General features: G+C 66.3%; 52 protein-coding genes and 1 pseudogene (3 of these 53 only partly in view). 36 read left to right on the top strand and 17 right to left on the bottom strand.

Going from position 1 to position 56,509, the window contains the following annotated elements; all coding sequences use genetic code 11:
• A protein-coding gene (gene galE, locus DFR40_RS16480; protein WP_121459591.1) for a UDP-glucose 4-epimerase GalE crosses the window boundary here: on the top strand, nt 1-477 show its 3' end. It extends 528 nt beyond the left edge of the window; 477 of the gene's 1,005 nt are visible here — the last part of the coding sequence; its start codon lies off the left edge, out of view; its stop codon occupies nt 475-477.
• A gap of 18 nt (nt 478-495) precedes the next feature.
• Here the strand turns inward: galE and DFR40_RS16485 are convergent, their stop codons facing one another.
• Nucleotides 496-867 carry an Mth938-like domain-containing protein gene (locus DFR40_RS16485; RefSeq protein WP_121459665.1) on the bottom strand — a complete coding sequence of 124 codons (372 nt, stop codon included), beginning with the start codon at nt 865-867 and terminating at the stop codon, nt 496-498.
• A 72-nt stretch (nt 868-939) separates the two neighbouring features.
• Here DFR40_RS16485 and DFR40_RS16490 point away from each other — a divergent pair, with 72 nt between their 5' ends.
• The 6 genes from DFR40_RS16490 (at nt 940) to DFR40_RS16515 (ending at nt 9,315) form a co-directional block, all read left to right on the top strand.
• On the top strand, nt 940-2,187 hold the full coding sequence (locus tag DFR40_RS16490; protein WP_121459592.1) for a pyridoxal phosphate-dependent aminotransferase: 1,248 nt from the start codon (nt 940-942) through the stop codon (nt 2,185-2,187).
• A 3-nt stretch (nt 2,188-2,190) separates the two neighbouring features.
• Entirely contained in the window at nt 2,191-3,501 is a 1,311-nt protein-coding gene (locus DFR40_RS16495; RefSeq protein ID WP_121459593.1) for a homoserine dehydrogenase, read from the top strand.
• Nucleotides 3,502-3,637: 136 nt separating this feature from the next.
• The gene (locus DFR40_RS16500) at nt 3,638-3,907 is read left to right on the top strand and encodes a DUF2249 domain-containing protein (RefSeq protein ID WP_121459594.1); all 270 of its coding nucleotides are present in this window, start codon (nt 3,638-3,640) and stop codon (nt 3,905-3,907) included.
• Nucleotide 3,908: 1 nt separating this feature from the next.
• Nucleotides 3,909-5,033, top strand: a complete 1,125-nt coding sequence (locus tag DFR40_RS16505) for a hypothetical protein (protein WP_121459595.1) — start codon at nt 3,909-3,911, stop codon at nt 5,031-5,033.
• 35 nt (nt 5,034-5,068) lie between these two features.
• Nucleotides 5,069-6,496 (top strand): threonine synthase, encoded by a 1,428-nt coding sequence (gene thrC, locus DFR40_RS16510; protein WP_121459596.1) that lies wholly within the window; start codon nt 5,069-5,071, stop codon nt 6,494-6,496.
• Nucleotides 6,497-6,675: 179 nt separating this feature from the next.
• A complete protein-coding gene (locus tag DFR40_RS16515; protein ID WP_121459597.1) occupies nt 6,676-9,315 on the top strand; it encodes a response regulator in 2,640 nt (879 codons plus the stop codon).
• Here DFR40_RS16515 and DFR40_RS16520 read toward each other — a convergent pair.
• Both DFR40_RS16520 and nadC read right to left on the bottom strand, forming a co-directional pair.
• Nucleotides 9,312-12,359: an ATP-binding protein gene (locus DFR40_RS16520; RefSeq protein WP_121459598.1), complete on the bottom strand. Its 3,048-nt coding sequence runs from the start codon at nt 12,357-12,359 to the stop codon at nt 9,312-9,314. The two genes, DFR40_RS16515 and DFR40_RS16520, sit on opposite strands and share 4 nt — an antisense overlap.
• A 174-nt stretch (nt 12,360-12,533) precedes the next feature.
• Entirely contained in the window at nt 12,534-13,397 is an 864-nt protein-coding gene (gene nadC / locus DFR40_RS16525; RefSeq protein ID WP_121459599.1) for a carboxylating nicotinate-nucleotide diphosphorylase, read from the bottom strand.
• Nucleotides 13,398-13,604: 207 nt separating this feature from the next.
• On the opposite strand from nadC, the gene DFR40_RS16530 reads away from it, so the two are divergent.
• The 4 genes from DFR40_RS16530 to DFR40_RS16545 are packed head-to-tail and all read left to right on the top strand — an operon-like array spanning nt 13,605 to nt 17,087.
• A complete protein-coding gene (locus DFR40_RS16530; protein ID WP_173580611.1) occupies nt 13,605-15,116 on the top strand; it encodes a COG3014 family protein in 1,512 nt (503 codons plus the stop codon).
• 46 nt (nt 15,117-15,162) lie between these two features.
• Entirely contained in the window at nt 15,163-15,576 is a 414-nt protein-coding gene (locus tag DFR40_RS16535; RefSeq protein WP_170160255.1) for a DUF1425 domain-containing protein, read from the top strand.
• A gap of 37 nt (nt 15,577-15,613) precedes the next feature.
• Complete coding sequence (lpoB, locus tag DFR40_RS16540; RefSeq protein WP_211329824.1) at nt 15,614-16,222, top strand: penicillin-binding protein activator LpoB; 609 nt, start codon at nt 15,614-15,616, stop codon at nt 16,220-16,222.
• Nucleotides 16,223-16,235: 13 nt separating this feature from the next.
• Entirely contained in the window at nt 16,236-17,087 is an 852-nt protein-coding gene (locus DFR40_RS16545; protein WP_121459602.1) for a penicillin-binding protein activator LpoB, read from the top strand.
• Between the two features lie 48 nt (nt 17,088-17,135).
• Here DFR40_RS16545 and DFR40_RS16550 read toward each other — a convergent pair whose 3' ends face one another.
• From DFR40_RS16550 to DFR40_RS16580, 7 genes are all read right to left on the bottom strand, one after another.
• On the bottom strand, nt 17,136-18,635 hold the full coding sequence (locus DFR40_RS16550) for an NAD(P)H-hydrate dehydratase (protein WP_121459603.1): 1,500 nt from the start codon (nt 18,633-18,635) through the stop codon (nt 17,136-17,138).
• Between the two features lie 39 nt (nt 18,636-18,674).
• Entirely contained in the window at nt 18,675-19,331 is a 657-nt protein-coding gene (locus DFR40_RS16555; protein WP_121459604.1) for a DUF1826 domain-containing protein, read from the bottom strand.
• Between the two features lie 34 nt (nt 19,332-19,365).
• Nucleotides 19,366-20,694 carry a dihydroorotase gene (locus DFR40_RS16560; RefSeq protein WP_121459605.1) on the bottom strand — a complete coding sequence of 443 codons (1,329 nt, stop codon included), beginning with the start codon at nt 20,692-20,694 and terminating at the stop codon, nt 19,366-19,368.
• Complete coding sequence (locus DFR40_RS16565) at nt 20,691-21,764, bottom strand: CobW family GTP-binding protein (RefSeq protein ID WP_121459606.1); 1,074 nt, start codon at nt 21,762-21,764, stop codon at nt 20,691-20,693. Before DFR40_RS16565 ends, DFR40_RS16560 begins: the two co-directional genes overlap by 4 nt.
• A gap of 130 nt (nt 21,765-21,894) precedes the next feature.
• Nucleotides 21,895-23,484, bottom strand: coding sequence for a cryptochrome/photolyase family protein (locus DFR40_RS16570; RefSeq protein WP_245985727.1), 1,590 nt, complete (start codon nt 23,482-23,484; stop codon nt 21,895-21,897).
• Nucleotides 23,418-23,576, bottom strand: a complete 159-nt coding sequence (locus DFR40_RS17530) for a DUF2256 domain-containing protein (protein WP_121459608.1) — start codon at nt 23,574-23,576, stop codon at nt 23,418-23,420. Before DFR40_RS17530 ends, DFR40_RS16570 begins: the two co-directional genes overlap by 67 nt.
• Nucleotides 23,573-24,475, bottom strand: a complete 903-nt coding sequence (locus DFR40_RS16580; protein ID WP_121459609.1) for a MerR family transcriptional regulator — start codon at nt 24,473-24,475, stop codon at nt 23,573-23,575. Before DFR40_RS16580 ends, DFR40_RS17530 begins: the two co-directional genes overlap by 4 nt.
• A gap of 76 nt (nt 24,476-24,551) precedes the next feature.
• Between DFR40_RS16580 and DFR40_RS16585 the strand changes: the two genes are divergently transcribed.
• Genes DFR40_RS16585 through DFR40_RS16625 form a run of 9 tightly spaced genes read left to right on the top strand, consistent with a single transcriptional unit; the run spans nt 24,552 to nt 31,884 of the window.
• The gene (locus DFR40_RS16585; RefSeq protein WP_245985729.1) at nt 24,552-25,136 is read left to right on the top strand and encodes a glutathione peroxidase; all 585 of its coding nucleotides are present in this window, start codon (nt 24,552-24,554) and stop codon (nt 25,134-25,136) included.
• A 5-nt stretch (nt 25,137-25,141) separates the two neighbouring features.
• Nucleotides 25,142-26,458, top strand: coding sequence for an NAD(P)/FAD-dependent oxidoreductase (locus DFR40_RS16590; RefSeq protein ID WP_121459610.1), 1,317 nt, complete (start codon nt 25,142-25,144; stop codon nt 26,456-26,458).
• 7 nt (nt 26,459-26,465) lie between these two features.
• Entirely contained in the window at nt 26,466-27,236 is a 771-nt protein-coding gene (locus DFR40_RS16595) for a DUF1365 domain-containing protein (protein WP_121459611.1), read from the top strand.
• Nucleotides 27,233-28,417, top strand: a complete 1,185-nt coding sequence (locus DFR40_RS16600) for an SAM-dependent methyltransferase (RefSeq protein ID WP_121459612.1) — start codon at nt 27,233-27,235, stop codon at nt 28,415-28,417. Before DFR40_RS16595 ends, DFR40_RS16600 begins: the two co-directional genes overlap by 4 nt.
• Nucleotides 28,386-28,913: a chalcone isomerase family protein gene (locus tag DFR40_RS16605; protein WP_121459613.1), complete on the top strand. Its 528-nt coding sequence runs from the start codon at nt 28,386-28,388 to the stop codon at nt 28,911-28,913. Before DFR40_RS16600 ends, DFR40_RS16605 begins: the two co-directional genes overlap by 32 nt.
• Entirely contained in the window at nt 28,913-30,145 is a 1,233-nt protein-coding gene (locus DFR40_RS16610; protein ID WP_245985730.1) for an MFS transporter, read from the top strand. Before DFR40_RS16605 ends, DFR40_RS16610 begins: the two co-directional genes overlap by 1 nt.
• Nucleotides 30,145-30,666: a DUF3833 domain-containing protein gene (locus DFR40_RS16615; protein ID WP_211329825.1), complete on the top strand. Its 522-nt coding sequence runs from the start codon at nt 30,145-30,147 to the stop codon at nt 30,664-30,666. Before DFR40_RS16610 ends, DFR40_RS16615 begins: the two co-directional genes overlap by 1 nt.
• The gene (locus tag DFR40_RS16620; RefSeq protein WP_121459615.1) at nt 30,663-31,418 is read left to right on the top strand and encodes an SDR family NAD(P)-dependent oxidoreductase; all 756 of its coding nucleotides are present in this window, start codon (nt 30,663-30,665) and stop codon (nt 31,416-31,418) included. The genes DFR40_RS16615 and DFR40_RS16620 overlap by 4 nt, the downstream gene beginning before the upstream one ends.
• Nucleotide 31,419: 1 nt before the next feature.
• Entirely contained in the window at nt 31,420-31,884 is a 465-nt protein-coding gene (locus tag DFR40_RS16625; RefSeq protein WP_121459616.1) for a nuclear transport factor 2 family protein, read from the top strand.
• On the opposite strand, the gene DFR40_RS16630 is transcribed toward DFR40_RS16625, so the two are convergent.
• The 4 genes from DFR40_RS16630 to DFR40_RS16640 form a co-directional block, all read right to left on the bottom strand.
• On the bottom strand, nt 31,860-32,222 hold the full coding sequence (locus tag DFR40_RS16630) for a hypothetical protein (RefSeq protein ID WP_121459617.1): 363 nt from the start codon (nt 32,220-32,222) through the stop codon (nt 31,860-31,862). The two genes, DFR40_RS16625 and DFR40_RS16630, sit on opposite strands and share 25 nt — an antisense overlap.
• A gap of 22 nt (nt 32,223-32,244) precedes the next feature.
• Complete coding sequence (locus DFR40_RS17200) at nt 32,245-32,421, bottom strand: hypothetical protein (RefSeq protein WP_170160256.1); 177 nt, start codon at nt 32,419-32,421, stop codon at nt 32,245-32,247.
• 354 nt (nt 32,422-32,775) lie between these two features.
• Nucleotides 32,776-33,693 carry a histone deacetylase family protein gene (locus DFR40_RS16635; RefSeq protein WP_121459618.1) on the bottom strand — a complete coding sequence of 306 codons (918 nt, stop codon included), beginning with the start codon at nt 33,691-33,693 and terminating at the stop codon, nt 32,776-32,778.
• Between the two features lie 18 nt (nt 33,694-33,711).
• Entirely contained in the window at nt 33,712-34,572 is an 861-nt protein-coding gene (locus tag DFR40_RS16640; RefSeq protein ID WP_121459619.1) for a tetratricopeptide repeat protein, read from the bottom strand.
• 128 nt (nt 34,573-34,700) lie between these two features.
• On the opposite strand from DFR40_RS16640, the gene DFR40_RS16645 reads away from it, so the two are divergent.
• From DFR40_RS16645 to DFR40_RS16675, 7 genes are all read left to right on the top strand, one after another.
• Nucleotides 34,701-36,341, top strand: a complete 1,641-nt coding sequence (locus DFR40_RS16645; protein WP_121459620.1) for a CTP synthase — start codon at nt 34,701-34,703, stop codon at nt 36,339-36,341.
• Entirely contained in the window at nt 36,338-37,174 is an 837-nt protein-coding gene (gene kdsA / locus DFR40_RS16650) for a 3-deoxy-8-phosphooctulonate synthase (protein WP_121459621.1), read from the top strand. Before DFR40_RS16645 ends, kdsA begins: the two co-directional genes overlap by 4 nt.
• Complete coding sequence (locus DFR40_RS16655) at nt 37,171-37,479, top strand: DUF1330 domain-containing protein (RefSeq protein ID WP_121459622.1); 309 nt, start codon at nt 37,171-37,173, stop codon at nt 37,477-37,479. The genes kdsA and DFR40_RS16655 overlap by 4 nt, the downstream gene beginning before the upstream one ends.
• A 33-nt stretch (nt 37,480-37,512) precedes the next feature.
• Nucleotides 37,513-38,796 (top strand): phosphopyruvate hydratase, encoded by a 1,284-nt coding sequence (gene eno / locus DFR40_RS16660; RefSeq protein WP_121459623.1) that lies wholly within the window; start codon nt 37,513-37,515, stop codon nt 38,794-38,796.
• A 6-nt stretch (nt 38,797-38,802) separates the two neighbouring features.
• A complete protein-coding gene (ftsB, locus tag DFR40_RS16665; RefSeq protein WP_121459624.1) occupies nt 38,803-39,093 on the top strand; it encodes a cell division protein FtsB in 291 nt (96 codons plus the stop codon).
• A gap of 90 nt (nt 39,094-39,183) precedes the next feature.
• The gene (locus DFR40_RS16670; protein WP_121459668.1) at nt 39,184-39,654 is read left to right on the top strand and encodes a peroxiredoxin; all 471 of its coding nucleotides are present in this window, start codon (nt 39,184-39,186) and stop codon (nt 39,652-39,654) included.
• Entirely contained in the window at nt 39,651-40,148 is a 498-nt protein-coding gene (locus DFR40_RS16675; protein ID WP_121459625.1) for an FKBP-type peptidyl-prolyl cis-trans isomerase, read from the top strand. Before DFR40_RS16670 ends, DFR40_RS16675 begins: the two co-directional genes overlap by 4 nt.
• A 12-nt stretch (nt 40,149-40,160) precedes the next feature.
• On the opposite strand, the gene DFR40_RS16680 is transcribed toward DFR40_RS16675, so the two are convergent.
• Both DFR40_RS16680 and mutS read right to left on the bottom strand, forming a co-directional pair.
• Nucleotides 40,161-41,123, bottom strand: coding sequence for a metallophosphoesterase (locus DFR40_RS16680; protein ID WP_121459626.1), 963 nt, complete (start codon nt 41,121-41,123; stop codon nt 40,161-40,163).
• Complete coding sequence (gene mutS / locus DFR40_RS16685; protein ID WP_121459627.1) at nt 41,120-43,708, bottom strand: DNA mismatch repair protein MutS; 2,589 nt, start codon at nt 43,706-43,708, stop codon at nt 41,120-41,122. The genes DFR40_RS16680 and mutS overlap by 4 nt, the downstream gene beginning before the upstream one ends.
• A gap of 257 nt (nt 43,709-43,965) precedes the next feature.
• Between mutS and DFR40_RS16690 the strand changes: the two genes are divergently transcribed.
• The 9 genes and pseudogenes from DFR40_RS16690 to DFR40_RS16725 form a co-directional block, all read left to right on the top strand.
• Entirely contained in the window at nt 43,966-44,289 is a 324-nt protein-coding gene (locus tag DFR40_RS16690; RefSeq protein WP_121459628.1) for a helix-turn-helix domain-containing protein, read from the top strand.
• The gene (locus tag DFR40_RS16695) at nt 44,289-45,578 is read left to right on the top strand and encodes a type II toxin-antitoxin system HipA family toxin (protein ID WP_121459629.1); all 1,290 of its coding nucleotides are present in this window, start codon (nt 44,289-44,291) and stop codon (nt 45,576-45,578) included. Before DFR40_RS16690 ends, DFR40_RS16695 begins: the two co-directional genes overlap by 1 nt.
• Before the next feature lie 362 nt (nt 45,579-45,940).
• Nucleotides 45,941-46,078 (top strand): annotated as a pseudogene (locus DFR40_RS17615) (BrxR family transcriptional regulator); the annotation flags it as partial.
• A 129-nt stretch (nt 46,079-46,207) separates the two neighbouring features.
• Nucleotides 46,208-48,889 (top strand): sigma-70 family RNA polymerase sigma factor, encoded by a 2,682-nt coding sequence (locus DFR40_RS16700; RefSeq protein ID WP_170160257.1) that lies wholly within the window; start codon nt 46,208-46,210, stop codon nt 48,887-48,889.
• Nucleotides 48,890-48,927: 38 nt separating this feature from the next.
• Complete coding sequence (locus DFR40_RS16705; protein WP_121459669.1) at nt 48,928-50,418, top strand: ATP-binding protein; 1,491 nt, start codon at nt 48,928-48,930, stop codon at nt 50,416-50,418.
• Entirely contained in the window at nt 50,415-53,300 is a 2,886-nt protein-coding gene (locus DFR40_RS16710; RefSeq protein WP_121459631.1) for a Z1 domain-containing protein, read from the top strand. The genes DFR40_RS16705 and DFR40_RS16710 overlap by 4 nt, the downstream gene beginning before the upstream one ends.
• Nucleotides 53,284-54,291, top strand: coding sequence for a PD-(D/E)XK motif protein (locus DFR40_RS16715; RefSeq protein ID WP_121459632.1), 1,008 nt, complete (start codon nt 53,284-53,286; stop codon nt 54,289-54,291). Before DFR40_RS16710 ends, DFR40_RS16715 begins: the two co-directional genes overlap by 17 nt.
• Nucleotides 54,288-56,066: an AIPR family protein gene (locus DFR40_RS16720; RefSeq protein ID WP_121459633.1), complete on the top strand. Its 1,779-nt coding sequence runs from the start codon at nt 54,288-54,290 to the stop codon at nt 56,064-56,066. Before DFR40_RS16715 ends, DFR40_RS16720 begins: the two co-directional genes overlap by 4 nt.
• A 3-nt stretch (nt 56,067-56,069) precedes the next feature.
• Nucleotides 56,070-56,509: the 5' portion of a very short patch repair endonuclease gene (locus tag DFR40_RS16725; protein ID WP_121459634.1), read on the top strand. Its footprint extends 22 nt past the window's final position; 440 of the gene's 462 nt are visible here — the first part of the coding sequence; its start codon is at nt 56,070-56,072; its stop codon lies beyond the right edge, outside the window.
• Nucleotides 56,494-56,509 carry the end of a DNA cytosine methyltransferase gene (locus tag DFR40_RS16730; RefSeq protein WP_121459635.1) on the bottom strand. 1,556 nt of this gene lie beyond the right edge of the window, so 16 of the gene's 1,572 nt are visible here — the last part of the coding sequence; its start codon lies beyond the right edge, outside the window; its stop codon occupies nt 56,494-56,496. The two genes, DFR40_RS16725 and DFR40_RS16730, sit on opposite strands and share 38 nt — an antisense overlap.

Raw genomic sequence — 56,509 nt, forward strand, 5'->3', positions numbered from 1 at the left:
AACCCGGTCGGCGCCCACGCCAGCGGGCTGATCGGCGAAAGCCCGAACGGCATTCCGAACAACCTGATGCCCTTCGTCGCCCAGGTCGCGGTCGGCCTGCGCCCGCAACTGTCGGTGTTCGGCAGCGACTACCCGACGCCGGACGGCACCGGCGTGCGCGACTACATCCATGTCGTCGACCTGGCCCGCGGCCACCTGGCGGCGCTCGACGCGCTGACCCGCGACGATCGCTCGCTCACCGTCAATCTCGGCACCGGGCGCGGCTACAGCGTGCTCGAGATGGTCCGTGCCTTCGAGCAGGCGAGCGGCCGGCCGGTGCCTTACCAGCTGGTCGGCCGGCGCCCCGGCGACATCGCCACCTGCTACGCCGATCCGGCGCAGGCGGAAGCGCTGCTCGGCTGGCGCGCCCAGCGCGGCATCGAGGAAATGTGCGTGGATACCTGGCGCTGGCAGTCGGCCAATCCCGACGGCCTCTAAGGCCACAGCCCGGCCGCTTCAGTCGAAGAGCAGGGCGGCGGCGACCTTGCGGCCTTCGCTGGCGAGGATGTTGTAGGTCCGGCAGGCGGCCTGCAGGTCCATCACCTCGAGGCCGATGCCGGCCGGCGCGAACGGGCGCATCAGCGCCGGCGCCGGAAAGCGCAGGCGCTTGCCGGTGCCGAGCAGGATCACCTCGACGCCGAGGCCGAGCAACTGCTGCATGTCGCTTTCCTGGAGCGTCGCGACATTGGCGGTCGACCAGCCGGGACGCAGGCTTTCCGGCAGCACGATCAGGTTTTTCTCGTGTTTTTCGTGGTTGACCGCAACATAGTCGTCGCCGTAGGCGGTGAACAGGTTGAGTCCGGCAGTGCTGGTGGTATGGAGTTTCACTTTGCGGTGCAGCAAACGTAATAGTAGGATTATACCTTTGGCCCGAACGCCGCCAATCCGGACATCGCCCCCATGAAGCACGTCAAGAAATCCGCCAAGCTCGCCAACGTCTGCTATGACATCCGTGGCCCCGTGCTGCAGATGGCCAAGCAGATGGAAGAAGAGGGCAACAAGATCATCAAGCTGAACATCGGCAACCTTGCCGCCTTCGGCTTCGATTCGCCCGAGGAAATCCAGCAGGACATCATCCGCAACCTGCCCAACGCGGCCGGCTACACGGATTCCAAGGGCATCTTCGCGGCGCGCAAGGCGATCATGCACTACACCCAGCAGAAGCACATCAAGGGCGTGACGCTGGAAGACATCTACGTCGGCAACGGCGTCTCCGAGCTGATCGTGATGGCGATGAACGCGCTGCTCGACGCCGGCGACGAAGTGCTCGTGCCGGCGCCGGACTATCCGCTGTGGACGGCGGCGATCAGCCTGTCCGGCGGCAAGCCGGTGCATTACCTGTGCGACGAGGCCAAGGGCTGGCTGCCCGACCTCGACGACATCCGCAGCAAGATCAACAAGAACACCCGGGCGCTGGTCATCATCAACCCGAACAATCCGACCGGCGCGCTCTATCCGGACGACCTGCTGCACGAACTGATCGCCATCGCCCGCGAGCATCACCTGATCATTTACGCCGACGAGGTGTACGACAAGGTGCTCTACGAGGGCGTCACCCACACCTCGATCGCCTCGCTGTCGGAGGACGTGCTGACCATCACCTTCAACGGCCTGTCGAAGAACTACCGCTCCTGCGGCTATCGCGCCGGCTGGCTGGTGGTGTCCGGCGACAAGCGCCACGCCAAGGACTACATTGAAGGCCTCGACATGCTCGCCTCGATGCGCCTGTGCGCCAACGCGCCCGGCCAGCACGGCATCCAGACGGCGCTCGGCGGCTACCAGAGCATCGACGACCTGATCGCCGAAGGCGGCCGCCTGCGCCGCCAGCGCGATCTCGCCTACGAACTGATCTCGGCCATTCCCGGTGTCTCCTGCGTCAAGCCGAAGGCGGCGCTGTACATGTTCCCGAGGCTCGATCCGAAGATCTACCCGATCAAGAACGACCAGCAGTTCATCGCCGAGCTGCTCCAGGAAGAAAAGGTCCTGCTGGTCCAGGGCACCGGCTTCAACTGGCCGCACCCCGACCATTTCCGGCTGGTCTTCCTGCCGCACGAGGACGACCTGCGCGAGGCCGTCGGCCGCGTCGCCCGCTTCCTCGAGAACTATCGAAAACGTCACAACACCAACCATCTCATCAACAAAGACTGACCTATGAAACCCATCAATGTTGGCCTAATCGGCATCGGCACCGTCGGCGGTGGCACCTGGACCGTACTCAAGCGCAACGCGGAAGAAATCACCCGCCGCGCCGGCCGGCCGATTCGAATTACCGCCGTGGCTGACAGGAACGTGGAACTCGCTCGCCAGGTGACCGGCGGCGAAGCCCGCATCACCGACGATGCGTTCGCCCTGGTCAAGGATCCCGAGATCGACATCATCGTCGAGTTGATCGGCGGCTACGGCGTCGCCAAGGACCTGGTGATGCAGGCGATCGCCAACGGCAAGCACGTCGTCACCGCCAACAAGGCGCTGCTCGCCGTGCATGGCACCGAGATCTTCACCGCCGCCCAGCAGAAGGGCGTCATGGTTGCCTTCGAAGCCGCCGTCGCCGGTGGCATCCCGATCATCAAGGCGCTGCGCGAAGGCCTGACCGCCAACCGCATCGAGTGGGCCGCCGGCATCATCAACGGCACCACCAACTTCATCCTCTCCGAGATGCGCGACAAGGGCCTGTCCTTCGCCGACGTGCTCGCCGAGGCGCAGCGCCTGGGCTATGCCGAGGCCGATCCGACCTTCGACATCGAAGGTGTCGATGCCGCGCACAAGGCGACGCTGATCGCCTCGATCGCCTACGGCATCCCGGTGCAGTTCGACAAGGCCTACGTCGAAGGCATCACCAAGCTCGAAGCCTCCGACATCAAGTACGCCGAGCAACTCGGCTACCGCATCAAGCTGCTCGGCATCGCCAAGCGCCGTGACAACGGCGTCGAGCTGCGCGTGCATCCGACGCTGATCCCGGCCAAGCGCCTGATCGCCAACGTCGAGGGCGCGATGAACGCCGTCGTCGTCAAGGGCGACGCCGTCGGCACCACGCTCTACTACGGCAAGGGCGCCGGCGCCGAGCCGACTGCCTCGGCGGTGATCGCCGACCTGGTCGACGTCACCCGCCTGGCCACCGCCGACCCGGAACACCGCGTGCCGCACCTGGCCTTCCAGCCGGACGCGATGTCCAACCTGCCGATCCTGCCGATGAGCGAGATCGAGACCGGCAACTACCTGCGCCTGCGCGTCGAAGACAAGGCCGGCGTGCTCGCCGACGTCACCCGCATCCTCGCCGACCAGGGCATCTCGATTGACGCCATGCTCCAGCGCGAGCCGGAAGAGGGCGAGGGCGAGACCGACATCATCATCCTCACCCACGTCTGCAGCGAAAGCGCCGCGCTCGCCGCGGTCGCCAAGGTCGAGGCGCTGGCTGCGGTGAAGGGCCAGGTCAAGCGCATCCGTCTCGAAGAACTGCAGTAAGCCGGTCGTTCCACGCATCGAGAAGGGGGCCGCGGCCCCCTTTGTCGTTTGGCGATGCAGATCAAGGAAGCCAGGCCGCCGGCCCCGCAAAATTCGTCTTCCTGCCACCCCGGGCAGTCATCCCAAGGAAACCAGCATGACCAAGACGATCCACGTTTGCGACCACCGCACCGCCGAAGCCCTCTATCCCTTTGACGCCCGCGGCGTCGCCAAGCGCTTCCGCCACGCCGCCATCTTCGGCGCACTCGAATCCCTGATGCCGGGCGAGACCATGCGCTTTTGCAACGATCACGATCCGCTGCCGCTGCTCGCCCAGATGCAGCAACGCTATGGCGACAAGGTGGGCATCGAGTATGTCCAGCGCGAGCCGGGTGCGATCGTCATCGATTTCACGGTGATCGGCTGAGTTGCTGACGACGGCCGCGCTGACGCTGCTCGCCCTGCTTGCCGCCGCGCTGCTGGCGGCAAGCGGTGCCGGCACGCCGGCGGCGGTCGCCCACCTGGCGTTCGCGGTCGGCATCGTGCCGCTGATCTTCGCCGCGATCAGTCATTTCGTGCCGGTGCTGACGCGCACCGGCGAACCCTCGGCGGAGATCCGCCGCCTGCCGGTTTTTGCCCAGTTGAGCGGGTTGACCGTGGTCCTCGCACTGCAGGGCTGGTTGCCGTACTTTGCCGTGCATGCGGCGGCGACGGTCGACCTGGTGCTGGCGGCGATCCTGCTGCGCTGGGTCGTGGCCCGCGCCGGCGCCACCCTCGGCCGGCCGCATCCCGGCTGGCGCTGGTACGCCGGCGCCCTGGCGCTGCTCGGCGCGGCGCTCGCGGCGATCCTGGCGATGGCGCTGTGGCCGGGGCAATGGGCCGGCTGGCGGCTGCTCCACCTGCACCTGAATACCCTCGGCCTGGTCGGCCTGGCCGCTTTCGGTACCTTGCCGGTGCTGTTGCCGACGGCGCTCGGTCAACCCGAGCCCGAAGCCGCCGGCTGGCTCAAGCGGCGTTTCTGGCCGATGCTGCTGGCGGTGCTGCTGCTGGCCGGCGGTGCCGCCTTCTTCTGGCCGGTGTCGCTGGCCGGCGCGGCCATCCTGCTGGTCCTCGCGCTCGGCCTGGTCGCCCAGTGGTTGCGTCGTTTTCGCCCGGTCAGCCTGTTTGCCGACGGCGCCAGCTGCGCTCTGCTCGCCGCCGTCGCCGGCTGGTGCCTGTGCCTGCTCGGCGGGGCGCTGCATGGCGCCGGCCTGGTCCCGGCCCGGCCGACCCTGGCCGCCTGGGCGGCGGCCTTCCTGCTGCCGCTGGTCAGCGGCGCGCTCAGCCAGTTGCTGCCGGTGTGGCGCTTTCCCGGTCCGCGCACGCCGGCGCGCGATGCCATGCGCGCCGTCCTGGTCGCCGGCGGTGCCTGGCGCGCGGCGCTGTTCCTGCTGGCCGGCCTGGCGTTCATCGCCGATCTGACGACAGCCGGCGCCGCCTTGCTGACCACCGCGATGCTGTTGTTTGCCTTCAGCCTGCTGCGGGCGATGCGAATCTTGCGGTCGACGCGTTAAAATCGCGGTTTTTCCGCTTTCCAGGTTCCGACGCCATGCGCTACATCTCGACCCGCGGCCAGTCCGCGCCCCAGGCTTTCTGCGACATCCTCCTCGGCGGCCTGGCCCCGGACGGCGGCCTCTACCTGCCGGAAAGCTATCCGCAGGTCACGCGTGCCGAACTCGATGCCTGGCGCCAGCTGTCCTACGCCGACCTGGCCTACGAGATCCTGGCCAAGTTCATCACCGACATTCCGGCGGCCGACCTCAAGGCGCTGGTCGCCAGGACCTATACAGCCGACGTCTACCGCTTCACCCGCAACGGTGGCAACGCCGCCGAGATCACGCCGCTGACCAGGCTGGAAGATGGCCTGTACACGCAGGAACTGTCCAACGGCCCGACGCTCGCCTTCAAGGACATGGCGATGCAGCTCCTCGGCAACCTGTTCGAGTACGTGCTCGAACAGCGCGGCGAGTCGATCAACATCCTCGGCGCCACTTCCGGCGATACCGGCTCGGCGGCCGAATACGCCATGCGCGGCAAGCACAACGTCAAGGTCTTCATGCTCTCGCCGGACGGCAAGATGAGCGCCTTCCAGCGTGCCCAGATGTACTCGCTGCAAGACCCGAACATCTTCAACATCGCCGTGCGCGGCATGTTCGACGACGCCCAGGACATCGTCAAGGCGGTGTCCAACGACGCCGCCTTCAAGAAGCAGTACAAGATCGGCGCGGTCAATTCGATCAACTGGGCCCGCGTCGCCGCGCAGATCGTCTATTACTTCCAGGGCTATTTCCTGGCCACCAGGAGCAACGACGAGCAGGTGGCGTTCACCGTGCCGTCCGGCAACTTCGGCAACATCTGCGCCGGCCATATCGCGCGCATGATGGGCCTGCCTATCGCCAAGCTGGTGCTGGCCACCAACGAGAATGACGTCCTCGACGAGTTCTTCAAGCGCGGCGTGTACCGGCCGCGGACCTCGAAGGAAACCAGCGTCACCTCCAGCCCGTCGATGGACATCTCCAAGGCGTCGAACTTCGAGCGCTTCGTTTTCGACCTGGTCGGGCGCGACCCGGTGGTCATCCGCGAGCTGTGGTCGAAGGTCGACCAGGGCCAGGCTTTCGACCTGAGCACCACGGTCTACTGGAAGGACAAGCCGAAATTCGCCTTCGTCTCCGGCCGCAGCACGCATGCCGACCGCCTGGCGACGATCCGCATGGCCCACGAGAAGTATGGCGTGATGCTCGACACGCATACCGCCGACGGTCTCAAGGTGGCGCTCGAAAACCGCCAGCCGGGCGTGACCATGATCGTGCTCGAAACCGCGCAACCCGCCAAGTTCGAGGAAACCATCCGCGAGGCGCTGGCCACCCGGCCGGTGCGTCCGGCTGAACTGGAGGGCATCGAGGCGCTCGCGCAGCGCGTCGTGGTCATGGATCCGGACGTCGCCGCGATCAAGCAGTTCGTCGTCGATCACCTCTGAGCTTCGCCATCGCGATGAAAAGGGCAGCCTGGCTGCCCTTTTTTTTTCGCCGCCTGCCGGAACTTTGCCGGCGCCGAGCGGCTCTGTCCGGTGGTTGTTGCCGCTTGCCCGGTCGGGGGAAGACAGGATTAAACTGAAGACAGGCAGCAGGTTGCAAGTTCAGGGGGGGGCTGACAAACATGCCGGAATCCAGCATCCATCCGCGGGCGGCGGTCGGCGCGCACGACGCCGCGGTCGGCAAGCTCAAGCGTCGCTACATCCTGGCGCTGTCGCTGATCGCCGCGCTCACGATCGTCTCGCAACTGCTGATCCAGGTACTGATCGCCGATCAGAAGCACGATTCGCGGGTGGTGAACATTGCCGGCCGGCAGCGCATGCTCAGCCAGAACATCGTCAAGCTCGGCTTCTCGCTGGCCGCCGCCGAACCGGCGCAGGCCGCCGGCTGGCGACGCCAGCTGGCAGCGGCGGTCGATCTCTGGGCGCGCTCGCACCACGGGCTGCAGCACGGCGACCCCGAGCTCGGGCTGCCCGGCCGCAACAGTGCGGCGGTGCAGGCGCTGTTCGCACGCATCCAGCCGCAACACGAGGCGATCGTCGCCGCTGCCCGCGACATGCTCGTCACCGACGACGCCGGCGAGCGCCGTGCCGCGCTCGAGCGAATCCGGGAGCACGAGAGCGAATTTCTGGCCGGCATGGACGAGATCGTCTTCCGTTACGACAGCGAGGCGCTGTCGAAAGTGACGCTGGCCGAGCGCCTCGAACTCGCCCTGATGGTGATCACCCTGATCGTTCTGCTGCTCGAGGCCCGCTATATCTTTTCGCCGGCGACGCGGCGCATCCGCGACGATTTCGAGCGCTTGCAGCGCAACGAGAAGGAACTCCAGGCGCAGCACCTGCGCCTCGAGAACATCCTCCTCGGCACCAACGTCGGGACCTGGGAATGGGATATCGCCAGCGGCACGGTGGTGTTCAACGACCGCTGGGCCGAGATCGTCGGGTACACGCTCGACGAACTGGCCCCGCACGGCGTCGAAACCTGGATACGCCTGACCCATCCCGACGATCTGCAATGCTCCCGGGAACTGCTGAAGCGGCACTTTGCCGGCGAGCTGGCCCATTACGAGTGCGAAATCCGTTTGCGGCACAAAGCCGGCCACTGGGTCTGGGTACAGGGGCGCGGGCGGGTGTCGCACCGCCGCGACGACGGCCGGGCGCTGGCGATGTCGGGAATCCACCTTGACATCAGCCTGCGCAAGCACTACGAGGCGCAACTCCAGGCCAGCGAGCAGCGCTTTCGCGACTACTCGATGGCGTCGTCCGACTGGTTCTGGGAAATGGACGCCGACCTGCGTTTCTCGTTTTTTTCCGAGAACGTGCGCAGTACCCTTGGCGTCGATCCGGCACGGCTGATCGGCCTGCGCCGCGAACAGGTTGCCTGCCTCGGCGATCACCCGCCGGATGCAGCCTGGCTGGCGCATTTCCAGACGCTGGAACGGCGCCAGCCGTTCCGCGGTTTCGAGTACCAGGCTGGCAGCGAACTCGGCGGCCGCTGGTTCTCGATCAGCGGCGTGCCGGTCTTTGCGGCCGATGGCGTCTTCCTCGGCTACCGGGGAACCGGCTCCGACATCACCGCGCGCAAGCAGGTCGAGCTCGAGTTGCGCGAAGCCAAGCACGCATCCGAAGCCGCCAACGTCGCCAAGAGTGCCTTCCTGGCCAACATGAGCCACGAGATCCGCACGCCGCTCAACGCCATCACCGGCATGGTCCATCTGCTTCGCCGCACCGGTGTCACCGTCGAGCAGCGCGACCGGCTGGACAAGATCGAGGTTGCCGGCAACCACCTGCTCGAGATCATCAACGCCGTACTCGACCTGTCCAAGATCGAGGCCGGGAAGTTCGTCCTCGAGGCCTGTCCGGTACGACCGGAAAGCGTGCTCTCGAATGTTTCGTCGATTCTTCGCGATCGCGTCCAGGAAAAAGGCGTGCGCTGGCTGACGGAAGTGGCGCCTTTGCCAGCCGGCCTGATCGGCGATCCGGCACGGATCCAGCAGGCGTTGCTCAACTACGCCAGCAATGCCGTCAAGTTCACGCCGCACGGGCAGATCTGCCTGCGTGTCAGGCTGCTCGAGGAGGACGCCGATTCGGCACTGCTCCGCTTCGAGGTCGAGGATACCGGCATTGGCATCGACGAGGCTGTCCTGGCCCGGCTGTTTTCGTCGTTCGAGCAGGCCGACAACACGACGACGCGCAAGTACGGCGGTACCGGCCTGGGCCTGGCGATCACCCGCAAGCTGGCCCGGATCATGGGCGGCGAGGCCGGGGCCAGCAGCCGTCCCGGTCAGGGAAGCCTGTTCTGGTTCACTGTCCGTCTGAAAAAGGATGCGGCGGCCGCTACGGCGCTGGCGCCGGAGCAGGGCGACGCGGCGGCTGCGGTGCTGCAGCGTGAATGCCGGGGTCGGCGGCTGTTGCTGGTCGAGGATGAACCGATCAACCAGGAGGTCGCGTCGATGCTGTTGCGCGAGGTCGGCCTCGACACCGACCTTGCCGGCGATGGCGCCCAGGCCGTCGAACTGGCGGCCGGTGGCGGCTATGCCTTGATCCTGATGGACATGCAGATGCCGGTGCTGGACGGCCTTGAGGCGACCCGGCGCATCCGCCAACTGCCCGGTTGCGCCGACGTGCCGATCATCGCGATGACCGCCAACGCGTTTGCCGAGGATCGGGCCCGCTGCCTGGCGGCCGGGATGAACGGCTTCCTCTCCAAGCCGGTCGACCCGGCCGAGCTCTACGCGATGCTGCGCGACTGGCTGGGCGCCTAATCCGGGGTCGATTCGCCGGCGAGTCGCCGGCGCAGGCAATCGACCAGGCGCTCGATGGCGTCGGCGAGGGTGCGGGCCGACTCGCCGGCGGCCGGGTCGTGCTGTCGCGCGAGCTGGGTGAGCTGCGTCGCCAGGCGCAGGCTTTCCCGGGCGACGAGATTGCCGGCGACGCCCTTGAGCGTGTGGGCGATTTTCTCTATGCCGTCAAGATCGCCGGCGTCGGCGAGTTGGCGCAGGCGTGCCGCATCGCCGGCGTGGCTGCTCAGGAAAATCGTTGCCAGGCGGTCCACGAAGGCCGGCTGGTGCTGGTAACGGACCGCCAGTGCCGGCCAGTCGACGATGCAGTCGGGTTCCTGGTCAACGCTTGCCGGCGGTGCTTCGTCCGGCGTCCCCGGGGTGTCGAGGAGGATCTGGCGCAGCGTGCGGATCAGGTTGTTGACGTCGATCGGCTTGCTGATCACCGCGACCATGCCCGCCGCCAGGCAGCGCTCCTGCTCATCGCGCAGCGCATGCGCCGTCTGGCCGATGATGCGCAGGCCGGGGTGGCGCTGGCGCAGCAGCAGGGTCGCCTCGATGCCGTCCATTTCCGGCATCTGGACGTCCATCAGGATGGCCGAGAAGGGTTCGCTGGCGTTCTCGATCGCTTCGATCGCCGCCCGGCCGTTGTCGACGATGTGGATCTCGGCGTCTTCGCCACGCAGCATTTCGGTCAGGACGATCTGGTTGATCGTGTTGTCCTCGGCGATCAGCAGGCGCAGACCGGCCAGGCGGCCGCCGGCGGCCGCCTCCGGCTCGGGCGCCGCCGGCAGTTCTGCCGACGCGGCCAGCGGCAGGCGCAGCGTGAAGGTGCTGCCGCGTCCCGGTGTGCTGCTCGCCGCCAGCGTGCCGCCCATGATTTCCGCCAGGCGCCGGCTGATCGCCAGGCCGAGGCCGGTGCCGCCGAATTTCCGGGTGGTGCTGTTGTCGGCCTGTTCGAAAGGCTGGAACAGGCGCTGCAGGGCTTGCGCCTCGATGCCGATGCCGGTGTCGCTGACGGCGATCGACAGTTCTCCGTCCTGCCAGGCGGCGCTCAGCCGGACTTCGCCGGCACCGGTGAACTTGATCGCGTTGGAGAGCAGGTTGAGGATGATCTGGCCGATGCGCACCGGATCGCCGACGCAGGCGGCGGGCAGGCACTGACGGTCGACGGCCAGGGCGATGCCTTTTCCGTCGGCCAGCGCACGCACCTGGCGCAGGCTTTCGTCGATCATCCGCTCGGGCGCGAAAGGAATCGCCTCGACGTCGAGCTTGCCAGACTCGATCTTCGAGAAATCGAGGATGTCGTTGATCACCGCCAGCAGGATGTTGGCCGAATCGAGGATGCGGGCGAAAGTCTCGTGCGTCCTGCTGCCTGGCGGGGTGTCGCGGAAACCGACCTGGGCCAGGCCGAGGACGCCGTGCAGTGGCGTCCGGATCTCGTGCGACATGTTGGCCAGGAACTGGCTCTTGGCGCGGTTGGCGTGCTCGGCATTGTCCTTTGCCTGGTTGAGTTCCTCGGTGCGCGAGCGGACCAGGTTCTCGAGATGGTTGCGGTGCGCCAGCAATTCGGCTTCGAGTTGCTTGCGTTCACTGACGTCGTGGATGATCGAGTAGAGCAGGTCGCGATTGTCGATGGTGATCGGGCTGGTGTAGGTCTCGACGGTGCGCACCGAGCCGTCGGCAAGGCGATGGCGGAACTCGAAGCAGGATTTTTCGAGCCGCTTGGCGCGCTGCATCTCGACGGCGATTTCCTCCTCGGTCAGGGTATTGATCTGGCTCACCAGCATCGTCCGCAATTGCGCCACCGTCCAGCCGTAGAAGCGCGAGGCGGCGACGTTGGCGTCGACGATCCGGCCGTCGGTCGGGTCGACGATGAACATGATCGAATAGCTGTTCTCGAAGGTGTGCCGGTAGCGCGCTTCGCTTTCGGCGAGTGCCTTGATCGCCTGGTCGAGCTTGTCCTGGCGTTCCTCGAGCGAGGCCGCCATCGAGTCGAAGGTGGCGGCGAGCAGGCCGACGTCGCTGTTCGCCCGGGCCAGGCCGCTGCGTGCCCCGAACTCGCCGCGGGCGATCCGGTTGGCCATCTCCGACAGCCGCTGCATCGGCGCGACGACCTCGCGGCCGATGACCCGGAGCGAGACGAGCAGGGCGAGGAGCAGTGCGGTCAGTGCGATCAGCAGGTCGCGCACGAGCATCCGGTCGATCGGTGCCTGGATCGCTTCGCTCGGCAGCGAGATCGCCAGCAGGAAGCGGTTCGGCGACGATTCGAGCAGCGGCGTGTGGCCGACGATCCGGGTCGAGCCATCGTCGGCGGTCAGGCTGAGAACGCCGCTGCCGGCCGTGTCGAGGATGGGGCGGAGCATTGCCGCGGAAGGCCTGGGCCGGTCGCTGCCGCCGGGGATGTCGACGGCGACCTTGCCGCTCTGGTCGACGACGATCAGGTTGGCTGCCGCCGGCAGCCGCGATTTCTTCAATTCCTCGCTGAGCCAGTCCATGCTCAGCACGAAGACGAAGACAGCGTTGACCCGGTCGCGTTCGTCGCGCGCTGCCTTGGCGAAGATGATCACCGGCTTGCTGACGATCTTGCCGATGGTGACGTCGCTGACGACCATGCGGTCGCTCTTCAGGGCCTGTCTGAAATAGGCGCGGTCGCTGTTGTTCACGGCGCTCTTCAGCGGCACTGCCGAGCAATCGACGCTGCCGTCGGGCAGTGTCCGGGTGATGTTGAGGAAGCCGCTTTCGACGTTGCGGATGTCGGACAGCGTCTTGTTGCAATGCTCGACCGAGGTGCCGCCGTGTAATTCGGCACGGATGGTCAGCGAGGTCAGCAGGGCCTCGGCCCGGGCTTCGATGGCACGTTGCTGAAGCGAGATGGCCTGCACGGTGTGCAGCAACTGTTCTTCGGCCAGGCGCATGCGCAGGTTCTTCTCACCATAGGTGCGCCAGGCGATCAGGCCGGCGGCGACCGCGCAGACCAGGACGAGGGCGGAGACGATCAGGGTGCGAAGACCGAATGGCTTGGTCACAGCAGTGTTCCTTTCGCTCGTGAGCGCGGGGGGCTGCTTCTCGTTATGGGAAAGTTGTTGCTTGGTTGCTTCGAATGACGAATCGATTATATGCCGAATGCCTTGCGCATTCCGCGTGCATGAAGAAACACCCGCCTTCTGACAGGCGGGGAAGCGATTGGTTCTGCCGCCGGCTCAGCCGACGAAGCGCATCGACAGGTCGAGCGCCTTGACGTCCTTGGTCAGCGCGCCAACGGAAATGCGGTCGACGCCGGTTTCGGCGATCGCCCGGATGGTCTCCAGGCTGACGTTGCCCGAGGCTTCGAGCACCGCCCGGCCAGCATTGATGGCAACCGCGTCGCGCAGCAGCGCCAGCGGGAAATTGTCGAGCAGGATCATCGTCGCGCCGGCGGCGAGGGCCTGGCGCAGTTCGTCGAGGTTTTCGACTTCGACCTGAATGAAGCGACAACGGTCGACGGCCGTTTCGGCAACTTTTTGCGCCGCGGCGAAGGCTTGCGCGATGCCGCCGGCCGCGTGAATGTGATTTTCCTTGATCAGGATCGCATCCCACAGCGCCAGGCGGTGGTTGCCGCCGCCGCCGGCGCGAACCGCGTATTTCTGGGCGATGCGCAGACCGGGCAGGGTCTTGCGGGTATCGACGACCTGCGCCCGGGTGCCGGCGATTGCGTCGGCATGGATACGTACCTTGCTGGCGACCGCCGACAGCAGTTGCAGGAAATTCAGCGCGCTGCGCTCGGCGGTGAGCAGTGCCCGGCCGTTGCCTTCGATGGTGCACAGCAGCTGGTCGGCGGCGATGCGCTCGCCGTCCGCCGCCTGCCAGCTGACCGTTGCCGCCGGGTCGAGGCGGCGCACGCATTCGTCGAACCAGGCGGTACCGCAGAGCACACCGGGTTCGCGCGAGATGACCGTGGCCCTGACTTGACGCTCGCCGGGAACCAGCGACGCGGTGAGGTCGCCGGCACCGATATCCTCGGCCAGGGCGGCATCGACGTTGCGGGCGATTTCGGTGGCGAGCGGGTAGGCGAATTCAATGGGCATGGCGGGTTCGGCAGCAGTCGGAAGGGCGGATTGTACCGTTTGCATGGCCGCCCAGCGGTCTTTTTCAGCGCTCCATGGTGAAAACTCGTGGCGAGTAAATTAGAATGGCCCGCCAGTAAAAATATGCCAACATCGGGGGGTTAAATGCAGAAACAGGGGAAGCGCGTTTGGCGCGCCAGGACTTGTCTGATCGCGGGAGCCGTGGCCATGCTGCTCGGCGGTTGCGCGACCGGGTACAACAGCAAGGTCGGCTCGACCATCGACGCCGTCAGGACGGGCGCGCTCGATGCCGCGCTGGCCGATCTTGACGCCAAGAACCAGGGCAAGGACAAGGATCTGCTCTATTACCTGGAAAAGGGCGAACTCCTGCGCATGCAGGGCAATTACGGCGACAGCGTGTCGTCCTGGTCGCAGGCCGATGCCAAGGTCATCGAGTGGGAAGAGGCGGTCAAGACCGACTACGCCAAGGTGCTCGGCAATGTCGGTTCCTTCGTCTTGAACGACACCACGCGCCGCTACGACGGCCGCGACTACGAAAAGGTCCTGCTCAGCACCCGCCTGGCGCTCGATTACGTCGCCCAGGGCAAATGGGATCTGGCCCGGGTCGAGATCAAGAAGATGCACGAGCGTGAAGCGATCATCGCCGAGTTCCGTGCCAAGGATCTCGACGACGCCAAGGCCAAGGCCGAGGAAAAGGGCCTCAAGGCAACCAGCTTCAAGGATCTGCAGGGCTATCCGGTGGAAACGCTCGACGATCCCGAGGTCAAGGCCCTGAAGAACTCCTATGAGTCGGCCTTCGCCAACTACCTCGCCGGTTTTGTCTACGAGGCGCTGGGCGAGCCGTCGCTGGCCGCTGCCGGTTATCGCAAGGCGATCGAGATGCGCGGTGCGACGCCGGTGCTGTCGGAGGCGCTGGCGCGTCTCGATCAGCGTACCGGTGCGGCAGCCGGCAAGCAGAAGGCGGTCAAGAAAACCGCCAAGGGCAAGGCGGTCGCCGTCGAGCCGCAGGGGGTCGATACGCTGCTGATCGTCGAAACCGGTTACTCGCCGGCGATCACTTCGCGTGTGCTGCCGATTCCGCTGCCGATCCCGACCAAGGGCGGGCTGAGCATCGTGATGACGCCGCTGTCCTGGCCGGTGGTCGAGAAGGGCGACGCCAGCGTCGTCCCGGGCCTGCTGACGGTCAACGGCAATGCGCTGCCACTGACGCTGATGACCAGCGTCGACCAGATGGCACGGCGGGCGATTGCCGACGAAATGCCGGGGATCATCGCTCGTTCGTCGGTGCGCGCGATTCTCAAGGGCGCCGCCCAGAAGGCTATCCAGGACAACGTCTCGGGTGCCGGTGGTGCCGTGTTGAGCATCATGGCCGGGGTTGCGGCGGTGGCTTCCGAGCAGGCCGACGAGCGCACCTGGCGGACCTTGCCCGGCTTTTTCTCGATCGCCCGTAGCGTGCTGCCTCATGGCAAGAACCAGCTCACCCTCGGCCTCGGTGGCCTGCCGGTGACGCGCGAAGTGTCGCTCTCCGGCAAGCACGCGGTGGTCGTCCTGCGCACCAGCGGCGAGGTTGTCTATCTCAGCCAGACGCCGTACGACGAGAGCCAGTTGCCAGCCGTGCAACCGGCCGCGCCGGCCAAGGCGGTCAAGCCGGCGGCCAAGCCCAGGACCCCGGCCAAGCCGGCGGCGAATACCGAGGTCCAGGCCGGCAAGAAGATCTAGCCGGCGACCTATTTCCTACCCAAGACAGAGCAAAGAAGAGAATCCCATGAACTATGCAAAACTGGTTTCATCCCTGCTTCTCGGTACCGGCCTGCTGTTCGCCGGTGCGGCTTCGGCCCAGAGCATGGCGGCGCAGATCGAGCAGCACGGCGAGTCGCGCTACGTCACCGTCAGCTCGCTGATGGCCAAGGAGCGCAACGGCTTCATGGCGATCCAGTTCGAACTGGCGAACAGCGACAGCGATCCGCAACGCGCTTTCTGGCGCATCAAGTGGCTCGATGCCGATGGTTTCCAGGTGTGGGACGATGAACCCTGGAAGCCCGTGCTGGTCCAGGCGCGGGCTCGCCAGAACATCAGCGCCAGCGCGCCGACGCCCAAGGCCCGGGATTTCCGCATCCAGTTCACGGCCGAAAAGAACTGGTCGACCTCTTCGTCGCCGGCCAACTACCCGGCCAACTGATCCCGATTTATCCATTCATTTCGCAAGGAAGATGTTCGTGAATATCAACAAAACCCTCCTCGGTCAGCGTCTCGGTCTCGCCGCAGCTCTCGCCCTCGGCCTTTCCGCCTGTGTCACCACCCCGACCGTCGGTTCCGGCAATGTCGCCTATGGCGATGCCAAGGCCGTCGAGCAGGTGACCAACGAGTTCGGTTCGACCGACCTGCAGATGATTGCCGAAACGATGGCCCGTTCGCTGGCCCAGTCCTACGCCGGCAACAAGGTCAAGCCGCTGGTGACGATCGCCGAAGTCAAGAACAAGACTAGCGAGTTCATCGACACCCGCGCGATCACCGACTCGATCCGCGTCCAGTTGCTCAAGAGCGGCACCTTCCGCTTTGCCACCGACATCGCCGGCATGCAGAACCAGACCGACGAGCTGATCCGCCAGAATCAGTCGGGCATGTACAAGAAGTCGAAGACGGCCAAGACCGGTCGCATGGAAGGCGCCCAGTACCGCATCGAAGGCAACATCACGTCGATCGTCAAGCGCGGCTCCGACGTCAAGGATGTCTATTACAAGTTCAGCCTGATCATGACCGACAACGAGTCCGGCGTGATCGAATGGGCCGACGAGAAGGAAATCCGCAAGACCTCGAAACGTTGATCGGGAGCCGTCGATGATCACCAGGAATCCCTTGCGCATGCTCGGCCGCCTTGCCATCGCCGGCGCCATCGCCGTCACGGCGATGGCTGCCGGTGCCGATGCGCCGCGCATCGCCGTCACCGACCTGTCGTACGAAGAGACGGTCAGCGCCTATTTCGAGAATGTCGAGTACAAGGAAAAGTTCAACGCTTCGGCTTCGCGCAGCGAGCGCTTCCGCGATTCCGACTACGCCTCGTCGGGCGCGTCGAGCGAGCGTGCCCGCGCCAGCGGCGAGGTTTCCTACCGCTCGTCGTCGGGTGTCTACACCTTCATCAATCGCGGCGAACTGCGCAAGTTCACCGCCGACATCAAGGGCGAGCTGCTGCGCGCGGGTTACCGCGTCGTCCAGGGCAAGCCGTGGACGCAGAAGAACACCGAGAAGCTCTACGACATCATCGGCCGGATCAAGCAGGGCTACTACGCCGGTGCCGACTATGTGCTCTGGGGGACGATCAACCACGTCGAGTTCCGCGACGAGGTCAACCCGATCCAGGGCTCGAACGCCACCTCGGTGTCGCTCTCGCTCGAGCTGGTCGGCGAGTTTTCGCTGATCAACACCAAGACCTACGAGGTCAAGGCAGCGTTTTCGGCGCTCGGCGAAGGCAGCGACACCAAGTTCGCCAACGCCGCCGGGACACGCATTTCGCTCAACCGCGGCAAGGTCATGCAGGAAGTCTCGCGCAGCCTGGGCGAAGCGGTGGCCAGCGAAGTCAGCGGCCAGTTCGGCGGCGGTTCCGGCTACGAGCCGCGCAGCAATCAGGAGGGCGGCAGCCGTAACCTGCGTCCGGTCGAGGAGCGTTCGGAAAAGGTCATCATCTACAAGTGACCGGCTACCGGCCAAGGCCCGCAACCCGCACCCCGCGTGCGGGTTTTTTTATGCCGCCGCGCCGGCCAGGCAGCGGTTGAGGCAGGTCCGGGCGGCGTCGATCAGTTCGCTTGCGGTCATCCCGGCCGGACCGATGCCGGCGTCGACCAGACGGTCGCCGGCGGCGCCGTGCAGGTGCACGGCGGCGAGCAGGGCGGATTCGGCCGGCCACTGCTGGGCGAGCAGGGTGGCGGCCTGGCCGCTGAGGACGTCGCCCATGCCGGCGCTGGCCATGCCCGGATTGCCGGTGGTGTTGATCCACCAGCGACCGTCGGCGCTGGCGACGACGGTGCCGCAGCCCTTGAGCGCGACAACCGCGGCGCAGCGCCGGGCCAGTTCGCAGGCGGCGGCGATGCGGTCGTCCTGGACCGCTGACGTCGAGCAGCCGAGCAGGCGCGCGGCCTCGGCCGGGTGCGGCGTGAGCAGGCTGGGGGCGGCGCGCTGGCGCAAATTTGCCTGCAAACGGGCGTCGACCGCGAGCAGGTTGAGCGCGTCGGCATCGAGCAGCAAGGGCAGCGGGCTGGCCAGTGCCCGTTCGACACAGCCGGCGGCGGCGCCGTCGGTGCCCAGCCCGGGGCCGCAGGCGAGCGCCTGCAGTTCGGCCTCGAACAGCGCAGCGGGCGGACGGATCATCAGTTCGGGCTGGATCGGGTCGACGCTCGGCGCGGCCGGGTCGAGCAGGCCGAGATAAACCCGGCCGGCGCCGAACTTGAGGGCGGCGCGGCCGGCCAGCAATGCGGCGCCGCTCATCGACGGGCCGCCGCCGAGGATGCCGACGCTGCCGAAGACGCCCTTGTGCGAGTTGCGCCGGCGCGCTTGCAGGCAAGCGGCGAAGTGGGCGCGGCCGACGATCTCGCCGTCGGCCGGCGGCAGTGCCGGCAGGTCGAGGTCGGCGACGCGGATCTGGCCGCAATGGTCGGGGCCGTCGCCGGTGAATAGTCCGGGCTTGCCGGCAATGAAGGTGATCGTGTGGCTGGCCGCGATGCAGGTGCCGGGACGGCGGCCGCGGTCGGCGTCGAGGCCGGACGGGCAGTCGAGTGCCAGCAGCGGGCAGCCGTCGCGCCGGGCGAGGCGGTTGGCGGTGTCGATCCACTCGGCGTGGATGCCATCCGGCGCTCGCGTCAGGCCGATGCCGAACAGGCCATCGACGATCAGGCCCCAGTGGTCGACGGCCGGAATCCGGTCGCTGCTGCCGCCGCCGGCCGCGATATCGGCGTTGCGGGCAGCCGCGGCATCCGGTGGCAAGCGGGCGGGGTCGCCGGCGTAGACCAGGCGGACGTCGAAGAAGCGCTGGCGGAGCAGGCGGGCGACGACGAAGGCATCGCCGCCGTTGTTGCCCGGGCCGGCGAGGATCAGCACCGGCCGCTGGCGGTCGCCGGCGAGTTCGCAGGCGAAATCGGCGGCAGCGCGGCCGGCGCGTTCCATCAGTGGCAGGCCGGCGTGGCTGGCTTCGATCTGGCGCAGCGAAGCGCTCAGGCGCAGGCCGCTGCAGGCGGTGGCGTTTTCCATGCGTCCATTCTAGCGGGCATCGGGCGGCTGCGCGCGCTCTCAGTCGGTCCAGGCGGCGTCGAGGGCGACGAGAATGCGCGGGGCACATGCCGGGGTGACCGGCGGCGAGCGATGAACAATGCCGCGATCGCCGTTGCCTTGCCAGTGCTGGCCTTTGAGTAGCGCTACCGAGAACGGGGCAAGGCGTTCGATGCGGTGTCCGGAAAGCAGCAGTCCGGAGCATTCGTCAGGTTTGCCGGCGGCGGCTGCACCGAGCAGTCGGCGGTCGATGCCGCTGTCGTCCACCCATTCGGTGCCCGGGCCACGATAGGTGCACAGCAGACGGATCCCGACACGGTCGACATGCAGGCGCGGGCACATTGCCTGATCGACCACTTCCAGGCGCAGGCCGACATGATCGGCGGCCAGCAGTTCGCCGAGTATTTCGGCGAGCAGGGCGAGGTCGTCGGCGAGTGCTTCACGCCCGGGGCCGGCCGGCCAGTGGGCGAGTTGCGGCCGATCGCCCGGCCTCAGTATCTGGCGCAAGCCGCTGCCGAGGTCGCCGGCGTGCCGCTCAAGCCAGTGGACGATGGCTGGGTCGGGTGGTCGTCGCCATTCGGCGATCTGGATCGCCGGTTCGAAGATGCGGGTCAGGCCGAGTGCGTCGTCGCTGATGGCAGCCTGCCCGGAGATGTTGTGCAACAGGGGAGCGTTCATGGTTTTTTGCCCGATTTTGCGGTCGACCGTGGCATTAGCGTAAAAATGCCAGTGCCTGGCCGCGGCAGGCGGCATGCAACTGCCCGCGATGCCAGGCGAGCTGGCCGGAGACGATGGTGCTGCGGACCTCGCTGCGCCAGCGCCGGCCGGCGAAAGGCGACCAGCCACAGCGGCTGAGGATGGGCGCCGGCGCGGCTGCCGGCGGCCGCGGGCCGAGCAGGACAAGATCGGCCCAGTAGCCCTCGCGCAGGTAGCCGCGCTCGGCGATCCGGAACAGGTCGGCAACGCGGTGACTGGTCTTGGCAACTAGCGTCGGCAGGTCGATGCAGCCGTCGTGCACCAGTTCCATCAGGGCTGGCAGGGCATCCTGGGCGAGCGGCAGGCCGGCCGGTGCCTGGAAGTAGCCGGCAGCTTTCTCGGCCAGCGTGTGCGGCGCATGATCGGTGCCGATCACGTCGAGGCGATTGCCGGCCAGTGCCTGGCGCAAGGCGTCGCGGTCGGCCCGCGTCTTGACCGCCGGGTTGCATTTGAGATGGCTGCCGAGCCGGGCGTAGTCGGCGTCGTCGAACAACAGGTGATGGACGCAAACTTCGGCGGTGATGTGCTTTTCAGCCAGCGGCCGGTCTTCGAACAGGGCGAGTTCGCGTGCGGTCGACAGGTGCAGGACGTGCAGGCGGGTGCGGTGCTGGCGGGCCAGCGCCACCGCCAGTGACGACGAGCGATAGCACGCCTCGGCGTCGCGGATCAACGGGTGAGCGGATAAGGGCACCGCGTCGCCGTGGGTTTTTCGCCATTTTTCCTCGTTGACCGTGATCGACGGCGTATCTTCGCAGTGTGCGATCAGCAGGGTCGGGGCGCAGGCGAAAAGGCGTTCCAGGACCGCCGGATCGTCAACCAGCAGATTGCCGGTCGAGGCGCCCATGAAGACCTTGATGCCGGCGACGGCGCACGGGTCGAGGGCGGCGACGGCAGCGAGGTTGTCGTTGGCGGCGCCGAAGTGAAAGGCGTAGTTGGCGTGCGCGCTGCCGGCGGCAATCGCTTTCTTTTCCTGCAAGGCGGCCAGCGACAGGGTCGGCGGCCGGGTATTCGGCATGTCCATGAAACTGGTGATGCCGCCGGCCACGGCCGCAGCCGACTCGCTGGCGATGCTGCCCTTGTGCGTCAGTCCCGGTTCGCGGAAGTGCACCTGGTCGTCGATCATGCCGGGTAGCAGCCAATCGCCGTCGGCGTCGATTTCCTCGTCGGCGGCACCACAGATGCTGCTGCCGATCTTGTCGATGCGGCCGTCGCGGATCAGCAGGTCGCCGGCGCGGATCTGGCCCTCGTTGACCAGGCGGGCATTGCGGATCAGGAGTGTCGTCATGGCCGGGCGTTCTCGCGGACGCCGCAGAACATCGCGAAGGCTTCTTCGACCACCGCCTGCGGCAGGTCGCGGACGATGAACACGAGGCGGCTGCAGCGATCGTTGTAGGGCGCCTGTTGCGGCCAGTCGTCGAGGCGGGCGTAGGGGTAGAGCACGCGCTGGACGCACTGGACGACGCGCGGCTTGTGATCGCCGATGACATTGAGCAGCCCCTTGATGCGCAGGATGCGGTCGCCGGCGGTCTCCAGCAGGCTGCTGATCGCGTCGGCGAAGAACGACCAGTGCAAGGGTTCGGCGAACGTCAGCGCGAAACTGAAGACGTTGGCGTCGTGGCGATCGACGTCATGGTGGTGGTGATGTCCGTGCGCCAGGCGGCGCTGTTCGCGGACCTTTTCCTCGGCCAGCCAGCCGGCGACGTCGGCGCTCTTCCCGTCCGGGTCGTAGAGGCCGCAATGGCTGATCGAGGCGGCGGCGAGTTCGCCCCGGCGCACGTAGATCTGGGGGGCCGAGGGATTGATGCGGCAGAGGGTGGCGCTGACCGCGCTCAGTTCGGACGGGCTGGCCAGGTCGCATTTGCTGAGCAGCAGGCGATCGGCCATGGCGATCTGCTTGACCGGCTCCGGATGCAGCGCCAGCTGGCTGTGAATGTGCGTTGCGTCGACGACGGTGACGACGCCGTCGGTGCGGAAGCGTTCGGCGATGAAGAAATCTTCCATCAGCGTGAAAATCACTGGCGCCGGATCGGCCAGGCCGGTCGTTTCGATGATGACCCGGGCAATTGGCGGCAGTTCGCGGCGCAGGCTGCGCATGAACAACTCGCCCAGGCTGCGGGTCAGGTCGCTGCGCACGGTGCAGCAGATGCAGCCGGAATCGAGCAGGACCAGATCGTCGTCGATCTTGGTCACCAGGTGATGGTCGATGGCGACGCTGCCGAACTCGTTGATCAGTACCGCGCTGCGGGCCATCTCCGGTTGGTTGAGCAGGTGATTGAGCATGGTCGTCTTGCCGGCGCCGAGGAAACCGGTGAGCAGGGTGACGGGAATGCGGCGGTCGTGGTTTTCAGGAGGCATGGGAGCGAGTCTGGCGGTGTGCCGCAAGGGTGTCGGCAGTGTTGAAAATGCAATGTAATAACATAACATTTTCAGCCTTCGTTCAGGCGAGCTTTCCGGTTTCCGCCTGGCATGTCGGCCGCAGGTCGCTTTATAGATCGTCGAGCCGGGCCAGCAGCCAGTCGCGCCGTTCGCTGATGCGCTCGCGTTCGTCGGCCGGCAGCCGCTGCAGGTTCTTCAAGGGCAGGGCCAGGCGCGGGTTGGCGGCGAAGCGCCGGGCGTGGCGGGCGAGGAAATCCCAGTACAGCGTGGTGAACGGGCAGGCCGTTTCGCCGCTGCGTTCCTTCGGCCGGTAGCGGCAGCTGCGGCAGTAGTCGCTCATCCGGTCGATGTAGGCGCCGCTGGCACAATAGGGCTTGCTGGTCATTCCCGGCCAGGCGTTGAGCGCCATGCCCAGGGTGTTCGGTTCCTCGACCCAGGCCACCGCGTCGACATAGACGGCGAGGTACCAGTCGGCGACCTGGCGCGGATCGAGCCCGGCGAGCAGGGCGAAATTGCCGGTGATCATCAGGCGCTGGATGTGGTGGGCGTAGCCGTGCTCGAGCGTCTGCCCGATCACTGCGGCGAGGCAGGCGGCCTGCGTGCGGCCGCTCCAGAACCAGGCCGGCAGCGGCTGCCGGTGGTCGTACTGGTTGGCGCTGGCCAGCGCCGGCATGTGCCGGTGGTAGATGCCGCGGACGAACTCGCGCCAGCCGAGGATCTGGCGGATGAAGCCCTCGGCAGCGGCGAGCGGCACCCGGCCGGCGGCACAGGCTGCCTCGGTGGCGGCGATGACCCGGCGCGGATCGATCAGCTTGAGGTTGAGCGCGGTCGACAGCAGCGAATGCCACAAGAACGGCTGGCCGGACCACATCGCGTCCTGCCAGCGTCCGAAGTCGGGCAGGCGATGCGCGATGAAGTCGGCGAGCGCGGCCTCGGCCTGGGCGCTGGTGACCGGCCAGGCGAAGCTGTCGAGCGAACCGGGATGCATCGGGAAATGCCGGGCGACATCGGCGATCGCGCTGCGGGTCAGCGCATCCGGTGCGAAGCGCAGGGGCGGCGGCAGCAGTCCGGGGCCGTGGCGGCCGAAGGCCTGGCGGTTGTCGGCGTCGAAATTCCACTGGCCGCCGAGCGGCTCGTCGCCGGCCATGAGCACGTCGTGGCGCTTGCGCTGCCAGCGGTAGAAATACTCCAGGCGCAGCTTGTCGCGCGTGCCGGCCCATTCGGCAAAAGCCTCGGTCGAGCAGAGGAAGTGCGGGTCGGGGCGGACCAGCAGCGCCACCCCGGCTGCCCGGCAGGCCGCGTCCAGCGCACCCTGCACGCGCTGGTCGCCGGCTTCGAGCATGACGACGGCGCGCACGCCGGCGAGGCGGGCGGCGAGGGCGGCGGCCAGCGTGGCGTGGGGATGCTCGCCGAGGCGCAGGTAGTCGAGCGGATAACCGGCATCGCGGAAGGCCGCGGCGCGGTGGCGCATGGCGGCGAGGAACAGCGCCGAGCGGGCGCGATGACTCCACACGTGCGTCGATTCCTCGGTCGCCTCGATCATCAGCAGGCGATCGCTGGCCGCATCGAAGTCGGCGAGCAACGGGTGCGGGTCGGGGTGCAGCTGGTCGCCGAGGACCAGGAACAGGCGGCTCATCGCGGGCCGTGCCGGCGGCAGGCAGCGGAACAGAATCTGACGGTCGACCAGCTGTTTTTCCATTTTTTGCGCCAGCTCATCGGTCGACCGCAAGCGACACAGGGTTTGACCGGCAGGGCCGCCTTGTTGCCGCGGAAAGCGCTGCCGGTGGTCATTGTTGCGGATGAGCGGCGCGCCAGTCGGCCAGTGCGGCGATTGCCTCGGCAAAACCGCCGAGGCTGCGCACGCCGTCGATTGGCGGCACCCTGGCCATGCCGCCACCGCCGACCCAGAGTTCGCGTCCCGCCGACAGGGCCGCGCGCAGTTGCTGGAGCAGCCCGGGGATCTGGCGTGTCGGGAAGGCAACCGAGAACGACAGGGCGACGATGTCGGCGGCGTGGGCCTCAGCTGCCCGGACGATGTCGATGACCGGCATCTGGGTGCCGAGCGGAATGCACTCGGCGCCTTCCAGGGAAAACAGGGCTTCGGCCATGAGCAGGCCGAGCACGTGTTCTTCGTTGGGAACGCTGGTCAGCAGCAGGCGCGGCCCGCGGCCGGCAGGCAGGGTTGCGATGCTCTGGCGGAGTACGCGCTTGGTCAGTTCGGTGAACAGGTGTTCCTCGAAAACCTCGAAGCGGCCGGCTTCCCAGGCGCCGCCGACGAGTTCGGCGAGTGGTGCGACGCTGTCCAGGACAAAGCGCTGCAGGCCCTGGCGGGCCAGCCGCTGCTGCATGGCCTGCTGGAAGCCGGCCGCATCGTGCGCCTTGATCAATCCCATCAGTTCGGCGAGTTCGTGGTCGGGAGCCGGTGGGCAGCGATTATCGGGGCGGCGCGGCGCCAGCTCGGCCAGCGATGCAAACGGTGCCGCAAGCAGCTTCCCGGGGCGATGTCCTTGATCCATCAGGCGTTTTATCTGGCGCAGGCGCTCGACCTGATCGGCCGGGTAGCTGCGTTCGCCGTTGGCGTCGCGCGACGGATTCGGAAAACCGTAGCGGCGTTCCCAGACGCGCAGCACATCCTTGGACAGACCGGTATCGCGCTCGACGGCGGCAATCGTGTAGGTCAGTGTGCTCATGTTTGTCCTGAACAAAGTTGTGTCGAACGATTGACAATCGCTTTTTGTGACCCTATCTTACGAACAAGGATTTTATTTGTCCAGGACAAAAGAGGTGATCATGTTGCTCAAGCTGATGCGTTGTCTGGGGTTGGCCGGCGTTCTCGGTGGCGGCATTTCGGCGCCGGCGCTGGCCGGGGAATGCCCGCCGCTGCTCAATCACACCTTCACCACCTTGCAGGACGGCAAGCCGATGCCGCTCTGCCAGTACGCGGGCAAGGTGATTCTGGTGGTGAACACTGCCAGCTACTGCGGTTTCACCTCGCAATACGACGGCCTGGAGAAGCTCCACGACCGGCTCAAGGATCGCGGCCTGGTGGTGATCGGCTTCCCGTCCAACGATTTCGGCGAGCAGGAGCCGGGCTCGGAAAAGGAAATCGCCGAGTTCTGCCGCCTCACCTACGGCGTCGAGTTCCCGATGGCCGGCAAGACCCTGATCAAGGGGCGCAACGCCCACCCCTTCTTCCTCAAGCTGGCCGACATCACCCGCAGCACGCCGCGCTGGAACTTCCACAAGTACCTGATCAACCGCGACGCGACCCAGGTGATCGCCTTCGGCAGTTTCACCAAACCGGACGACAAGGCACTGGTCGCCCGCATCGACGAATTCCTCGGACGCTGAACAGCATGGACAAGACAAAGCAGCAGCGCATCGCCGTCATCGGCGCCGGCATTTCCGGACTGGCCAGCGCCTGGCTGCTCGGCCGCCGGCACGCGGTGACGCTGTTCGAGGCGGGCAGTTACCTGGGCGGGCATACCAACACGGTCGACGTCACCCTGGAAGGAAAAACGCATCCGGTCGATACCGGTTTCCTGGTCTTCAACGAGAAGACCTATCCCAACCTCATCGCGATGTTCGCGCTGCTCGGCGTCGACAGCGTCGAGACCGAGATGTCCTTTGCCGTCAGCCTCAGCCAGCCCGATCTCGAATGGGCCGGCAGCAACCTGGCGACGATCTTCGGCCAGAAGCGCAACCTGGTACGCCGCCGCTTCTGGGGGATGCTCTCCGACATCCTGCGCTTCAACCGCGAGAGCAGCGCCTGGCTGGCGACGCATCCGGCGCAGTCGGGCAGCCTGCGCGATTTCCTGGCTGCCGGCGGCTACTCGTCGGCTTTCTCCGATTGGTACCTGCTGCCGATGGCGGCGGCGATCTGGTCCTGTCCGACCGGACAGATGCTCGACATGCCGCTCGCCACCTTCATCCGCTTCTGCCACAACCACGGCCTGCTGCAGGTCTTCGACCGGCCCCTGTGGCGCACCGTGCGCGGCGGCGGCCGCAGCTACGTGGACAAGATCGCCGCCCAGCTCGACGATGTCCGCCTGGGCTGTCCGGTCCGCGCCGTCGAACGCGACGCCGGCGGCCTGCGCGTCAGTCATGCCGGCGGCAGCGAAAGCTTCGACCAGGTCGTGCTTGCCTGTCATAGCGACCAGGCTCTGGCCATCCTCGGCGCCACCGCCAGTCCCGGCCAGCGCGAGGTGCTGGCGGCGATCCGCTACCAGCCCAACCGGGCGCTGCTGCATACCGATGCGGCGCTGCTGCCGCGCGACCGCAAGCTGTGGTCGGCCTGGAATTACTTCGCCGGCGCCGGTGCGCCGGGCGACCAGCCGGTCGGCGTCTCCTACCTGATCAACAAGCTGCAGCCGCTGCCCTTCGCGACGCCGGTGGTGGTCACCCTGAACCCGGCGCGCGAGCCCGATCCGGCCCGCGTCATCGGCGAATTTTCCTACGCCCATCCGATCTTCGATGCCGTGGCGATTGCCGCCCAGCAGCGCTTGCCGGCGGTCCAGGGCGAAGGCGGCATCTGGCTGGCCGGCGCCTGGGGCAGCTACGGCTTCCACGAGGATGGCCTGAAGTCGGCCTTGCGCGTGGCCAACGGCCTCGGCGTGGCGGCGCCGTGGCAAGGTGCGCCCGGCCTGGCCGAGGCCGTCGCCGTGACGCACTGAGGCGATCATGCTGCCGCAGCTTTTCTTCGGCCACGTGATGCACCGGCGCTTGCGCCCGGCGGTCAACGCCTTCGTCTATCCGCTGTTCTACGTCCAGCTGCCGCTGCGCCGGCTGGCCTCGGCAAAATGCGCGATTTTCGGGGTCGACCGTAAAAACCTGCTCAGTTTCCACAGCCGCGACCATGGCCCGCGCGACGGCAGTCCGCTGCTGCCGTGGATCGAGGCCCGGCTGCGCGAGCAGGGCCTGCCGGCCGACGGCGAGATCGTCCTGCAGACCTTTCCGCGTGTCTGCGGCTACGTCTTCAATCCGGTCAGCTTCTGGTACTGCCACGATCGCGAGGGGCGGCTGATCGCCGTGCTCGCCGAGGTCAACAACACCTTCGGCGGCACCCACAGCTACCTCCTGCATCGCGACGGCGCCGTCCTGCCCGAGGGCGAGACGCTGAGCGCCGCCAAGTGCTTCCATGTCTCGCCGTTCAACGAGATCGAAGGCGCTTACCGCTTCCGTTTCCTGCTGCAGCGGCCGGTCCAGCTGGCCCGCATCGATTACGACGATGCCGCCGGCGAGCTGCTGCTGACCTCGATTTCCGGGCGGCCGCGCGGCTGGTCGTCGGCAGCCCTCGGCCTGGCGCTGCTGAGGATGCCGTTGCTGACGCTCGGCGTGATTTTCCGCATTCACTGGCAGGCCCTGAAGCTGTGGCTCAAGGGCGTGCCGTTCCGGGGGGCGGCGCCGGCCAGCCGGCAGCGCCCCCCGCCCGTACCGGAGTCGACCCGATGAGCAATACCCTGATCCTGCGCGGCGACGAACGCCTGGCGCGCGATACCCGCACCGTCTTCGAGCTGCTCGAGAAGCTGCAGGGCGGCCTGCTCGAGGTGCGCCTGCCGGATGGCTCGAGCGCCCTGTTCGGCGACGGCGAGAGCGGCGTCTCGCTGCAGGTGCACGACGAAGCGATGTTCGGCCGGATTCTCGCGCGCGGCGACATCGGCCTCGCCGAGGCCTACCTCGACGGCCAGTGGGACGCCTCGGATCCGTGCGCGCTGCTGACGCTGCTGGCCCGCAACCGGCCGGCGTTGCGCCGGGCGCTCTACGGTTCCTGGCGGCAACTGCTGGCGGCGCGGCTGCGTCACTGGCTCAACCGCAACAGCCGCAGCGGCAGCAAGCGCAACATCATGGCCCATTACGACCTGGGCAACGATTTCTACCGCCTGTGGCTCGATCCATCGATGAGCTACTCGGCAGCCCTTTATCGCGACGGCGACGACGGTTCGCTGCTGGCGGCGCAACACGCCAAGTACCGGCGCATCCTCGAGCGGCTGCGGGCGCAGCCGGGCCAGCGGGTACTCGAAATCGGCTGCGGCTGGGGCGGCTTCGCCGAGATGGCGACGGCGGCCGGTCTGGCGCTGACCGGCCTGACCTTGTCGCCGGCCCAGCTGGCCTGGGCCCGCCAGCGCGTGCCGCAGGCCGACCTGCGTCTGCAGGATTACCGCGACGTCGGCGAGCGCTTCGATCACGTCGTCTCGATCGAGATGTTCGAGGCCGTTGGCGAGCGCTGGTGGCCGAGTTATTTCCGTACCCTGGCCGGGGCGCTGAAGCCGGAGGGCAGGGCGGTGGTGCAGAGCATCACCATCGACGACGGCCTGTTCGCCGCCTACCGCAAGGGCACCGATTTCATCCAGCAGTATGTCTTTCCCGGCGGCATGCTGCCCTCGCCGGCGGCTTTCCGCGCGGCGGCGGGCAAGGCCGGGCTGCGCGTCAGCGACGAATTCGCCTTCGGCCTCGATTACGCGCGTACGCTCGCCGAGTGGCGTCAGTCCTTCGAAGCCAACTGGCCGGCCATCCAGCCGCTCGGCTTCGACGAGACCTTCCGCCGGCTGTGGCGACTCTATCTGTGCTATTGCGAGGCCGGCTTCCGGGCCGGCAGCATCGATGTCGTCCAGTTCGAACTCGCACATCGCTGACCCGCGCCGTCGCCGGCTGCTGCTCGGGCTTGCCGGGCTGCCGCTGGCTGCCGGCGCCGCCGGCGATCCGACGCAGGGACTGCAGCGCCGCGGGCAGGGGCGGTTCACCCGTTTCGGCCTGCTCATCTACGAAGCCACCCTGTGGTCCGGCGCTTCGCCCGAAGAACCGCCGCTGGCCTTGCGCCTCGATTACCGGCGCAGCATCGCCGGGCGCGCCATCGCCCGGGCCAGCGTCGACGAGATGCGCCGACTGGGCGCCGACGAAGCCTCGCTCAGTCGCTGGGGGGCGCAGATGGCGGCGTTGTTCCCGGATGTCCCGGCCGGCGATGCGATCCTCGGCGTGTACCAGCCCGGGCGTGCCGAATTCCTGTTCAACGGCCGCTGGCTCGGCGTCATCGACGACGCCGAGTTCGCCCGCCGCTTCTTCGCGATCTGGCTCGATCCCCGGACCAGCGCCCCGGTGCTGCGCGCCGCCCTGCTCGGCGCGGGGGCCTGATGGCCGCCACCCTGCCGTTGCCGCGGGTGCTCGCCTACGGCCTGCTGGGCATGCCGCTGGCTTTCGCCGCCTTGCCGCTCTACGTGCATGTGCCGGGTTTCTACGCTTTTGCCACCGGCATGGATCTGGCACTGCTCGGCGGCATCCTGCTGGCGACGCGGCTGCTCGACGCGCTGGTCGATCCCTGGCTGGGCTGGCTGGCCGACCGCGTGCCGCGGCGGAGCATGCTGGTGCTGGCGCTGCTGCCGTTCGCCGCCGGCTTCTTCGCCCTGCTCAATCCGCCGGAGACGCAGGTCGCCGTCTGGCTGGCCGGCTCGCTGGCCCTGACCTACCTCGGTTTCTCCGCTGCCAGCGTCGCCTACCAGGCCTGGGGCGCCGATGTCGGTGGCGATTCCCGGGGACGCACCCGGCTGACCGCCGCGCGCGAAGGTTTCGGGCTGCTCGGCGTGGTCCTCGCCGCTGCCTTGCCGGGCTGGCTGGCGGCATCGCCGGTGCAGGGAACGGCGGCGCTGGCCTGGGTCCTGCCACCCTTGCTGGCGATCGCCGCACTGGCTGCCCTCGCTTGCGTCGGCGCCGGGCCGGGCCGGGTCGCTCCGGCCCTGGCTCCCATGACCAGCCTGCGCCGGGTCCTGGCCGACCCGGGGTTCCGCCGGCTGCTCCTGGTCTTTGTCGCCAACGGCCTGGCCGCGGCGCTGCCGGCGACGCTGTTCCTCTTCTTCGTCGCCGACGTGCTGCGGGCACCGGCCGCCAGCGGCGCCTTGCTAGCCCTGTACTTCGTCGCCGGTGCCGCCTCGCTGCCTTTCTGGGTGGCGCTGGCCGCGCGTCGCGGCCGGGTCGTCGCCTGGCTGCTGGCGATCGGCCTGGCGACGCTGGCTTTCGCCGGTGCCGGCCTGCTCGGGCCTGGCGACGTCCTGCCTTTTGCCGCGATCTGCCTGCTCTCCGGCCTGGCGCTCGGCGCCGACCTCGCCCTGCCGGCGGCGATTGCCGCCGATCTCGGCGAGCGCCAGGGACAGGCGGGCGCCTGCTTCGGTGTCTGGAATTTCGCCGCCAAGCTCAACCTGGCGCTCGCCGCCGGGCTCTCGCTGCCGCTGCTTGGCTGGCTCGGCTACGTCCCGGGCGGCGACCGGGGCTTGCCGGCGCTGATCTTCGCCTATGCGCTGCTGCCGCTCGCCGGCAAGGCGCTGGCGGCTTTCCTGTTGTGGCGCTGGCGCCATTTTCTCGAGGTCCGATGATGAAACTCCTGCCTGCCGTCTTGTTTGCCCTCGGTTTGAGCGCCTGCGCCTCGGGCGGTATCGAGCAGTACCGCGATGCCCGGCCGGGGCTCGACCTGACCCAGTACCTGAACGGCCGGCTCGAGGCCTGGGGGATGTTCCAGGGCCGCGATGGGCGCGTGCAGAAACACTTTCACGTCGCCATCGATGCCCGCTGGGCGGGCAATGTCGGGATCATCGACGAGGATTTCAGCTGGTCCGACGGCAGCCGCTCGCGTCGGGTCTGGACGCTGACCCGCCAGGCCGACGGCAGCTTCCGCGGACGCGCCGACGACGTCGTCGGCGAGGCGGTCGGCGAAGTCGCCGGCAATGCCTTGCGCTGGCGCTACGTGCTCGCCTTGCCGGTCGATGGCAAGGTCTATCACGTCGATTTCGACGACTGGATGTTCCTGGTCGGCGACAAGGTGATGCTCAACCGCTCGTCGATGTCGAAATGGGGTTTCCATCTCGGCGAAGTGACGCTCAGTTTCGTCAAGCCATGAATCCGGCCATCGTCGACTGGCAGGGGCGGCGGGTCTGGCTGGTCGGTGCTTCCAGCGGCATCGGCGCGGCCCTGGCGGAAAACCTGGCGGCCCGCGGCGCCCGCCTGGCGCTGTCGGCGCGGCGGGTCGAGCGGCTGCAGGGCCTTGGCCTGGCCGATGTCTTGCTGTTGCCCTGCGATGCCACCGACGTCGCTGCACTGGCGGCAGCCCGTGCCGAACTGGTCGCCTGCTGGGGCGGCGTCGACCTGGTCATCTACCTGGCCGGCGACTACCAGCCGATGCGCGCCGACGACTTCGACCTGGCGCTCGCCGAGCGCATCGTCGAGGTCAATTTCAATGCCGCGCTGCGTCTGGTCTCGGTCGTCCTCGGCGACCTCCGCCCCGGTGGCGGCATTGCCTTCTTCGCCAGCGTCGCCGGCTATCGCGGCCTGCCGCGGGCGCTCGCCTACGGTCCGGGCAAGGCGGCCTTGATCCACTTCGCCGAATGCCTGCACCTCGACCTGGCGCCGCGTGGCATCGGTGTCTGGGTGGTCAATCCCGGCTTCGTCGCCAGCCAGCTGACGGCGCGCAACGATTTCGCCATGCCGGCCCTGCTGACGCCGGCGCAAGCGGCGGCTGCCACGGTCGACGGCCTGCGCGGCGGAAAATTCGAAATCCACTTTCCCCGGCGCTTCACCTGCTGGCTGAAGCTCCTTGCCCTGTTGCCGTATGGCTGGTCTTTCCGGCTGATCCGGCGTTTTACCGGAGGTTGAGATGCCGCTCGACGACCTGATCCACTTCTACCAGACCCTGACCCCCGATGGCGTTCGTCGCTTCGGCGAGTTCTACAGTGCCGACGCCTATTTCAAGGACCCGTTCAACGAGGTACGCGGGCTGGCCGCGATCGAGGCGATCTTCGCGCACATGTTCCGCCAGGTCGATGCGCCGCGTTTTTGCGTCACCGAGCAGATCGTCGATGGCGGCGCTGCGATGCTGGTCTGGACCTTCCATTTCCGCAGCCGCTGGCCGCTCGCCGCCGATCGCGTGATGCGCGGCGTTTCCCACCTGCGCTTCGCCGCCGACGGCAAGGTCGATTACCACCGCGACTACTGGGACACCGGCGAGGAGCTGTACCTGCAGCTACCCGGCCTCGGGCTGCTGATGCGCGGCTTGCGCCGCGCCCTCGGCACGCCCGCTGCTGCCTCGGGCCGGTCTCACTCGACCGGCGCGAAGCCGTAGTAGGAGCCGTAGGCCGACGGCGCCGGCGCGTAGGCGGCGACCTTGATCGCATCCGGCACGCTGACGCGGTCGGTGAATCCGTCCACACCACCGTCGTCCTGCTGCCAGCGGGACTCGACCTCGGCATCGCTGAGCCGTTCCAGGCCGAGGCTGGCATCGAAACGCGGCGAGCGGTATTCGACGGCGGTGTCGTGGGCAATGAACAGGGTATGGGGGCAGGCGGTGATCCGGGTTTCGTCGGCCGGGTCGGCGCCGATCACGCGGGTGCCGCAGAACGGGCAATGCACCGGCGTGTAGTAATGGGTCTTCAGTTCGGTGCGCTGGATGCTGGGAGTCATCGGATCTTTCCTGGTTGGGGGCTTAGCGCCGGAAGGCGGGATGGCGACGCAGGTCGCAATGGGAGAGGCCGGCCAGTTCGCCGACCACGCGGTTGATGCCGTGGCCGAGCAGCCACCAGGCATTGCCGTAGGGCAGGACGGAAACGCCGGCTTCGGCGCAGAGTTGTTGAGCACGCGCTCGTTGTTGTTCGAGATTCATGATTTCTTTCGTCAATGGCCCGACGCCGGCCAATGCCGGTCGGGCGGCCCCGGGGCGCGCCGCTGGCGCGGGGAAGGGGCGTGGGCGGCGCTTTGCCGCGCCGGTGGGGAACACCGTCGGTGTCGGGAGGTCAGGCCTTGGCCTGGGCATTTGCCCCGCTTGCTTCGGCGATGGCAGAAGGCGGTATCCGGCCGGAGGCCAGGGATTCAGGGCGGGAAGTGAATTGCGGAAAGCTGCGGCGGGCGGTGCGCGGAAAGCGCCCGGCGGTGCCGTCATCAGGGGAAAGCGAGGTTTTGGCGGGGCTCGTATGGGCAGCACAGCCGCTTTCGCTGCGGTGCACAATACGCGTCATTGTCAGGAATGGCAACCGAAATCCCGAAACAGCCGGTGTGCCAGGCGGATCGTTGCCGCGTGGATGGCGACCGTATCGTCGATGTTGCGGGCGTAGCCGCCGGCCATCGCGATCGCCACCGGCAGTTCGCGTTCGTGGCAGCCGGTCAGGACCATCCGGTCGCGTTCGCGCAGCCCGTCGAAGGTCAGCGCCAAGCGGCCGAGACGGTCATCGTGGTAAGGGTCGGCCCCGGCCAGGTAGATGACCAGGTCGGGGCGGGCGAGGTCGAGGGCGGTGTCGAGGCCATGGCGCAACTGCAGCAGGTAGGCCTGGTCGCCGCAACGGTCGGGCAGTTCGATGTCGAGGTCGCTGTTTTCCTTGGCGAACGGGTAGTTGCGGGCGCCGTGGATGGAAAAGGTGAAGCTGCGCTCGTCACCGCGCAGGATGGCGGCGGTGCCGTTGCCCTGGTGTACGTCGCAATCGACGATCAGCACGCGGTCGACGCGGCCTTCGGCCTGCATCGCGCGGGCGGCGACGGCGGCGTCGTTGAACACGCAGAAGCCCTCGCCGTGATCGGCGAAAGCGTGGTGGGTGCCGCCGGCGAGGGTGGCGGCAACGCCGTCGCGCAGCGCAGCGCGGCAGGCGGCGAGGGTGGCGCCGGCGGAGCGCCGGGAGCGCTCGACCATTTGCGCCGACCACGGGAAACCGATGGCTTTTTGTGCCTTTTCGTCGAGTCGACCGTCAACGACCCGGGCGATGTAATCGGGGTCGTGGGCGCGCGCCAGCTCCTCGTCGCTGGCCGCCGGCGGGACCTGGAAGTCGGCGGCCGAGAACTCGCCCGAAGCGAGCAGCGCCTGGCGCAGCCGGGCGTACTTCTCCATCGGGAAGCGGTGCCCCGGCGGCAGCGGCAGGACGAAAACGTCGGTGTAGAACAGCTGCACGACCGACGGCGGGCGGATTCAGTTGAGCGTGGCCGACAGCTTGCGGCGGAACTCGCGGACGAGGTCGTCGTACTGCTCGCCGGTGAGCGCGTCGAAGAACTGCAGCAGCGTCTTGCGGCCGGCGCCTTCATCGAAGAAACGGTCGCGGCGGACGACCTCGAGCGCCGCCTCGAGTGCTTCGCGGAAACGGCTCTGGGCAGCGTAGGCGCGGGCCAGTTCGAGACGGGTGGCGTGGTCGTCGGGGTGGGCAGCGAGTTTGGCCTCGAGCGGCGCGGTGTCGGCGGCGCCCTGGGCGAGGGCGAGGCGGGCGCGCAGTGCGGTGGCGCGCTCGGGATCGTTCGGGTATTCGCCGGCGAGCAGCTGGCCGGCTTCGTCGTTGCGGCCGAGCTGCATCAGCACGTCGATCGCGTCGAGCTGCACGGCCTGGTCCTGCGGGTCGGCCTGGCTGGCTTCGACCAGGCAGGCCAGCGCTTCCTCGAGCTTGCCCTCGGCCACCAGCGCCGCCGCCTGCTCGCGCAGTGCCGGCTGTTCGCCTGCGCCGGCAGGCAGGGCGATGCGCTCGAGGAACTCGCGTACCTGGCCCTCGGGCAATGCCCCGTTGAATTCGTCGACCAACTGACCCTGGAACACGACCTTCACCGAGGGAATGCTGCGCACGCCGAAGTGGCCCGCCAGTTCCGGGTTCTCGTCGGAATTGACCTTGGCCAGCAGGAAGCGGCCCTTGTATTCGTCGGCGAGCTTCTCCAGCATCGGCTTGAGCGTCTGGCAAGGGGCACACCACGGCGCCCAGAAGTCGACCACCACCGGTACCTGCAGCGAGGCCTGGAGGACCTGGGCTTCGAAATTCTCGAGGGAAACGTCAAAGGAAAACTGGGACATGGCGGACTTCCGGTCAGGCGGTTTCAGGAGGACGCCATTCTAGCGGAGAGCGTCGGCGATGCGGCGGACGGCTTTCGCTGAGCGGCGATTTTCGGCTATCATTCTGCTTTCCCGCAGCCTGTCTTTCCATGACCAAATTTGTTTTCGTTACGGGCGGTGTCGTGTCCTCGCTGGGCAAAGGCATCGCCGCCGCGTCGCTGGGGGCCATTCTGGAATCCCGCGGCATCAAGGTTACCCACCTCAAACTCGACCCCTACATCAACGTCGATCCGGGCACGATGAGTCCCTTCCAGCATGGCGAGGTATTCGTCACGGAAGACGGCGCCGAGACCGACCTCGACCTTGGTCACTACGAGCGCTTCACCAGCGCCCGCATGACCAAGCGCAACAACTTCACCACCGGCCAGGTCTATGACTCGGTGCTGAAGAAGGAGCGGCGTGGCGAGTATCTCGGCAAGACGGTGCAGGTCATCCCGCACATCACCGACGAGATCAAGGGCAAGGTCAAGGCCGGCGCCGAAGGCGCCGACGTGGCCATCGTCGAGGTCGGCGGCACGGTCGGCGACATCGAGTCGCTGCCCTTCCTGGAAGCGATCCGCCAGATGGGCATCGAGGAAGGCCGCAACAACGTCTGCTACATGCACCTGACGCTGCTGCCCTACATCCCGACCGCCGGCGAACTGAAGACCAAGCCGACCCAGCATTCCGTCAAGGAACTGCGCGAGATCGGCATCCAGCCGGACATCCTGCTCTGCCGCGCCGACCGTTCGATTCCGGTCGAGGAGCGGCGCAAGATCGCGCTGTTCTGCAACGTCATGCCGGAAGCCGTGATCGAGTGCCTCGACGCCGATTCGATCTACAAGATTCCGGGCATGCTGCACGAGCAGATGCTCGACGAGATCGTCTGCCACAAGCTGAACATCCTGGCCAAGGCCGCCGACCTGACCGTCTGGGAGAAGCTGATCGAGGCCATGGAGCATCCGCAGGCCACGGTCAGGATCGCCTTCGTCGGCAAGTACGTCGATCTGACCGAGTCGTACAAATCGCTGATCGAGGCGATCAAGCACGCCGGCATCCATACCCGCAGCAAGATCGACATCGAGTACATCGACTCCGAGAACATCGAGAAGGAAGGCACCGGCGTCCTCGAGAGCATGGACGCGATCCTGGTCCCGGGCGGTTTCGGCCGCCGCGGTACCGAGGGCAAGATCGCCGCGATCCGCTATGCCCGCGAGCACAAGGTGCCTTACCTCGGCATCTGCCTCGGCATGCAGATGGCCGTCGTCGAATTCGCCCGCCACGTCGCCGGCCTCAAGGACGCGCACTCGACCGAATTCGTTGCCGATACGCCTTTCCCGGTGATCGGCCTGATCACCGAATGGCTCGACGCTTCCGGCAAGGTCGAGAAGCGCAGCGAGGATTCCGACATCGGCGGCACCATGCGCCTCGGCGCCCAGGTCTGCCAGCTCAAGGAAGGCTCGCTGGCCCGCCAGATCTACGGTGCGGCCGAGATCACCGAGCGCCATCGCCACCGCTACGAAGTCAACAACACGCTGCTGGCCAGGCTCGAGGACAAGGGCCTGGTGGTTTCCGGGCGCGCCCCGGGGACCGACCTGTGCGAGATGGTCGAATTGCCGGCCGACGTCCATCCGTGGTTCGTCGCCTGCCAGTTCCATCCGGAATTCACGTCCAACCCGCGCCAGGGCCACCCGCTGTTCACGTCCTACGTGAAGGCTGCGCTGGCCAGCAAGCAAGGCAAGAACGGATGAAACTCTGCGGTTTCGAGGCTGGCCTGGACCAGCCTCTTTTCCTGATCGCCGGTCCCTGTACCGCCGAATCGGAGCAGCTCTGCCTCGACGTCGCAGGCCAGTTGAAGGAAGTTTGCGGTCGACTGGGTGTGAACTACATTTTCAAGGCGTCCTACGACAAGGCCAACCGCAGCTCCGGCAATTCGGTGCGCGGCCTCGGCCTCGACGAGGGCCTGCGCATCTTCGCCGAAGTGCAGCGCCAGATCGGCGTGCCGGTGCTCACCGATGTGCACGAGATCGACCAGATCGCCTCGGTGGCGGCGGTCGTCGATGTCCTGCAGACGCCGGCTTTCCTGTGCCGCCAGACCGATTTCATCCACGCCGTGGCTGCCTGCGGCAAGCCGGTGAACATCAAGAAGGGCCAGTTCCTGGCCCCGGGCGACATGAAGAACGTCGTCGCCAAGGCGCGCGAAGTGAACAACGGTGCCGACAACATCATGGTCTGCGAACGCGGCGCCAGCTTCGGCTACAACAACCTGGTCTCGGACATGCGCTCGCTGGCGATCATGCGCGAAACCGGCTGCCCGGTCGTCTTCGACGCCACTCACTCGGTGCAGTTGCCGGGCGGGCAGGGCACGGTCTCGGGCGGTCAGCGCGAGTTCGTCCCGGTGCTGGCGCGGGCGGCCGTCGCCGTGGGCATTTCCGGGCTGTTCATGGAAACCCATCCGTGTCCGGAAAAAGCCTGGTCCGACGGCCCCAATTCGTGGCCGCTGGCACGCATGCCGGCCTTGCTGGAAACCCTGGTGGCACTTGATCGCGCCGTCAAGTCGGCCGGTTTCGAGGAACTCAAGTGAGCGTCCGTGGCTACCTGATCGCCGAAGCCTCGGTGCGCGATCCGGCGGCCTACGAGATCTACAAGGCGCTCGCCCAGGCGGCGATCGCCCAATACGGCGGGCGCTACCTGGTGCGCGGCGGCGACAGCGAAGTCCTCGAGGGCGGCTGGGCCAAGCCGCCGCGGCTGGTCATCGTCGAATTCGAATCGCCCGAACAGGCCCGCCGCTTTTACGCCTCGCCGGAATACCAGGCTGCGCGCACAGCGCGCCTGGCGGTCGCGGACATGAACATGCTGGTCGTCGCCGGCGTAGATAATTTACTTTAATTACTGACTGTAACTTACTGAAAGGGAAGAACAATGAGTTCTATCGTCGATGTCGTTGCACGTGAGATTCTCGATTCTCGCGGCAACCCCACGGTCGAGGCCGACGTGCTGCTGGAGTCCGGCGTCATGGGCCGTGCCGCGGTGCCGTCCGGCGCCTCCACCGGCACCCGCGAAGCGATCGAGCTGCGCGACGGCGACAAGAGCCGTTACCTCGGCAAGGGCGTGATGCAGGCGGTCGAGAACATCAATACCGAAATCTCGGAAGCGATCATCGGCCTCGATGCCCAGGAACAGGCCTTCATCGACCAGACGATGATCGAACTCGACGGTACCGACAACAAGTCGCGCCTCGGTGCCAACGCCATCCTCGCCGTCTCGATGGCTGTCGCCAAGGCGGCCGCCGAGGAATCCGGCCTGCCGCTGTACCGCTATTTCGGCGGCATGGCCCCGATGCAGATGCCGGTGCCGATGATGAACATCATCAACGGCGGCGAGCACGCCAACAACAGCCTGGACATCCAGGAATTCATGGTCATGCCGGTCGGTGCCAACACCTTCCGCGAAGCCCTGCGCTGCGGTGCCGAGATCTTCCACGCGCTGAAGAAGCTGCTCGACAAGGCCGGTCACTCGACCGCCGTCGGCGACGAGGGCGGTTTCGCCCCCAACCTCGGCAGCCATGCCGAGGCGCTGGAAATCATCATGCAGGCGATCGAGGCCGCCGGCTACGTGCCCGGCCAGGATGTCCTGCTGGCGCTCGACTGCGCCGCTTCCGAGTTCTACAAGGACGGCAAGTACCACCTCGCCGGCGAGGGGCTGCAGCTGACCTCCGAGCAATTCACCGATTACCTGGCCAACCTCTGCGACCGTTTCCCGATCGTCTCGATCGAGGACGGCATGTCGGAAGCCGACTGGGACGGCTGGAAGCTGCTCACCGACCGCCTCGGCAACAAGGTCCAGATCGTCGGCGACGACATCTTCGTGACCAACACCAAGATCTTCAAGGAAGGCATCAAGAAGGGCATCGGCAACGCCATCCTGATAAAGATCAACCAGATCGGCACGCTGTCGGAAACCTTCGCCGCCGTTGAAATGGCCAAGCGCGCCGGTTACACCGCGGTCATCTCGCACCGTTCGGGCGAGACCGAGGACAGCACCATCGCCGACATCGCCGTCGGTCTCAACGCCGGCCAGATCAAGACCGGTTCGCTCAGCCGCTCGGACCGCATCGCCAAGTACAACCAGCTGATCCGGATCGAGGAAGACCTCGGCGATACCGCGTCCTACCCCGGCCGCGAAACCTTCTACAACCTGCGCTGATTCTCGATGCGCTGGCTGACGGTCGGCCTCCTCGCCCTGGTCGTCCTCCTCCAGTACCCGCTGTGGCTGGGCAAGGGAGGATGGCTCAAGGTATGGGAGTACGACCGGCAGCTGAAGGTCCAGAAGGAAGAAACGCGTCAGCTGGAAATCCGCAACGCGGGCTTCGATGCCGAAGTCCGCGATCTGAAGCAGGGTTACGACGCGATCGAGGAGCGCGCGCGCTTCGAACTGGGCATGGTCAAGCAGGACGAGGTCTTCGTCCAGATGCCCGAACAAAGCCCTGAAAAACGCCCGTAAAAAGCCGTCGACCGTAGTAGCCACGGCCATCTTGCTCAGCTAGAATCGTTCTCAGCAGTCCCGCCCCGAGCGCTCAAGGAGAACGACATGCTGCTCAAGAATGGCGATCAAGCCCCAACGTTTTCGTTGCCGGATGCCGATATGGAGACTGTCGATCTGGCCGCTTTCCGTAACCGCAACCACGTCGTCCTGATGTTCTACCCGAAGGACGGAACACCTTGCTGTACCCGCGAAGTCACCGATTTCGCCGATCACGAGGACGATTTTCGCAAGCACGGCTGCATCGTGCTCGGCATCAACCGGGAGGACTGCCTGAAACACCAGGATTTCCGGGACAAGGAAGGCATCGGCATCGGTCTGCTCTCCGATGCCGAAGGCACGGTCTGCCAGCAGTACGGCGTCTGGCAGGCCAGGGAAGTCGAAGGGCAGCAGAAGTTCGGGATCGTCCGCTCGACCTTCGTCATCGATCGCAACGGCCTCATCCGCCATGCGCTTTACAACGTCAATTACAAGGGTCACGCACTGGAGGTGCTGGGCCTGGTGAAGGAACTCAATTCATGAACCAGCAGGTTGTTAAAAATACCGTCATCACCCTCGACTACCACGTCACCGATCCGGATGGCGAGGTGGTCGACGAAGGCCGCGATCCGCTCGTCTACCTGCATGGCGGTTACGACGACATCTTCCCGAAGATCGAGGAAGCGCTGCAGGGCAAGGCTGTCGGCGAGTCGGTGCAGGTCAAGCTGCAGCCCGACGAAGCCTTCGGCGAGTACGACCCGTCGCTGGTCCAGATCGAGCCGCGCAAGGATTTCCCCAAGGAACTGGAAGTCGGCATGCAGTTCGAAGGCGGCCCGGAAGACGGCGGTGACGACGATTTCGTCATCTACCGCGTTACCGACATCGCCGACGGCAAGGTCGTGCTCGACGGCAACCACCCGCTCGCCGGCAGCGCGCTGGTGTTCACCTGCACGGTCACCGCGATCCGTCCGGCCAGCGCCGAAGAGATCGAGCACGGTCACGTGCATGGTGGTGACGACGAGGAAGGCTGCCACTGAGGCAGCCCCGGCTCACGGCCTGGCCGGCGGCCAGGCGTGGGTCTCGAAACGGAACAGCGCCGGCGCTTCACTATCGATGACGCCGCGCGTCCAGCCCATGATCGGGTAGCCGAAGGTCTCGACCCGCGTGAAATTGTCGATCCGCTTGCCGCGTGCGTCGCGCAGCGGCTTGTCGATGCGGCTGATGTGGGTGTCGCCGTGCACGGCGACGACCTGGCCCGGAAAATTCAGTGTTTCCTCGCGCAGGGCGACCAGGAAATCGCGGTAGCCGCTATGCGGAAAGCCCTGGGCATGGTGGATGAAGCCCGGGTTGGCCTGGAACATCAGGACGATGCCGCGCAGCTTCTCGCGCCGCGCCAGCGCGAAATTTTCCCGGAGCCAGGCGAGCACGTGCGGGTTGCGGGCCAGGAATTCGGCCGATGGCTGTTGCGTCAGCCCCCAGTTGTTGTTGCCGCCGGGCAGGTTGAAGCTGACGAACAGCACCGGCCCGAGGCGCCAGCGTGCATGCTCGACATAGCTTCCCGGCTGGCGCTCGAGTGCCAGCTTGCGCCGGCCGAGCGACTGGCCGTCGTGCCAGAACAGCTGGCGCAGCTTGTCCAGGCGTTCGAGCGCGACATAGCCGCCGTTGTTCAGGCGCGTGCAGTCGGACCACTCGTTGTCGCCGGGGATGAAGACGAAGGGCACCCGGCTGTCGTCGAAGAGCTGTCGCCGGTCCTCGAAGACGGCATCGTCGCAGCGGTCGGCGCCGTGCTTGAAGTCGCCGATGTGGGCGATGAAATCGACGTGGCTGTCGGCGATCGCCGAGAGCATCTTCGGCAATTCGGCGCGTTCGGCCCGCGAGTAGGGGACGTCGCCGATCAGCCCGAAGCGCCAGATCTCGGCGGCCGCCGGCAGGGCGGCGACGAGGACGCTGACGGTCAACGCGGTTTTCAGGGCAAAAACCAGGTCGACCGTGAACTTGCCGCGCCGTCTCACTTGAGCAGGCCCTTGAGCGCGTAGAGCGCGTCCAGCGCTTCGCGCGGTGTCAGGCTGTCGGGGTCGATGGCGGCGAGATGCTCGACCACCGGATGCGCTTCCGGTTCGGCGGCTTCGGCCAGTTCGGCCGGAAAATCCTGGGCGAACAGGTCGGGTTGCAGCGGGTCGACCGCAGCCCGCTGCTCGAACTCTCGTAACTGCTTGCGCGCGGCGCGCACGACGGCAGCCGGAATCCCCGCCAGCGCCGCCACCTGTATCCCGTAGCTCTGGTTGGCCGGGCCTTCCTCGACAGCGTGCATGAAGACGATGCGGTCGTTGTGTTCGACGGCGCCGAGGTGCACGTTGGCCAGTTCGCTGTATTCGTGCGACAGCCGGGTCAGTTCGAAATAGTGGGTGGCGAACAGCGTCAGGCTGCGGTTCTTGTCGATCAGGTGGCGCAGGATGGCGAAGGCCAGTGCCATGCCATCAAACGTGGACGTGCCGCGGCCGATCTCGTCCATCAGCACCAGGCTCTGGTTGGTCGCGTGATGCAGGATGGCGGCGGCCTCGGTCATCTCGACCATGAAGGTCGAACGTCCGGAGGCCAGGTCGTCGGAAGCGCCGATGCGCGTGAAGATGCGGTCGAGCGGGCCGAGCACGCAGCGGTCGGCGGGCACGAAGCTGCCGATGTGGGCGAGCAGGGCGATCAGCGCCACCTGGCGCATGTAGGTCGACTTACCGCCCATGTTCGGGCCGGTGATCAGCAGCAGGCGGCGCTCGTCAGCCAGCCGGCAGTCGTTGGCGATGAAGGTCTCGGCGCTTTGCGCCAGTTCGTTCTCGACCACCGGGTGACGGCCGCCTTCGACGGTCAACTGCGTTTCTTCGGCAAATTCCGGCTTGCACCAGTTGCGCTTCAGCGCCGACTCGGCGAAACCGGCGAGTAGATCCAGCTGGGCGACGGCGCGGGCGATGGTCTGCAGCGTCGGCACGACCGGCAGCAGCGCGTCGAGGATGCCCTCGTAGAGCAGCTTCTCGCGCGCCAGCGAACGTTCCTGCGCCGACAGTGCCTTGTCCTCGAAAGCCTTCAGCTCCGGCGTGATGTAGCGCTCGGCATTCTTCAGCGTCTGCCGGCGGCGGTAGTCGTCGGGAATCTTGTCGACATTGGCATGCGTGACCTCGATGTAGAAGCCATGCACCTTGTTGTATTCGACCTTGAGGCTGGCGATTCCGGTGCGCTCGCGTTCGCGCACCTCCATATCGACCAGAAAGGCGCCGCAGTTGTCGTTGAGCGAACGCAGCTCATCCAGGTCGGCGTCGAAACCCGGCGCGATGACGCCGCCGTCGCGCACCTGGGCGCCTGGTTCGGCGGCGATGGCGCGGACCAGCAGTTCGAGGGCTTCCGCCGGCGTTTCGAGTTCGGCGAACGATTGCTGCAGCAAAGCCGACGGCGTGCCGGCCAGCGGCGCGCGCAGTTCCGGCAGGTGGGCCAGCGATTCGCGCAGGCTGGCGAGATCGCGCGGACGGGCGTTGCGCAGCGCGATGCGGCCGGCGATGCGCTCAATGTCGGCGATGCCGCGCAGGGCTTTTCTGACGTCGTAGGCAAGTCGACCGTAGTCGTCCTGCAAGGCCTCGACCGCGCCATGGCGGGCGGCCGGAATGGCACGGTCGCGCAGCGGGTGGTGCAGCGTGTGGCGCAGCAGGCGCGAGCCCATGCTGGTGACGCAGTTATCCAAAAGCGAAAACAGCGTCGGCGACGGCTGCCCGCGCAGCGTCTCGGTCAGTTCCAGGTTGCGCCGGGTGGCCAGGTCGAGGCCGAGATAGGCGCCCTCGATTTCCACGGTCAGGCCGCGCAGATGCGGCAATTTTCCCGACTGCGTCGCCTGCGCGTACTGGAGCAGGGCGCCGGCCGCGGCAATCGCCGGCTTCAGCCCCTCGGCGCCGAAACCGGCGAGCGAGGCGACCTCGAACTGGTCGCAGAGCAGACGCCTGGCCGAATCGAAATCGAAATACCAGTCCGGCTGGCGCGTGCGCGCCACGTCGATGCCGAAATTGGGCGTCCAGCTTTCCGGATAGAGGATTTCCGCCGGGCGGATGCGCTCCAGCGTCGCCGGAATCTGTTCGGCCGGCACCTCGATCAGAATGAACTCGCCGCTGGCCAGATTGAGACGGGCGATACCGGCGGTGTTGCGCAAGGTCGTTACGGCGAGCAGCCACAGGTCCTGCTTGTCGTCGACCAGCGAAGCGTCGGTCAGCGTCCCCGGCGTGACGATGCGCGCCACGGCGCGTTCAACCGGCCCCTTGCTGGTCGCCGGATCGCCAATCTGCTCGCAGATCACCGCCGATTCGCCGAGCTTCACCAGCCGCGCCAGGTAGGGTTCCAGCGAGTGGAAGGGCACGCCGCACATCTTGATCGGCACCCCGGCCGACTGCCCTCGCGTGGTCAGCGTGATATCCAGGAGCCGCGCCGCCTTCTCGGCGTCCTCGTAGAACAGCTCGTAGAAATCACCCATGCGGTAGAAGAGCAGGGTGTTCGGATGCTTCGCCTTGAGCCCGAGGTACTGGACCATCATCGGGGTGTGCTTGGGGCTGTCGGCGGTTTTGCTCATGGGGCTCGGGTCGGAAAAGGTGCCGATTTTAACAGGCGCGCGCTTGGTGGTGAGTGCATGCGCTCGTGGACAGTGGTTTAGCGGTCATCATCTTGCCCGGTCACGCGAGTGTTTGTGCTAAACAATCCTTTGGGAGCATTAATTTTAATTAAAGATTCCGTTTGGAGTGTTTATTTGAAGTGCCCAAGTATTTGTATAGAATCGACTACATGGAAGAACTTTGCAGTGCATGATTCACTCTCATCGGAAAATCTGGCATGGAAGCCCCTGTACCGCTGCCCGTCGAACGAGCCATTCATAAACTCGGCGCCGACATTTCCCTGGCGCGTAGACGTCGCCATATCTCACAGTCCTCGCTGGCCGAGCGCATGGGCGCGTCGCTGTCTACCGTGCGTCGTATGGAGAAAGGCGATGTGCGGGTGCCCATCCATTTCTTCGCCCGCGCGCTGCATGTCTTCGGTGAAATCCAGGCGCTGGAAAACCTCCTGGATACGGCTAAAGACGATATCGGCCTGACGTTGATGGACGAGCGCCTGCCCAAGCGGGTGCGCAGCAAGCCTGCTTCGTCGGGAGCGCTGTGATGGCTGTCGTTGCCTCGATCCGCCGACAGGTACAGCTCTGTATCGGCAAGGTCGGTCTGCCGGTAGGTTCGCTCGTCTATGTCCGCCAGGGACGGCGCGAGAACAGTGCCTTAGCCTATGACGAAGACTGGTTGGCGAGCACGGCACGTTTCAACGTCTCGGCCGATCTGCAGCTGATGGCTGGGCACCAGTCACACAAGGCGGCCTCGCTCCATGATTCGGTATTCCACGGCGCTATCGCTGACACCGCGCCCGATGCCTGGGGTCGCCGCGTCATCGCCCGCGACCACGCCAAGCGACGCAAGGGCGATCCGCAACTGCCAGCCCTGACGGAAATGGACTATCTGCTCGCGGTGGATGACTTCAGCCGGGTGGGTGCGCTGCGCCTGCGCGATCCGGACGGTACCTGGCAGCGGACGACAACGGACGGGCAGCGCAGCACGCCGCCGCTGATCGAACTGGAGCGGGTCTTCCTGGCCAGCAGGGCGGTGGAGCGCGGCGACGAAACCGCCGAGGATTTGCGTTATCTGCAAGGCAAGGGCACCTCGCTGGGAGGCATGAGGCCGAAGTGCACGCTGATCGACGAGGACGGTCGACTCGCCATCGGCAAGTTTCCAAGCGTCGGCGATGCGCGCAGTGTCACCCGTGGCGAGGTTCTGGCCTTGAAACTGGCTGCCCTGGCGGGCATTGATGCGGCGCCGGCCCGGATCGTCCTGCTCGGCGAGGTACCGGTGGCCGTCATCGGCCGCTTCGATCGTGACCAAGCGGATGGCCGCATCCCGTACCAATCAGCCGCGTCGCTGCTGCAGGCTTCGCGTGAGGATGACCGCAGCTATACCGAGATCGCCGATGCCATCCGCGCCAACGGTTACGCCCCGGCGCAGGATGTGCGGCAACTCTGGCGCCGGTTGGTTTTCAACCTGCTGATCACCAACGTCGACGACCACCTGCAGAACCACGGCTTCCTGCATGTGGCGCACGGTCAATGGCGTCTGGCACCGGCCTTCGACATCAATCCGTTCCCGGACAAGGAGCGGGAATCGAAGACCTGGCTGTCCGAGCAGGATGGGCCGATCACCGATGTCGGCATGCTGCTGGCGCGTGCCGCCTATTTCGGGCTGGACCAAGCTCAGGCCCGCGCCGTGCTGGCTGAAGTACACGCCGCGGTGGCGAACTGGCGCCAGGTGGCACTCAGCGCGGAAGTGGGTTTGCGGCAGGTAGAGCTCGATGACTTCGCGCCGGCTTTCGAGCATGAGCAGATGGCTCAGGTGGACAGCCTGCTCAGGTGATTGTCAAAATGGCATTTTCATCATCCGGGAATCGGACATGACGCTAGCTCTGGGGCTCTATGATCAGTTGCTCACCGAGGCCTTATGGCAGACGCTTTCCCGGAAGACCGACGCAGGGAGCCGGCTGCTCGATTCGCTCAGGGTGCAAGATGCCCCTGCTTGCCTGGCTGATGTCCTGGCGCTCCAGCTCAAGAGCTCTGGCCGACAACGGTCTGCGGTGGCTCATTCCTTCATTCGATCGGAGAACTTCGACGTTTCGGAACTAAGTGCTGACTGGCATCAGAACCTTTCGTGTCCTGCCCGTAAGACCTGTGCTGGAGGAGTTGGTCGAACACGACGCTCAGTGATCTCGCGAGGTCGAGATGAAAGTCGTGCCCCTGCCCAACTATCCGCGCCCGGAACTTGTCGCCCTGGACTATCCGATGGAGGCCGGAGTTCTACGCATTCGTGCCAGGGCCCTGCTGGTGGGCTACGTCCTGAGAAGATGGGGCGTTGGCTGCTCCAAGATCCGTTTCCTGTGCGGTCTCGTGCATCCTCTCTGGAGACGGGATCGCGCGGCGCTGGTTGGGGGGGCTGCTCGTCCATGCCCCAGTGCTATCTCTCGAAGGATGCTGGCCGTGGATAGTCCAGTGAGGAAGCTCAACCCGCTTCTGCGTCTCGCGGCCATCTCGGGTGTCGAGACGGCAATCAAGCTACACATTCGCAGGGGCGACGATCTCGACGCCAGCGACAGGGCTGGTGCGACCCCGCTGATTCTGGCGGCCGCCAAGCGGAGGAAGGGAGCAGTCAGGTTGCTCTTGGGCGCCGGGGCAAATCCGACGCTCGCCGACCTCAGTGGAATGGACGCCCTGGCCCACGCCATAAAAGGCGGGTGCCCCGAAACCATCGCCGTCCTGACCGAAGCTATGGGTTGTCTCGCCGTCTCCGGATCTTCGGATGAACCTGCCGAGGTGACCGTTGAACCGATCGTCGATGAGGTCGAAAGCATCCGGGCCGTCGAGCCTGAGGACACGCCTCAGATGGTCGAATCTCCTTGCTTGGATGACAGACCCGTATCGGTTGACGTTCATCAAGCGGACTCGGCGCCCGACGACGAGGAACTGACGATGCCTGCCAAGGATTCGTCTCTTGTTCCAGAAAAGATTTCGAGTGACGCGGTCACTGAGGTCGCGCCTACGGACGAACCGAACGTTCTCATGCTGGACGACGAACCGCTGAACGACCTCGTCGCCGACGACTGGGAGGCGGAGGAGGAGATTTTCGCCCCCGAGGGCGACGAGACGGTCGCGGAGGCGGCCAGACGGGTTCACGAGGCCATCGGACGCCACAAAGTCGTGGACCGCGACGAGGACTGGGGGGACGTAGATCTTCATCTGCCCGTCAGAGCCGCTCCGCTCACCAGGGACGAGGGCGGCGGGACCGTCAGAGACCTTCTGCTCGCCGCTCTGCGGGAGGGATTGGTCTCTGAGGACCGTCTGATCGACGTCTGCTCGAACGCCGACGGCAATCGCAACGAGGAGGCCGAGAGGCTTCTCGCCTTTGTGGCGGGAGAACTCGGGGCGACCGTCGTCGAATGGACGGGGTCGGACGAAGCCCCTTTCCTGTCAGACGCCTCAATGGAGGAGGATCGCCTTCTGTCGGAGGCCGCCGAGTTCGCCGAGGAGCTCGCGTCCGGACGCAACGACCCGTTCCGGTTCTACGCGAAGGACATTCGCGGCGATCTGCTCGACGCCGAGGAGGAAATCGCCTTGGGAAGAGAGATGGAGGAGGCCGGTCGATCGGCTCTCTCCGCTCTCGCCTCGTGGCCCGAAGGGCTGTCCGCCGTGTTCGAAGCCGCCGACCGCGTCGCGAGGGGCGAGGCGGACGCGGAGTCCTTCTGCGCGGGACCGGAGCCGTCATCCGACGAGGAATCCGTCTCGAAATCGACCGGAACGGAGGAGGACGAGGACGACGAGTCCGAACTCGACGAGGAGGCGGCTTTCTTCGTGAACGCAGTCGCTGCCTTGAAAACCTGTCGCGGCGACGCGCGCAGGGCTGCGGAGGTCTTGGAGGAGGCTCGTCTGACGCGCGGCTTCCTCATGGAACTGGCCGACAAGGCTGTTCGCGAGAAGGTAGGGCGTGATTTCGTCGAGGCTCTCGGTCGTCAGGCGAAGGCTCGCGAGCGCATGATTCTCTGCAACCTCCGGCTCGCCCTGTCCATCGCCAAGAAGCATCTTTGGTCCGGCATGCCGTTCGACGATCTGGTTCAGGAGGCGAATATCGGTCTTATGAAAGCGGTGGAGCGCTACGACTGGCGCAGAGGCTTCCGCTTCTCCACCTACGCGACATGGTGGATTCGCCAGCAGGTATCGAGGTCGATCGCCGACACCGCCAGAGTCGTCAGGGCTCCCGTCCACATTCAGGAGACGGCGCGAAAGATTCTGCGCGAGCGGGAGTCCGTGGAAGCACGTCTCGGTCGTCCCGAGACCGTGTCGGAGACCGCGAGACGCATCGGAACGTCGCTCGCCAAGACCAGAATGCTCCTTGCCATGTTCGATGACGTAGCCTCCTTGGATGAAGCCGAGCCCGATTCGGGCCTGTCGAGAGTCGAAAGTCTCGTCGACGAAAGGACTTCGGACCCGGCGGACATCGCCGAGAGAGCCTCGCTGCGCGGGACTCTTCTCGGAATGCTGGAAGACCTCGACGAGCGGGCTCGGGAGGTCATTCTTCTGCGCTTCGGTCTCATGGACGACGACGCGATGACTCTCGATGAGGTCGGTCAGCATTTCGGAGTTACGCGCGAGCGCATCCGTCAGATCGAGTCGAAGACGATGCGCAGGCTTTCTCATCCGAACAAACGGGACATTTTGCGGCCCTTCATGGGAGAGAGATACGCGCCGCGCCGCTCGCCTTCGCCCGACCGGATGAAAGCGGAGGCGTCCTCCGCTTCGGACGAAAAGGTCGCGCTCGAAGAGGATAACCAGGAGTTTCTGGCGCCCGTCGTCGAGCGAGAGGCCCCGTCCTTCCCGTCTCCGAGACCGAAGCCTGAGGCTCCGCGAGTTGCCAAGCCGATTCCCGTTCGCGGAGCGGATCGCGCGCTTACCCACGAGGCGGTTCCGTTAATGCCCGCTACCGCGCTCGCGGACGACAGGACGTCGAGAATCGCCGACGAGGCTAGAGCGCTGGGACTCAGCGTCGAGGATCGACGCGCGCAGGGAGGCGAGTTGAGAATCGTCGCTCCATTCGCGTCTCCCCAGAACATAAGGGCGTTCGGCCGCAGGCTGCTCGCGTCGGGTTTCCGCAAGATCCAGAGGGACGTATTCGCGAAATGACTCAGAGAACAAGGCACGCCCCGCCGAAGGCCGGCGCGATGATGGAGGCTCTTCGGGGTCTCGGATACTCGACCGCCGCCGCTCTGGCAGACGTCGTGGATAACTCGATATCCGCCGGGGCTTCCGAGGTTCGTCTGCGCTTCGACTGGGAAAGACAGGCCAGTCGGATCTCGATTCTGGACGACGGTCGCGGCATGAGCGACCCCGAGCTCGAAGCCGCGATGACGCTGGGAACGATCAATCCGCTCGACGAGCGGGCTCCGTCCGACCTGGGACGCTTCGGTCTCGGCCTGAAGACGGCCTCCTTCTCGCAGTGTCGCAGCCTCACCGTCGCCTCGAAGCGCGAGGGAGGACCGCTCGTCTGTCTGCGCTGGGACCTCGACGCCATAGCCTCGGACCCGGAGGGCGGATGGCGCATGTTTGAAGGGCCGGCTCCCGGCTCGGAGCGCTTTCTGGAACCTCTCGCCTCGCTGCGCTCGGGAACGCTCGTTCTCTGGGAGAGGATGGATCGGGTGGTCACCGCCGGCTCCAATTTCGAGCACTTCGCAGAGCTCGCCATCGACGTCGAGTCGCGGCTCGCGATGATTTTTCACCGCCTCATCGAGGGGCACAGGCCCGACTTCCGGCTCTTCGTGAACGACAAGGCGGTCGCTCCGTGGGACCCCTTCATGACCGGGCATCCGGCTAAGCCCTGGGAATCCCCCGTCGCCCGTATTCCTACTCCCTCCGGACCCGTCGATGCGCAGTGCCACGTGCTTCCGCACAAGGACAAGCTGTCTGAAGACGACTTCGCGAAGGCCGGAGGCCCGGAGGGATGGACGTCCCAGCAGGGCTTCTACGTCTACCGAAACAAGCGCCTGCTGCTGGCCGGAGGATGGCTCGGACTCGGCAAGGGAAGGGCGTGGAATCGGGAGGAGTCGCATCGTCTGGCGCGAATCAGGGTGGACATCCCGAATTCCGCCGACGCAGACTGGAAAATCGACGTGAGGAAGTCCACGGCGCGGCCTCCGGTCTACGTCCGCTCGTGGCTGACCGGGCTGGCGGAGAACACGCGGGAGAAGGCGCGAAAGGTCTTCGCGTTCAGAGGGGCGCCTATGCCGGGTCCCGGCGGAGCGCGGATCGAGCAGGCCTGGCGGGTCGAGCATCTGCGCGGCGGCGTCCGCTATCGCATCGACGAGGGACATCCCGCCGTCGCCGCCGTCATCGACGCCTGCGGCGATAGGAAGGACCTCGTGAGGGCGATGCTGCGGGTCGTCGAGGAGACCGTGCCGGTCCAGCGCATCTGGCTCGACACCGCGGAGAACAAGGACACCCCGAGAACGGGCTTCTCCGGCGAGCCGGAGACGGCTTCCGACGGCGTCAGGACGGTTCTCCTGACCCTGTTCAAGGACATGACAGGACGGCGCGGCATGACGCCGGAGGCCGCCGTTCGCGCGCTGTCCTCCACCGAGCCGTTTCAGAACTACCCCAAACTCGTCGCCTCCCTGCCGGAGATCGCGATGAAGCCCCAAGAAGGGAACGCAGAATGACGGAAGAGCAGAGCAAACTGTTTCAAGGTCTCGTCAGCATCGTTCAGACGACGCTCGCGGCGGACATGGAGAAGGGCGCGGTAACCCCGACCCTCATCGCGGAGAAGGTCGACTTCGTCGCCGACAACCTCTACCCGGGCAAGGACATCGACAGGAAGGCGGCGCGCGACGAACTCATCCGCCGGTTCAGCCTCTGGATCGGCGGGGCCACGATGCTGTCCGACAAGACCGGCCACAAGGACTGGCTCAACGCCTCCCGTCGCAAGGACTGGCGCTACTGGCAGCGCTACCGCGACTTCCTCGAAAGCAAGATGTCTGTCAAGGCGGTGGACTCGCTGGACGAGGCGACGAACAAGATTCTCGAACTGCTCGAAGACCCATTGCGAGAAGGCGTCTGGGATCGTCGCGGACTCGTCGTCGGGCACGTCCAGTCGGGAAAGACGGGCAACTACACCGGTCTGATCTGCAAGGCGGCCGACGCGGGCTACAAAATCATCATCGTTCTCGCCGGTCTGCACAACAATCTGCGCTCGCAGACCCAGATTCGTCTCGAAGAGGGGTTCCTGGGCTACGAGACGTCGGCGAAGAACGACGTGGTCCGCTACATCGGGGTCGGCGAGAACGCCAGGGACGCCGAGATTCGCCCCAATTGCGCGACGAATCGCTCGGACAACGGGGACTTCAACACCAAGGTCGCGAAGCATCTCGCCATCTCCCCCGAGCAGAGGCCGTGGCTGTTCGTCGTCAAGAAGAACAAGACGGTGCTCGAACGCCTGCTCAAATGGATTCGCAATCACGTCGCCGACGCCAAGGACGCGGACGGCCGTCCTCTCGTCTCCGGCTTCCCGCTGCTCCTGATCGACGACGAGGCCGACCACGCCTCCGTCGACACCGGGGACCAGATCGTCAACAAGGACGGCACGGTGGACGACGAGTATCAGCCGAAGGCCATCAACAGCCGCATCCGGAAGATTCTCCACTCGTTCGCGCGGAAGGCCTACGTCGGCTACACCGCCACGCCGTTCGCGAACATCTTCATCGACCGGCGCAAGGCGACGAAAGAGGAGGGCCCCGATCTGTTCCCGCAGTCCTTCATCATCAACATCTCCGCCCCGTCGAACTACGTCGGTCCCGCCCGCGTCTTCGGGCTGCGCTCGACCGACGGCAGGGTCGGCGGACTGCCCCTGACCAGAGAGATGGACGACCAGATCGACTCCTCGGGCGAGGACGGCTGGATGCCTCCCAAGCACGACAAGACCCACGTTCCCATGTATCAGGGGCGCGACGAGGTTCCTCCGTCGCTCAGGGAGGCGATTTCGGCCTTCGCGCTCTGCTGCGCGACGCGCGTCCTCCGGGGGCAGGGCGACAGGCACTGCTCGATGCTGATTCACGTGACGCGCTTCACCGCCGTTCAGGAGGAGGTGCGCCGACAGGTGGACGAGCTCGTGAAGGGCTTCCGGGCGCGTCTGCGCGGATTCGGCGCGGCCGAGAGGGACGCGCTGCTGGCCGAGTGGCGCGAGCTCTGGGAGGACGACTTCGTCCCCACGTCCGCCGCCGTCGCGACGTCCATGGACGAGACAACCGGCGAATTCGATCTTCCCGACTGGGAGGACGTCGAGGCGGTTCTTCCCGAGGTGCTCGACGACCTGGCGAACGGCGTGAGGGCCATCAACGGATCGGCCGGCGACGTGCTGGACTACGCCGAGCGTGAGGAGACCGGCCTGAAAGTCATCGCCGTCGGCGGGGACAAGCTCGCCCGGGGTCTCACGCTGGAAGGCCTCTGCGTCAGCTACTTCGTCCGCTCCACCAAGATGTACGACACCCTGATGCAGATGGGCCGCTGGTTCGGCTATCGCCCGGGCTACCTCGACCTCTGCCGTCTCTACACGACCTCGGACCTCGTCGACTGGTTCGGCCACATCGCCGACGCGGCGGAGGAGCTTCGCCAGGAGTTCGACACCATGGCAAAAATCCACGCGACGCCAGAGACATACGGCATGAGGGTGCAGTCCCATCCCGTTCTGATGGTTACGTCCTCCATCAAGATGCGCAGCGCGAAGACCCTGCAACTCTCGTTCAGCGGCTCCGTGCTCGAAACCGTCGCCTTCCATCGCGACCCGTCTATCCTCGAAAGCAACCTTGCGGCGACAGAGAGGCTGCTGAATGCCGCCGCCGCGCCTTCGGAGAAGGGCGTCATCATCCGGGAGCGCGGCTCGGTAAAGCAGGCGTGGAGGGGGTTCCTGTGGAAGGGAGTGCCCGCCGAGCACGTGGCGGACTTCTTCTCGAACTATCGGACGCATCCTGCGGCCCGGAAGGTGAACAGCGCGGTGCTGGCCGACTTCGTCAAGGCGATGTCGGCCAAGGGCGAGCTCTCCTCATGGACCGTCGCGGTAATCGGAGGGAACGACAGCGCCGACGGAGGTCCGTTCGTTCTCTGCGGGAAATACGCCTTGGAGCACATGATCACTCGCAAGCCGAACGAGAGCACCGAGCACTACTCCATCGGGAGACTCCTGTCGCCGAGAGACGAGGCGATCGACATGGACGAGGACTCCTGGAGCGCCGCCATGAAACTCACCCTCGAGGACCGGGCGCGGGACCCGGGGCGCGGAACGGAGGAGACCGGGAAGGAGTCGCCCAAATACCCCGGAGGGATCTGGGTGCGACAGGTGCGCGGACTGGGAGCCGAGGGCGTCCCGGCACACCCCGAGCGCGGTCTTCTGCTCCTGTATCCCATCGACCCGAAAGGCGCCGAACTGCCCGAAGGCGTCCCGCCCGTGGTCGGCTTCGGGGTCAGTTTTCCCGCCAGTCGCTCGACGACGACCGTGAAGTACGAGGTGGATCACCTTCTCTGGGAGACCGAGTATGCCCCGGCCGATTGACGAGTTCGTCGCCGCCTGGGAGGCCCTCTCCGGCAGCGGCGCGGAGGCGGGCTGGCGCGGAATTCCCGTGGCCCGCGCGGGAGTCTGCGAGCTCATGGCGGCCAGACGCTTCCCTGGGAACGAGGAGGCGCTGCTCGCCCGTTTCCCGACGGCTCGCCCGAGCTCGTCGGACCGTCTTCCCGAGGGCAAAGGATTCGAGGTCGTCCGAGCAGACCCGTTCGGCGACGGCATGACGTGGATAGCCCTGTCACGCAAGGAGTCGGGCAGCCCCGAACTCTTCGCGGAGATGGTCGGGGACGTCGCGGGAGCCATGGACGCAGCCGCTCCCGAGGGAGAGGTCTCCGTTCTCAGAACCATGCTGCGCAGAGTGCGCATGTGGCAGCAGTTCATGTCGCGCGGAACGGGGCCTCTCAGCCCCGAGGCGGAGCTAGGACTGGCCGGAGAACTCTTCTTCATGGCGCTGCTTCTCGACGCGGGAGTCTCGCACGAGAGCGTGCTGAGCGGCTGGGTCGGCCCTGACGACGCCCCGCAGGACTTCCTCCTCGGGGACGGGGCGATCGAGGTGAAGGCGACGATGTCCTCGTCGGGTTTCCCGGTGAAGATCGGCTCGTTGGAGCAGTTGGACGACGCCGTCGCGTCCCCCTTGTTTCTCGCCGCCGTCAGATTCGCGGCGGGAGAGGGCGGCTCGACGCTTCCCGAGATGGTCGCGGAGGTGGAGCGGCGTGTCTCGGAGGAACCCGGCGCGATCGATTATCTGCGCGAGAGACTCATGGTCGCGGGCTACGCCGAGGCGCACGCCGGCCAGTATTCCCGGAGATTCGAGCCGAAGGAGAAACGCGTGCTCTCCGTGTCCGAGGGCTTTCCGCGTCTGACGCCGGGAGTCGTCCCGGCCGGCGTCACTCGCACCGTCTACGAAATCAATCTGGACCACGCCGGAGACTTCCTGCGCGACTTCGACGAGGTCCTCTCGCAACTAGGAGCAACCGAATGACCCTCGACGATTTTCTCGCGGAGATGCGGGCCGAGATAGCGGCCCAGATGAGCGAAGGCTCTCCCTTCGCCGAACTGGTTTTCTGCGAGGTGGTCATGCAGCACCTCGTGGACGCGGGCATGACCTTCGAACCTGTCGTCTGCCACTTCCAGGGGAAGGTCGGAAACGCCAACCTGCGACTCAGCGGCTACGCCATCTCCGACGACGCCGATCAACTGGACCTCTTCGTCAGCCTTTACGAGGGGTTCGAGGCTCTGACGCCCGTTCAGGATCAGGACTCTAAGACGGCGGCCCAGCAGTGCGTCCGGTTCCTCGAACTCTGCGCGGCCGGGCGTCTGGCCGACAAACTCGATCCGTCCAGCGACGCCCACTCGCTCGCCCTGACCATCCGCGAGATATACGACGGTCTGGAGCAGGTCCGGGTCTTCGTTCTCACGGACGGCGTCGCCAAGTCGAAGAGCTTCAAGCCGAGGGACGTCGGCGGCAAGTCGGTCCGCCTCGAGGTCATGGACATCGAGCGTCTCTTCCGCCACCGTTCGGAGGGCAAGCCGCGCGACGAGCTCGTCGTCGATTTCAACGAGGTCTCCGGCTCTCCTCTGCCGTGCGTCTTCGTTCCCGGCGAGACGGGCGACTACGACTACGCTCTGACCGCCGTCCCGGGCGAGGCGCTGCGCCACGTCTACGAGAAGTTCGGCCCCCGGCTGCTGGAAGCCAACGTACGTTCGTTCCTGAGCGTCAAGGCCAAGGGCGTTAACGCCGGCATCCAGAGCACTCTCCGGTCGGCCCCGGAGCGCTTCATGGCCTTCAACAACGGCATCGTCCTGGTCGCCGACGAGATGAAGCTCGCCCGCGCAGAAGACGGATCTCCCGGCATCGTCTGGCTTCGCGGGATGCAGATCGTGAACGGAGGACAGACCACGGCTTCGCTCTACTTCGCGAAGAAGAAGTATCCCGATACCGACCTGAGCAAGGTACGCGTTCCCGCGAAAATCATCGTGATGAGAGAGGAGGACCCGACGAAGGAGGAGGCTCTGGTCTCCGACATCTCGCGCTACGCCAACTCCCAGAACGCGGTGCGTCAGTCCGACCTGTCGGCGAACAAGCCCTTCCACGTGGACGTCGAGCGGCTCTCCCTGACCGTCTACTGCCCCGACGGGGTCGGCCGCTGGTTCTACGAGCGGGCGGCGGGCAGCTACAACACCCTTCTGTCTCGCGAGGGCACCACGCCGGCTCGTCTGAAAGCCCTGAAGGAGTCCGTGCCGGCCTCCCGCAAAATCACGAAGACGGAGTTGGCGAAGTATCTGATGGCTTGGGAGGTCCGACCGGACGTCGTCAGCCTGGGAACGCAGAAGTGCTTCGACCGCTTCATGACGGGGCTCGGCGAGGCCGAGGCGGCGGGGAACCCCATCGTTCCTGACCCCGTCTTCTTCAAGGCTCTCGTCGCCAAGGCTCTGGTGTTCAAGGCCGTCCACAAGACGGCCCGTCCTCTGGTCTCCGCCTTCCTGGCGAACGTTGCGGCCTATACCGTTGCCGTCGTGGCCCACTCGTATCGGGAGGCCTTCGATCTCGAGAAGGTCTGGCGCAGCCAGGGCGTCTCGCCCCAGTTCGTCGAGCAGGTCGAGATATGGGCGCGGGAGGTTAACGAGCGGCTTCACGAGACTGCTAACGGCAAGATGATCTCAGAATGGGCCAAGCGGCCCGAGTGCAAGGAGGCGATGTTCTCCCGTCCTTTCTCTCCGCCGTCCGTGGACGTGCCGGAGACCCGCCGGGGCTAATCCGTGACCGACGTCGTCGACCCGGCGACGAGAAGCCGGATGATGTCCGGCATCGGAGGACGGAACACGAAGCCCGAGATCGTCGTCCGCAAGGCCCTGTTCGCGGCGGGCTTCCGCTTCCGTCTGCACCGGAAGGATCTGCCGGGACGCCCCGACGTCGTCCTGCCCGGGCGTCGCGTCGCGGTCTTTGTTCACGGCTGTTTCTGGCACGCGCATCCTGGCTGTCGCTACGCGAAGGTTCCTGCCTCGCGGAGGGAGTTCTGGGAGGCCAAACTCGCTGCCAACGTCGAGCGGGACCGGCGCGCGATTGACGCTCTGCTGTCGTCGGGCTGGAGAGTACTGGTGGTGTGGGAGTGCGCTACGCGCTCGGCTGAATTGCGGGAGGCATTGCCGGAGCTACTGCGCCGCTGGATCGACGGCCCGGAGGTCAGCGGGGAGTTCTG

Source organism: Azonexus fungiphilus (assembly GCF_003634965.1).
Classification (GTDB): domain Bacteria; phylum Pseudomonadota; class Gammaproteobacteria; order Burkholderiales; family Rhodocyclaceae; genus Azonexus; species Azonexus fungiphilus.

Bases quoted from the DNA above. Each gene is read 5' to 3' on its own strand.
- DFR40_RS16490 (WP_121459592.1), top strand. From the start codon at position 940: ATGAAGCACGTCAAGAAATCCGCCAAGCTCGCCAACGTCTGCTATGAC.
- DFR40_RS16495 (WP_121459593.1), top strand. From the start codon at position 2,191: ATGAAACCCATCAATGTTGGCCTAATCGGCATCGGCACCGTCGGCGGT.
- DFR40_RS16500 (WP_121459594.1), top strand. From the start codon at position 3,638: ATGACCAAGACGATCCACGTTTGCGACCACCGCACCGCCGAAGCCCTC.
- thrC (WP_121459596.1), top strand. From the start codon at position 5,069: ATGCGCTACATCTCGACCCGCGGCCAGTCCGCGCCCCAGGCTTTCTGC.
- DFR40_RS16515 (WP_121459597.1), top strand. From the start codon at position 6,676: ATGCCGGAATCCAGCATCCATCCGCGGGCGGCGGTCGGCGCGCACGAC.
- nadC (WP_121459599.1), bottom strand. From the start codon at position 13,397: ATGCCCATTGAATTCGCCTACCCGCTCGCCACCGAAATCGCCCGCAAC.
- DFR40_RS16530 (WP_173580611.1), top strand. From the start codon at position 13,605: ATGCTGCTCGGCGGTTGCGCGACCGGGTACAACAGCAAGGTCGGCTCG.
- DFR40_RS16535 (WP_170160255.1), top strand. From the start codon at position 15,163: ATGAACTATGCAAAACTGGTTTCATCCCTGCTTCTCGGTACCGGCCTG.
- DFR40_RS16545 (WP_121459602.1), top strand. From the start codon at position 16,236: ATGATCACCAGGAATCCCTTGCGCATGCTCGGCCGCCTTGCCATCGCC.
- DFR40_RS16550 (WP_121459603.1), bottom strand. From the start codon at position 18,635: ATGGAAAACGCCACCGCCTGCAGCGGCCTGCGCCTGAGCGCTTCGCTG.
- DFR40_RS16555 (WP_121459604.1), bottom strand. From the start codon at position 19,331: ATGAACGCTCCCCTGTTGCACAACATCTCCGGGCAGGCTGCCATCAGC.
- DFR40_RS16560 (WP_121459605.1), bottom strand. From the start codon at position 20,694: ATGACGACACTCCTGATCCGCAATGCCCGCCTGGTCAACGAGGGCCAG.
- DFR40_RS16565 (WP_121459606.1), bottom strand. From the start codon at position 21,764: ATGCCTCCTGAAAACCACGACCGCCGCATTCCCGTCACCCTGCTCACC.
- DFR40_RS16570 (WP_245985727.1), bottom strand. From the start codon at position 23,484: ATGGAAAAACAGCTGGTCGACCGTCAGATTCTGTTCCGCTGCCTGCCG.
- DFR40_RS17530 (WP_121459608.1), bottom strand. From the start codon at position 23,576: ATGACCACCGGCAGCGCTTTCCGCGGCAACAAGGCGGCCCTGCCGGTC.
- DFR40_RS16580 (WP_121459609.1), bottom strand. From the start codon at position 24,475: ATGAGCACACTGACCTACACGATTGCCGCCGTCGAGCGCGATACCGGT.
- DFR40_RS16590 (WP_121459610.1), top strand. From the start codon at position 25,142: ATGGACAAGACAAAGCAGCAGCGCATCGCCGTCATCGGCGCCGGCATT.
- DFR40_RS16595 (WP_121459611.1), top strand. From the start codon at position 26,466: ATGCTGCCGCAGCTTTTCTTCGGCCACGTGATGCACCGGCGCTTGCGC.
- DFR40_RS16600 (WP_121459612.1), top strand. From the start codon at position 27,233: ATGAGCAATACCCTGATCCTGCGCGGCGACGAACGCCTGGCGCGCGAT.
- DFR40_RS16605 (WP_121459613.1), top strand. From the start codon at position 28,386: ATGTCGTCCAGTTCGAACTCGCACATCGCTGACCCGCGCCGTCGCCGG.
- DFR40_RS16610 (WP_245985730.1), top strand. From the start codon at position 28,913: ATGGCCGCCACCCTGCCGTTGCCGCGGGTGCTCGCCTACGGCCTGCTG.
- DFR40_RS16615 (WP_211329825.1), top strand. From the start codon at position 30,145: ATGAAACTCCTGCCTGCCGTCTTGTTTGCCCTCGGTTTGAGCGCCTGC.
- DFR40_RS16620 (WP_121459615.1), top strand. From the start codon at position 30,663: ATGAATCCGGCCATCGTCGACTGGCAGGGGCGGCGGGTCTGGCTGGTC.
- DFR40_RS16625 (WP_121459616.1), top strand. From the start codon at position 31,420: ATGCCGCTCGACGACCTGATCCACTTCTACCAGACCCTGACCCCCGAT.
- DFR40_RS16630 (WP_121459617.1), bottom strand. From the start codon at position 32,222: ATGACTCCCAGCATCCAGCGCACCGAACTGAAGACCCATTACTACACG.
- DFR40_RS17200 (WP_170160256.1), bottom strand. From the start codon at position 32,421: ATGAATCTCGAACAACAACGAGCGCGTGCTCAACAACTCTGCGCCGAA.
- DFR40_RS16640 (WP_121459619.1), bottom strand. From the start codon at position 34,572: ATGTCCCAGTTTTCCTTTGACGTTTCCCTCGAGAATTTCGAAGCCCAG.
- DFR40_RS16645 (WP_121459620.1), top strand. From the start codon at position 34,701: ATGACCAAATTTGTTTTCGTTACGGGCGGTGTCGTGTCCTCGCTGGGC.
- kdsA (WP_121459621.1), top strand. From the start codon at position 36,338: ATGAAACTCTGCGGTTTCGAGGCTGGCCTGGACCAGCCTCTTTTCCTG.
- eno (WP_121459623.1), top strand. From the start codon at position 37,513: ATGAGTTCTATCGTCGATGTCGTTGCACGTGAGATTCTCGATTCTCGC.
- ftsB (WP_121459624.1), top strand. From the start codon at position 38,803: ATGCGCTGGCTGACGGTCGGCCTCCTCGCCCTGGTCGTCCTCCTCCAG.
- DFR40_RS16675 (WP_121459625.1), top strand. From the start codon at position 39,651: ATGAACCAGCAGGTTGTTAAAAATACCGTCATCACCCTCGACTACCAC.
- mutS (WP_121459627.1), bottom strand. From the start codon at position 43,708: ATGAGCAAAACCGCCGACAGCCCCAAGCACACCCCGATGATGGTCCAG.
- DFR40_RS16690 (WP_121459628.1), top strand. From the start codon at position 43,966: ATGGAAGCCCCTGTACCGCTGCCCGTCGAACGAGCCATTCATAAACTC.
- DFR40_RS16695 (WP_121459629.1), top strand. From the start codon at position 44,289: ATGGCTGTCGTTGCCTCGATCCGCCGACAGGTACAGCTCTGTATCGGC.
- DFR40_RS16705 (WP_121459669.1), top strand. From the start codon at position 48,928: ATGATGGAGGCTCTTCGGGGTCTCGGATACTCGACCGCCGCCGCTCTG.
- DFR40_RS16710 (WP_121459631.1), top strand. From the start codon at position 50,415: ATGACGGAAGAGCAGAGCAAACTGTTTCAAGGTCTCGTCAGCATCGTT.
- DFR40_RS16715 (WP_121459632.1), top strand. From the start codon at position 53,284: ATGCCCCGGCCGATTGACGAGTTCGTCGCCGCCTGGGAGGCCCTCTCC.
- DFR40_RS16720 (WP_121459633.1), top strand. From the start codon at position 54,288: ATGACCCTCGACGATTTTCTCGCGGAGATGCGGGCCGAGATAGCGGCC.